The sequence below is a fragment of the Nesterenkonia salmonea genome (assembly GCF_005771525.1).
In the GTDB taxonomy this organism is placed as follows: Bacteria; Actinomycetota; Actinomycetes; order Actinomycetales; family Micrococcaceae; genus Nesterenkonia; species Nesterenkonia salmonea.
The window spans coordinates 1-57,671 of record NZ_VAVZ01000007.1 but is presented as its reverse complement, the minus strand read 5'-3'; the positions used below and the strand labels follow the sequence as shown (position 1 = coordinate 57,671).

The 57,671-nt window shown below is 60.3% G+C and carries 50 protein-coding genes, 1 tRNA gene and 1 pseudogene (1 of these 52 running past the window's edge); 14 read left to right on the top strand and 38 right to left on the bottom strand.

Translation table 11 applies throughout. From position 1 onward, the window contains the following. Positions 1 to 124, bottom strand: partial view of an ABC transporter permease gene (locus tag FEF26_RS03850; protein WP_138252225.1) — the 5' portion only. The gene continues 674 nt to the left of window position 1, outside the view; the window shows 124 of its 798 coding nt (coding positions 1–124); the start codon lies at positions 122 to 124; its stop codon lies off the left edge, out of view. Continuing rightward, positions 121 to 945 (bottom strand): ABC transporter permease, encoded by an 825-nt coding sequence (locus FEF26_RS03845; protein WP_138252224.1) that lies wholly within the window; start codon positions 943 to 945, stop codon positions 121 to 123. The genes FEF26_RS03850 and FEF26_RS03845 overlap by 4 nt, the downstream gene beginning before the upstream one ends. Before the next feature lie 208 nt (positions 946 to 1,153). On the opposite strand from FEF26_RS03845, the gene FEF26_RS03840 reads away from it, so the two are divergent. After that, positions 1,154 to 2,116 carry a LacI family DNA-binding transcriptional regulator gene (locus FEF26_RS03840; RefSeq protein WP_138252223.1) on the top strand — a complete coding sequence of 321 codons (963 nt, stop codon included), beginning with the start codon at positions 1,154 to 1,156 and terminating at the stop codon, positions 2,114 to 2,116. Between the two features lie 24 nt (positions 2,117 to 2,140). Here the strand turns inward: FEF26_RS03840 and FEF26_RS15880 are convergent, their stop codons facing one another. The 6 genes and pseudogenes from FEF26_RS15880 to FEF26_RS03815 form a co-directional block, all read right to left on the bottom strand. After that, a complete protein-coding gene (locus FEF26_RS15880; RefSeq protein ID WP_341805137.1) occupies positions 2,141 to 2,380 on the bottom strand; it encodes a hypothetical protein in 240 nt (79 codons plus the stop codon). A gap of 135 nt (positions 2,381 to 2,515) precedes the next feature. Continuing rightward, positions 2,516 to 2,800, bottom strand: a complete 285-nt coding sequence (locus FEF26_RS16360; protein WP_424991722.1) for an MgtC/SapB family protein — start codon at positions 2,798 to 2,800, stop codon at positions 2,516 to 2,518. Beyond that, complete coding sequence (locus FEF26_RS16355; protein ID WP_424991721.1) at positions 2,697 to 3,014, bottom strand: magnesium transporter; 318 nt, start codon at positions 3,012 to 3,014, stop codon at positions 2,697 to 2,699. The genes FEF26_RS16360 and FEF26_RS16355 overlap by 104 nt, the downstream gene beginning before the upstream one ends. A 124-nt stretch (positions 3,015 to 3,138) precedes the next feature. After that, positions 3,139 to 3,474: pseudogene (locus FEF26_RS16350) on the bottom strand (CBS domain-containing protein); the annotation flags it as partial. Positions 3,475 to 3,806: 332 nt separating this feature from the next. Next, the gene (locus tag FEF26_RS03820; protein WP_243730397.1) at positions 3,807 to 4,697 is read right to left on the bottom strand and encodes a sulfite exporter TauE/SafE family protein; all 891 of its coding nucleotides are present in this window, start codon (positions 4,695 to 4,697) and stop codon (positions 3,807 to 3,809) included. A 4-nt stretch (positions 4,698 to 4,701) separates the two neighbouring features. After that, complete coding sequence (locus FEF26_RS03815) at positions 4,702 to 5,487, bottom strand: ABC transporter ATP-binding protein (protein ID WP_138252220.1); 786 nt, start codon at positions 5,485 to 5,487, stop codon at positions 4,702 to 4,704. A gap of 49 nt (positions 5,488 to 5,536) precedes the next feature. Between FEF26_RS03815 and serB the strand changes: the two genes are divergently transcribed. The 6 genes from serB to pgl all read left to right on the top strand — a co-directional run bounded on the left by serB (position 5,537) and on the right by pgl (position 14,081). Further along, entirely contained in the window at positions 5,537 to 6,478 is a 942-nt protein-coding gene (serB, locus tag FEF26_RS03810) for a phosphoserine phosphatase SerB (protein WP_166432906.1), read from the top strand. A gap of 101 nt (positions 6,479 to 6,579) precedes the next feature. Further along, positions 6,580 to 8,688, top strand: coding sequence for a transketolase (gene tkt, locus FEF26_RS03805; RefSeq protein WP_243730396.1), 2,109 nt, complete (start codon positions 6,580 to 6,582; stop codon positions 8,686 to 8,688). Between the two features lie 32 nt (positions 8,689 to 8,720). Beyond that, entirely contained in the window at positions 8,721 to 9,863 is a 1,143-nt protein-coding gene (gene tal, locus FEF26_RS03800; RefSeq protein WP_138252217.1) for a transaldolase, read from the top strand. A 107-nt stretch (positions 9,864 to 9,970) separates the two neighbouring features. Next, a complete protein-coding gene (locus tag FEF26_RS03795; protein ID WP_138252261.1) occupies positions 9,971 to 11,623 on the top strand; it encodes a glucose-6-phosphate isomerase in 1,653 nt (550 codons plus the stop codon). Beyond that, positions 11,620 to 13,194 (top strand): glucose-6-phosphate dehydrogenase, encoded by a 1,575-nt coding sequence (zwf, locus tag FEF26_RS03790; RefSeq protein WP_138252216.1) that lies wholly within the window; start codon positions 11,620 to 11,622, stop codon positions 13,192 to 13,194. Before FEF26_RS03795 ends, zwf begins: the two co-directional genes overlap by 4 nt. 59 nt (positions 13,195 to 13,253) lie before the next feature. After that, a complete protein-coding gene (pgl, locus tag FEF26_RS03785) occupies positions 13,254 to 14,081 on the top strand; it encodes a 6-phosphogluconolactonase (protein WP_138252215.1) in 828 nt (275 codons plus the stop codon). A 13-nt stretch (positions 14,082 to 14,094) separates the two neighbouring features. Here the strand turns inward: pgl and secG are convergent, their stop codons facing one another. The 11 genes from secG to uvrA all read right to left on the bottom strand — a co-directional run bounded on the left by secG (position 14,095) and on the right by uvrA (position 27,061). Continuing rightward, positions 14,095 to 14,337 (bottom strand): preprotein translocase subunit SecG, encoded by a 243-nt coding sequence (secG, locus tag FEF26_RS03780; RefSeq protein ID WP_202922934.1) that lies wholly within the window; start codon positions 14,335 to 14,337, stop codon positions 14,095 to 14,097. 75 nt (positions 14,338 to 14,412) lie between these two features. Then, positions 14,413 to 15,225: a triose-phosphate isomerase gene (tpiA, locus tag FEF26_RS03775; RefSeq protein WP_138252214.1), complete on the bottom strand. Its 813-nt coding sequence runs from the start codon at positions 15,223 to 15,225 to the stop codon at positions 14,413 to 14,415. Continuing rightward, positions 15,222 to 16,460, bottom strand: coding sequence for a phosphoglycerate kinase (locus tag FEF26_RS03770; protein ID WP_138252213.1), 1,239 nt, complete (start codon positions 16,458 to 16,460; stop codon positions 15,222 to 15,224). The genes tpiA and FEF26_RS03770 overlap by 4 nt, the downstream gene beginning before the upstream one ends. Before the next feature lie 60 nt (positions 16,461 to 16,520). Beyond that, positions 16,521 to 17,528, bottom strand: coding sequence for a type I glyceraldehyde-3-phosphate dehydrogenase (gene gap, locus FEF26_RS03765; protein ID WP_138252212.1), 1,008 nt, complete (start codon positions 17,526 to 17,528; stop codon positions 16,521 to 16,523). A gap of 225 nt (positions 17,529 to 17,753) precedes the next feature. Beyond that, the gene (locus FEF26_RS03760; RefSeq protein ID WP_138252211.1) at positions 17,754 to 18,377 is read right to left on the bottom strand and encodes a superoxide dismutase; all 624 of its coding nucleotides are present in this window, start codon (positions 18,375 to 18,377) and stop codon (positions 17,754 to 17,756) included. Between the two features lie 147 nt (positions 18,378 to 18,524). After that, entirely contained in the window at positions 18,525 to 19,505 is a 981-nt protein-coding gene (gene whiA, locus FEF26_RS03755) for a DNA-binding protein WhiA (RefSeq protein WP_138252210.1), read from the bottom strand. 63 nt (positions 19,506 to 19,568) lie between these two features. Next, positions 19,569 to 20,591, bottom strand: a complete 1,023-nt coding sequence (locus FEF26_RS03750) for a gluconeogenesis factor YvcK family protein (protein ID WP_424991720.1) — start codon at positions 20,589 to 20,591, stop codon at positions 19,569 to 19,571. 17 nt (positions 20,592 to 20,608) lie between these two features. Further along, positions 20,609 to 21,499, bottom strand: coding sequence for an RNase adapter RapZ (rapZ, locus tag FEF26_RS03745; protein ID WP_138252208.1), 891 nt, complete (start codon positions 21,497 to 21,499; stop codon positions 20,609 to 20,611). Between the two features lie 9 nt (positions 21,500 to 21,508). Next, positions 21,509 to 23,392, bottom strand: a complete 1,884-nt coding sequence (gene uvrC / locus FEF26_RS03740) for an excinuclease ABC subunit UvrC (RefSeq protein WP_138252207.1) — start codon at positions 23,390 to 23,392, stop codon at positions 21,509 to 21,511. Then, complete coding sequence (locus tag FEF26_RS03735; RefSeq protein WP_138252206.1) at positions 23,385 to 24,110, bottom strand: lysophospholipid acyltransferase family protein; 726 nt, start codon at positions 24,108 to 24,110, stop codon at positions 23,385 to 23,387. The genes uvrC and FEF26_RS03735 overlap by 8 nt, the downstream gene beginning before the upstream one ends. A gap of 41 nt (positions 24,111 to 24,151) precedes the next feature. Next, positions 24,152 to 27,061, bottom strand: coding sequence for an excinuclease ABC subunit UvrA (gene uvrA / locus FEF26_RS03730; protein ID WP_243730395.1), 2,910 nt, complete (start codon positions 27,059 to 27,061; stop codon positions 24,152 to 24,154). 106 nt (positions 27,062 to 27,167) lie between these two features. Between uvrA and FEF26_RS03725 the strand changes: the two genes are divergently transcribed. The 3 genes from FEF26_RS03725 to FEF26_RS03715 are packed head-to-tail and all read left to right on the top strand — an operon-like array spanning position 27,168 to position 31,731. Further along, a complete protein-coding gene (locus FEF26_RS03725) occupies positions 27,168 to 27,836 on the top strand; it encodes an MBL fold metallo-hydrolase (protein ID WP_138252204.1) in 669 nt (222 codons plus the stop codon). Continuing rightward, positions 27,830 to 30,451 carry a DEAD/DEAH box helicase gene (locus tag FEF26_RS03720; protein ID WP_481850146.1) on the top strand — a complete coding sequence of 874 codons (2,622 nt, stop codon included), beginning with the start codon at positions 27,830 to 27,832 and terminating at the stop codon, positions 30,449 to 30,451. The genes FEF26_RS03725 and FEF26_RS03720 overlap by 7 nt, the downstream gene beginning before the upstream one ends. Then, positions 30,448 to 31,731: an alpha/beta fold hydrolase gene (locus tag FEF26_RS03715; protein ID WP_138252202.1), complete on the top strand. Its 1,284-nt coding sequence runs from the start codon at positions 30,448 to 30,450 to the stop codon at positions 31,729 to 31,731. Before FEF26_RS03720 ends, FEF26_RS03715 begins: the two co-directional genes overlap by 4 nt. Before the next feature lie 9 nt (positions 31,732 to 31,740). Here the strand turns inward: FEF26_RS03715 and uvrB are convergent, their stop codons facing one another. The 6 genes from uvrB to polA all read right to left on the bottom strand — a co-directional run bounded on the left by uvrB (position 31,741) and on the right by polA (position 42,495). Then, on the bottom strand, positions 31,741 to 33,873 hold the full coding sequence (uvrB, locus tag FEF26_RS03710; RefSeq protein ID WP_138252201.1) for an excinuclease ABC subunit UvrB: 2,133 nt from the start codon (positions 33,871 to 33,873) through the stop codon (positions 31,741 to 31,743). Positions 33,874 to 33,894: 21 nt separating this feature from the next. Continuing rightward, entirely contained in the window at positions 33,895 to 34,500 is a 606-nt protein-coding gene (gene coaE / locus FEF26_RS03705) for a dephospho-CoA kinase (RefSeq protein WP_138252200.1), read from the bottom strand. 71 nt (positions 34,501 to 34,571) lie between these two features. Then, a complete protein-coding gene (locus FEF26_RS03700; RefSeq protein ID WP_138252199.1) occupies positions 34,572 to 36,365 on the bottom strand; it encodes a BCCT family transporter in 1,794 nt (597 codons plus the stop codon). 142 nt (positions 36,366 to 36,507) lie between these two features. Next, the gene (rpsA, locus tag FEF26_RS03695) at positions 36,508 to 38,013 is read right to left on the bottom strand and encodes a 30S ribosomal protein S1 (protein ID WP_138252198.1); all 1,506 of its coding nucleotides are present in this window, start codon (positions 38,011 to 38,013) and stop codon (positions 36,508 to 36,510) included. Positions 38,014 to 38,273: 260 nt separating this feature from the next. Beyond that, on the bottom strand, positions 38,274 to 39,659 hold the full coding sequence (locus FEF26_RS03690) for a GNAT family N-acetyltransferase (protein ID WP_138252197.1): 1,386 nt from the start codon (positions 39,657 to 39,659) through the stop codon (positions 38,274 to 38,276). Positions 39,660 to 39,738: 79 nt separating this feature from the next. After that, the gene (polA, locus tag FEF26_RS03685; protein WP_138252260.1) at positions 39,739 to 42,495 is read right to left on the bottom strand and encodes a DNA polymerase I; all 2,757 of its coding nucleotides are present in this window, start codon (positions 42,493 to 42,495) and stop codon (positions 39,739 to 39,741) included. A gap of 86 nt (positions 42,496 to 42,581) precedes the next feature. Between polA and FEF26_RS03680 the strand changes: the two genes are divergently transcribed. Further along, positions 42,582 to 43,103 (top strand): hotdog fold thioesterase, encoded by a 522-nt coding sequence (locus FEF26_RS03680; RefSeq protein WP_138252196.1) that lies wholly within the window; start codon positions 42,582 to 42,584, stop codon positions 43,101 to 43,103. Here the strand turns inward: FEF26_RS03680 and FEF26_RS03675 are convergent, their stop codons facing one another. Beyond that, positions 43,104 to 44,228 carry a glycosyltransferase family 4 protein gene (locus tag FEF26_RS03675; protein ID WP_166432905.1) on the bottom strand — a complete coding sequence of 375 codons (1,125 nt, stop codon included), beginning with the start codon at positions 44,226 to 44,228 and terminating at the stop codon, positions 43,104 to 43,106. A 102-nt stretch (positions 44,229 to 44,330) separates the two neighbouring features. Between FEF26_RS03675 and FEF26_RS03670 the strand changes: the two genes are divergently transcribed. Then, positions 44,331 to 44,404: transfer RNA gene (locus FEF26_RS03670), tRNA-Gly, on the top strand. 34 nt (positions 44,405 to 44,438) lie between these two features. Further along, positions 44,439 to 45,530: a glycosyltransferase family 2 protein gene (locus FEF26_RS03665; protein WP_166432904.1), complete on the top strand. Its 1,092-nt coding sequence runs from the start codon at positions 44,439 to 44,441 to the stop codon at positions 45,528 to 45,530. Here FEF26_RS03665 and FEF26_RS03660 read toward each other — a convergent pair. The 12 genes from FEF26_RS03660 to FEF26_RS03605 form a co-directional block, all read right to left on the bottom strand. Beyond that, positions 45,490 to 46,455, bottom strand: a complete 966-nt coding sequence (locus tag FEF26_RS03660) for a glycosyltransferase family 2 protein (protein WP_166432903.1) — start codon at positions 46,453 to 46,455, stop codon at positions 45,490 to 45,492. The genes FEF26_RS03665 and FEF26_RS03660 overlap by 41 nt on opposite strands. Continuing rightward, the gene (locus FEF26_RS03655; protein ID WP_138252192.1) at positions 46,445 to 47,638 is read right to left on the bottom strand and encodes an LCP family protein; all 1,194 of its coding nucleotides are present in this window, start codon (positions 47,636 to 47,638) and stop codon (positions 46,445 to 46,447) included. Before FEF26_RS03655 ends, FEF26_RS03660 begins: the two co-directional genes overlap by 11 nt. 16 nt (positions 47,639 to 47,654) lie before the next feature. After that, a complete protein-coding gene (rnc, locus tag FEF26_RS03650) occupies positions 47,655 to 48,392 on the bottom strand; it encodes a ribonuclease III (protein WP_138252191.1) in 738 nt (245 codons plus the stop codon). A 19-nt stretch (positions 48,393 to 48,411) separates the two neighbouring features. Next, positions 48,412 to 48,615 carry a 50S ribosomal protein L32 gene (rpmF, locus tag FEF26_RS03645; RefSeq protein ID WP_138252190.1) on the bottom strand — a complete coding sequence of 68 codons (204 nt, stop codon included), beginning with the start codon at positions 48,613 to 48,615 and terminating at the stop codon, positions 48,412 to 48,414. A gap of 35 nt (positions 48,616 to 48,650) precedes the next feature. Further along, entirely contained in the window at positions 48,651 to 49,229 is a 579-nt protein-coding gene (locus tag FEF26_RS03640; RefSeq protein WP_341805136.1) for a YceD family protein, read from the bottom strand. 20 nt (positions 49,230 to 49,249) lie between these two features. Beyond that, a complete protein-coding gene (gene galU / locus FEF26_RS03635; protein ID WP_138252189.1) occupies positions 49,250 to 50,158 on the bottom strand; it encodes a UTP--glucose-1-phosphate uridylyltransferase GalU in 909 nt (302 codons plus the stop codon). Positions 50,159 to 50,167: 9 nt separating this feature from the next. Continuing rightward, positions 50,168 to 50,662, bottom strand: a complete 495-nt coding sequence (gene coaD, locus FEF26_RS03630) for a pantetheine-phosphate adenylyltransferase (RefSeq protein ID WP_138252188.1) — start codon at positions 50,660 to 50,662, stop codon at positions 50,168 to 50,170. Between the two features lie 2 nt (positions 50,663 to 50,664). Further along, entirely contained in the window at positions 50,665 to 51,891 is a 1,227-nt protein-coding gene (locus tag FEF26_RS03625) for a glycosyltransferase family 4 protein (protein ID WP_138252187.1), read from the bottom strand. Positions 51,892 to 51,921: 30 nt separating this feature from the next. Then, complete coding sequence (gene rsmD / locus FEF26_RS03620; RefSeq protein WP_138252186.1) at positions 51,922 to 52,500, bottom strand: 16S rRNA (guanine(966)-N(2))-methyltransferase RsmD; 579 nt, start codon at positions 52,498 to 52,500, stop codon at positions 51,922 to 51,924. A 45-nt stretch (positions 52,501 to 52,545) separates the two neighbouring features. Continuing rightward, positions 52,546 to 54,864, bottom strand: coding sequence for an ATP-dependent DNA helicase RecG (locus tag FEF26_RS03615; RefSeq protein WP_138252185.1), 2,319 nt, complete (start codon positions 54,862 to 54,864; stop codon positions 52,546 to 52,548). After that, positions 54,861 to 55,856, bottom strand: coding sequence for a DAK2 domain-containing protein (locus FEF26_RS03610; protein WP_138252184.1), 996 nt, complete (start codon positions 55,854 to 55,856; stop codon positions 54,861 to 54,863). Before FEF26_RS03610 ends, FEF26_RS03615 begins: the two co-directional genes overlap by 4 nt. Positions 55,857 to 55,924: 68 nt before the next feature. Continuing rightward, positions 55,925 to 56,992 carry an LCP family protein gene (locus tag FEF26_RS03605; RefSeq protein WP_166432902.1) on the bottom strand — a complete coding sequence of 356 codons (1,068 nt, stop codon included), beginning with the start codon at positions 56,990 to 56,992 and terminating at the stop codon, positions 55,925 to 55,927. Between the two features lie 68 nt (positions 56,993 to 57,060). Here FEF26_RS03605 and FEF26_RS03600 point away from each other — a divergent pair, with 68 nt between their 5' ends. Further along, positions 57,061 to 57,594 carry a DUF3515 family protein gene (locus FEF26_RS03600; protein WP_243730394.1) on the top strand — a complete coding sequence of 178 codons (534 nt, stop codon included), beginning with the start codon at positions 57,061 to 57,063 and terminating at the stop codon, positions 57,592 to 57,594. The last annotated feature ends 77 nt before the right edge of the window (positions 57,595 to 57,671 follow it).

Here is a 57,671-nt window from a genome sequence, read left to right as displayed (position 1 = left end):
CCGGGGGAAATCGCAGGCTGGATCCTGAAGTAAATGCCGCGGCGACTACAAAGAGGATGGGTACGATCATGATCATGTAGCCGAGTACTGCAAGTGAGGCGGCGATAGGTTTGCGCGAGGTCATGTTGTGGCGCCTTTCCGGCCAAGGCGCGCCGCGAGTCCTGAGACAAGGACCACCAGGACGGTCATCACGATGGCCGTAGCAGAGGCAGCAGCCCAATCGATGGTCACAGATGAGTAGGAATACAGCTCCGTGGCCAGCATTCTTTGGCGTGACCCTCCTAGAAGGTATGGCGTGGTGTAGGCGGTGACCGAACCGGCAAAGACGAGTGTGGCGGCCACGACCACACCAGGAAGCGAAAGCGGAACGACCACATCCCAGAAGGTGCGGGTGCGGCCTGCTCCCAGGCCTCGGGCGGCGTCGTCAAGACCTGCTTCCACCTGTGAGATGGCTGAGTAGCATGCGACGATTGCCAACGGGAGGAAGAGTTGGGTCAGACCCATGATGATGGCAAATGAGGTGTACAACAGTTGCGGCGGGCTATCGGTCAGCCCCAGGGCCATTGACAATTGGCCGATCGCACCGTTGGAACCAAGAACGACGAGCCACCCGAAAGTGCGCACCACGTTCGACAGCAGTAGCGGAAAGATGGCTAGCGCCAACAAGACACCAGCCCAGCGGGACTCTGACCGAGCCAAGAGGTAGGCAATGGGAAACCCCAGAACAAGGCACAGCGCGGTAACAACAAGGCCCAGTCCAACAGTGCGCCCGATGATCCTCAGGTCGTAGGGATCAGTGAACATCTGGACCAGGCGGGAGAAGATATCCTCCGTCGTAGCGCCGGGTGCGGCAAACAACACACCTAGTGCCGGCAGGATAAAACCGAGAAGCAGGAAGAGCAGGCCTGGGACCAGCAAAAGCACAAAGGTGCTGCGTCTGGTCATGGTGTCCCCTTCGAGTCAAAAAACGACGTTCCACAAAATGCAACCGGTTACATTCAGACTAGTGACACACAGTGGAAAATAGCTAGTTATCCGTATTAACTTCATGTTAATTCCCGCTGAGTCGACTGGTCCTCATTTGTAACCGCTTTCATAGTGGGCTCCAGTAGCCTTAGAGTGTTGTCTACCAATTGAAGAGAACGAGGTGGCTATGACGACGCTGGCAGACGTAGCCACTTTGGCGAAGGTGTCCAAGGCGACGGCTTCCCGTGTCTTCAGTCACCCTGAGGCAGTCTCGCAAGTCACGGCGGAAAGAGTTCGCCTCGCCGCACAGAAGCTTGGCTTCGTCCCCAACGTCGCTGCCCGGCAGCTGGCACGTGGCCGGATTGGCATCATTGCTCTGGTCGTCCCGACGTTGGACAACCGATACTTCACACCAGTGATCTCTGGCGCTCAGCAGCTGGTTCAGGAGCACGGCCTTCAGCTCACAGTTGCGGTACACCGCTTCGAGACGCTGCCTGATGTCCGTTCGGTTCTCCGATTAGGTCAACAAGTCGATGGCCTCATCCTGGCAGGACCACAGGGCAGCGACTCTCTCATTCGTGAAGTCGCAGAAGCGAAGCCAACAGTGCTGATCGACCGAGAGGTACCCGGACTGGATGCAGTCATCGCTGACACTCCGGCTGCCTTCGAGTCCGTCACTGAGTACCTCATTGGATCTGGGCACCACACTTTGGCTTACCTCGGCGGTCCACCGGGTTCTTGGATGGATCCCCACCGGCAACGCAGCGTCATGCAGGTGGCTACTTCTCTTAGCGCCACGGTCGAAGTCTACGGTCCTTACAGCTCTACTTTTTCTGCAGGAATTGCCGCAGCCAATGACCTGCGAGATTCGAAAGCAACTGCGGTGATCCCTTACGCCACAGCATTGGGATTGGGGCTTCAGTACCGGCTATTGACTAAGGACCCCAGTTCAGTCCCCGTGGTCACCTCTGAGCACGACATTGCCGAGGCACTAGGACAGAAGGACCTGGCAACCATTGACGTCGACGGCGTTCTCCTTGGGCGAAAGGCCTCCGCGAGACTCCTGTGGCGCGTTGAGAACCGCGAACAGCCACCGGAGACAGTGCGGTTGCCTGTTCCCACAGGGCCGAGGCCACTCGCGAAAGATTGAGAAATCTTTCGACTCGGAGCCCACCTATTCCAACAGGCACCCCTCATCCGCCAGCCCGCTACAACTCAGCGTCATGATGGGGAAGCGCCCCCACGGCACCGCCGTCACTCCACGCTCCAGGCCGAGCCTGCTGACAGTGTTCTCAAATACCGCGTCGTCCAGTTTGCCTGTGGTCAGCAGCGGCCGCACCTCCACACCGTTAGTTCCCTCAAGATCTTCGGAATACACTCCCTGGAGATGAAATCGACTGGACGATAAGCGCACGAATATGGGCTTCGTCGGCGTCGTGGCAGACGACCGTGAACTCGTAAGTCCACGGGCTGGTTCTGTGTCTGATCTTCCGGAACATTACGTTCTACACGGCGAACTACCGGCTGCAATAGCGCGTTCGTAGTGACGTTAGCGAGCACTCCTGCGACGGCAGGTATGTACATCCCCCTCCCTCCACATGAGGCGCCCGACCGCACCGGAACCCCACAATGTCGCTGCCATACTAATGCCGCGAAGGCTCGCCCCATCTTTAGTGATGACCCCGGCGCCGAGAAACCCCACCCCTGAGACCACTTGCGCCGCCACTGGGCTAGGCGAAACATCGCCAGATGTGGGTGAGCTCAAAAGCACGAACAGACACGCCCCCACGCACACCAACGTGTTGATGAGCAGACCAGCCGAGCGCGCCCTCAATTGACGCTCGAAACCAATGAGCACTCCACATCCGAATGCGGACAAGACCCGTAGCGTCGACCAGCGTGGTGATGACAGGAGCCGAGAACACCGCGGGGTCGATACGTAGCTTGGTGGCGACCAGAGGCAAGATACCTCCTACCGATGATGCCCACAAGCAGATCACGAGCAGAGTCAGGGAGATAATCATCCCGATAGCCGTGCCATAGAAGATCGCGGCGACGGGGAAACCGACTGCGAGCCAGACCGAACACAGTAGCGGACCGATACGGCTTCAGGATGGGCTCAGCACTACCAGATCGGTGGGCGTCCTCGGTCCCTTCCTCTTCGAGGACCTCCATGGCATCGTCGATGGGGATTATGCCAATAACTCGTTTCTCCCCGTCCACCACAGGGAGCGCTAGCAAATCGGCTTCTTGAAGCAGGCGCGCGGCCACTGCCTGATCCTCGTGAGCTGAGACGCTGTAGACATCAGAGGACATAAGGCCCCTCACCTGAATACCGTCGTCACTGGTGACGATGTCACTGAGCGAGACCACCCCGACGAGTTTGCGCTGACCATCCGTGACCGACAACTGCGAATAGTCATGCGACGGGGCTGACAACCCTCCCAGTTTGCCTATCGTCTCTTCGCGCGTCCGCTCGGGCGCCAATGTCACTGCCGCTGGAACCATGAGTCGGCCAGCAGTGCACGATTCATACCCCAGGAGTTCAGTCGTCGCCTTCCTCTGCTCCGCAGACAGTGCATGCTCAAGACGCGAAGCGATCTTCGCCGGGACCTGATCCAACAAGCGGAAGGCCACTGCCATCTCAGCAGGCTCCTTACGGGCCAACTCTCCAGCTACTCTGACGGCATGGTTGCCGCGAACCCAGGTTCGCGCCTGATCATTGGATTCGTCCGGACTTGGTCAAGAGAAGAAACTCCATGACGTCAGCCGGGGATCAGTGACAGCTCAGCGCTGGAAGAGCCCACAGCGGGCACCTTGGGAACACTCGACCTGGATCATCACAGGAAGAGATTGCGGAGCATGACTGCCAGCGCGACGAGTCCTAATGTGATGATGACAGACCGGAGAACAACTGGGGACAGCCTGCGGCCCACCCAAGCTCCTATGAATCCTCCAAGAGTCGATCCGACGGCAATGATGGCCACCACGCCCCACAGGATCACGCGGTCATCTGGGTCACGAATCAGATAGTCAACCACCACATAGCTCACCGCCGCGGTGAGGTTGACGAAAGCCACCAAGAGGTTCTTGACGCCGTTTGCCTGCTGAATGGTGGCAGCCAAGAGAACACCCAAAATGCCCATGAGGAGGATGCCCTGCGCGGCAACGAAATATCCGCCGTAGATCCCCGCGAGGAACACCAAAAAAACCAACGGCCAACCGACGGAATCAGCCGCCTTTTTCGCCACAATGTCAGCGTCATCCTCAGGCTGCGGCGTACTCGGATCAGAGTCTTCGGTGCGTTCGGCAGCTCGGCGCTTGACCCAGGCCGCAAGCCGAGGCTGTGCGAGCACCATGGCCAATGAGATCACGATCAATACCGGTGCAACAGTGCCGAAAACTTCCTCCGGGAGAGTGATCAGCAACGTGGCACCTATAACGCCACCCAGGAATGATGCCGGAATAAGCCGCTTAAGCACCGACTTAACCTGAACGATTTCCCTCCGGTAGCCCCAGGCTCCGGTGAAGTTGCCAGCGATAAGACCCATGGCGTTCGAGACCGTCGCCGACACTGGAGGCACACCCATGGCCACCAGAACCGGGAAGGTCACCAGGGTTCCGGACCCGACGACCGTGTTGATAGATCCCGCCCAAATCGCCGCAACGAAGATGAGCAGTAGCAGACCAATACCCAGGTCATGCAGTTCGAATTCGAGTATCGCTTCCACGCTGTCAGCTCTTCATAAAGGCACTGTAGCGACCGTCACGTTCTGTGAGGTCCAATGGCATGTCGAAAGTGGCGCTGAGATTATCCGAGGTGAGAGTGTCCCCTATGGGACCCGCTGACACCACTTTCCCGTCGCGCAGGAGCAACACGTGGGTGAACCCCGGCGGAATCTCCTCCAAATGGTGAGTGACGAGAACCGTCGCCGGGGCCGACTCATCTTGGACGAGCTCCGAGGTGCGCGCCACCAACGCCTCCCGACCCGCTAGGTCCAGTCCCGCTCCGGGCTCGTCCAGCAGAAGCAGCTCAGGGTCAGTCATCAGCGCACGGGCGATCTGGACCCGCTTCCGTTCACCTTCACTGAGAGTCGCGAATGGCCGATCGAACACTGTCCCGACTCCCCATGTATTCAGCAGTGCGAATGCCCGGCGCTCATCGAGCCTTTCGTACTCCTCACGCCACCGGCCAGTCACACCATAGGCGGCAGTCACCACCACGTTGAGGGCCGTTTCCCGGCCCGGCAAGGTATGGGCGACGGAGTTTGAGCACAATCCAATGCGCGGTCTGAGTTCGAAGACGTCTACACCGCCGAGCGTCTCGTCGAGAATTTGGGTGTGACCATTGGTGGGGAACAGCCTTGCGGAGGCGATCTGCAGCAAGGTCGTCTTACCTGCACCATTTGGGCCCAGAATGACCCAGCGCTGTCCGTCGTCAATCCGAAAGTTCACATCGTCGAGGAGTAACTTGCGGCCACGTCGCACGGTGACACCCGAAAGATTCAGCACTGGACTCATGCGCCTAACCCTACCGAACCGCCCGAGCGGTTATAGGGTGAGACTCGCTATGACTGATCTGCCTCCTGGAACTGTTGCTATGATCGCCGCCGAAGAACTCGACGGCGCCCTCGTCCGCTCCCTGACCGCCGACTTTGAGCGCCGCGGAACCGTGCTTCGGGTGGAGGCCACTGAGTTCCCCACTGCCTCGAGCACCGTGAAGGCCGTCCGGTGGTGTCTGGAGCTCTCCAATTCTGACGACACTTTCGGTACTCAACTGGTCAGTTCACTGCTCGACGACGCCGCAGAACAGCTCCCCGTCTCCGCTGTCACGAGCACTGTTCTCTCCGCTGCTCAGCGCCCGCGAGGCCCCCTGATGCTCATCATGGACGTGGACTCCACTCTGATTGATCAGGAGGTCATCGACCTCCTGGCCGAGTTCGCCGGCACAGCAGAGGACGTGTCGAACGTCACAGAGCGGGCGATGCGCGGTGAACTGGATTTCACGCAGAGTCTTCACGCACGCGTTCAGACTTTGGCCGGGCTGAAGGACACAGTCCTTCACGAAACGTACCGCGCCCTAACCGCGACCGCGGGCGCACATGAACTTATCCGCTCCTGGCTCGGCCGCCAGTGGCCGGTCTATGCCGTATCGGGTGGATTTCAGCAGATCCTCAAGCCACTGGCGGCTGACCTCGACCTCACGGACTTTGATGCCAACACGCTAGAAATCACGAACGGACGGCTCACCGGGCGGACCGTCGGGCAGGTGGTTGACCCACAGATCAAGCGCCAGCGCCTGCTGGAATGGGGAAAGCGCAGCGGCATAAATGTTCAGAATGTGGTCGCAGTGGGCGATGGAGCCAACGATGCGGATATGGTAAGGACAGCAGGGGTGGGCATCGCATTCTGTGCCAAGCCAGCGTTGATTGACCACGCGGACTTGGTGATCAGGCACCGCAGTTTGGAACTAGTCGCCTACGCCCTCGGCTTAGACGCAAGACACGACTAAATCCACTCCCCCCGGTAGGGTGGAGTGAGATGCGGCACAAGGGCGTGCCTCCTTGTAAGCCCCTTTTGTAGAGACACATCACCGCTTGGAGGACACTCACAGTGACCGAAATCTTCACCGACCTAGACAAGAAGGCCGTGGATACTCTGCGGGTGCTTGCCGCCGATGCAGTTGAAAGAGTAGGATCCGGCCACCCGGGTACCGCCATGTCGCTGGCACCAGCGGCGTACCTGCTGTTCCAGAAGGTCATGCGGCATGACCCCTCGGATCCCGAGTGGATCGGTCGGGACCGTTTCATCCTGTCACCAGGCCACTCAAGCCTGACTCTCTACCTCCAGCTCTACTTTTCCGGCTACGGACTTGAGCTGGAAGACATTCAGGCTCTGCGCACTTGGGGTTCGAAGACACCGGGTCATCCCGAGTACGGTCACACTGACGGTGTTGAGATCACCACCGGTCCGCTGGGCCAAGGTCTTGCCTCCTCTGTAGGCTTCGCGTACGGTCAACGTCGCCTGCGCGGCCTGTTGGACCCCGAGGCGGATGCCGGGACTTCTCCGTTCGATCACAACGTCTGGGTGATCGCTTCCGACGGTGACCTGCAGGAGGGCGTCACCTCCGAGGCCTCATCATTGGCCGGCCACCAGCAGCTCGGCAACCTCAATGTCATCTGGGACGACAACAAAATTTCCATCGAAGACGATACTGACATCGCCTTCACAGAAGACGTAATGGCCCGCTATGAAGCCTATGGTTGGCATGTGCAGCGGGTTGACTGGTTGAAAACCGGCAACTATTCAGAAGATGTCGACGAGCTCAGCAGGGCGCTCACCGCCGCCCGCGAAGAGACCTCCAAACCTTCACTGATCGCTCTGCGAACCGTCATTGGTTGGCCTGCTCCGGGTAAGCAGAACACCGGCGGCATTCACGGCTCTAAACTCGGGGAAGAAGAGCTGGCCGCCACCAAGGAATTCCTCGGATTCGACGCTGAACAGCACTTCCACGTTGATGAAGACATCATCGCCCACGCTCGAAGGGTGAGTGAACGCGGCTCTGAGGCCCGCGCGGAGTGGGAAAAGACGTATGCAAGCTGGAGAGACAACAACAGTGACGCCGCGGCGTTGTTCGACCGCCTGACAGCCGGCGAGCTTCCGGAAGGATGGGAAGACAGTCTTCCCGAATTCCCGGCTGGCGACGCCGTCGCCACCCGGGCCGCTTCCGGCAAAGTGATCAACGCTGTGGCACCACTGCTTCCCGAACTCTGGGGCGGTTCAGCGGACCTGGCTGGGTCGAACAACACACTCATCGCCGGTGAGGATTCTTTCGGTCCCAAGACTTGGTCCACAGGAAAATTCTCCGCACAGCCGTTTGGCCGGAACCTCCACTTCGGAGTTCGGGAACACGCGGCGGCCGCCATCACCAACGGCATCCAGTTGTCGGTGCCGCTGAGGACATACAACGGCACGTTCCTCATTTTCTCGGACTACCAGCGTCCCGCGGTGCGTCTAGCAGCGCTCATGGGGATCGGCTCAATCTTTGTCTGGACTCACGATTCGATCGGACTCGGCGAGGATGGACCTACTCACCAGCCGGTGGAGCAGCTCGCCAGCCTTCGGGCCATTCCCGGCCTGGACGTCACTCGTCCGGCTGATGCCAATGAGGTCGCCCTTGTGTGGCGTGAAGTCCTCAAGCGCGCCGACAGGCCCGCTGGTATCGCCCTCACTCGTCAGGGTGTGCCTACTTTCGCACGCGGCGCCAGTGCGGCGAATGCCGACGAGTTCGGATCGGTCGAAGGTGCAGCCAAGGGCGCCTATGTGCTGGCCGAGGCCGTCCGCGACGGGGTTGTCGTCGAACCCGACGTTATCCTTATCGGCACCGGCTCCGAGGTCGCACTTGCCGTTGATGCTCGTGAGAGCCTCGCTTCCAAAGGCATCGCTGCACGGGTCGTCTCTGCCCCATGCATGGAATGGTTCGCTGAACAGGACGCCACTTACCGAGAGTCTGTCCTGCCATCGGCGGTGAAGGCCCGCGTGGCTGTGGAAGCGGCCCACCCCCTGAGTTGGTATCAGTACGTCGGTGATGCAGGCCGGATTGTGGGCCTTGACCACTTCGGTGGCTCAGCCGACTACAAGGAGCTCTACGAACAGTTCGGCATTACCGCCGATGGTGTCGCAGCTGCGGCTGAGGACTCCATCAGCGCCGCCAAGAACTGAACCTTCAAGACCTTCTGATCAAGGAGCACATCATGACCGCCGAAACACACGCCACAACTGGCAATCCCCGCACTAAAGCGCTCTCCGACGTGGGAGTGTCCATCTGGTTGGACGACCTATCCCGGGAGCGACTCAACTCTGGCTCACTGGCCAAACTCATCGAGACTCACCACGTCGTGGGTGTGACCACTAACCCGACCATCTTTGAATCCGCCGTCGGGTCCGGAGACGCATACGAACAGCAGCTAGCAGAGCTTGCATCGAAGGGCGCCGACGCGGAGCAGGCAGTCTTCGAAATCACCACTTCAGATGTCCGGGAAGCCTGTGACGTGTTCGCAGAGACCTACGCTGCCTCCGGCGGCATCGACGGACGAGTCTCGATCGAAGTTGACCCGCGTATGGCTCGCGACGCGGATTCCACCATCGCAGAGGCCAAGCGCCTCTACGAGGCTGTCGGCCGCGAAAACGTGATGATCAAGATCCCCGCAACAGTTGAGGGCATCGAGGCTATCGCCGCAGTGATCTCTGAAGGAATCAGTGTCAACGTCACACTGGTGTTTTCGCTGGAACGCTACCGCGCTGTCATCAACGCCTTCATGCTGGGCCTTGAAAAAGCTCACACCGATGGACTCGACATCTCCAAGATTCACTCAGTCGCAAGTTTCTTCGTCTCGCGAGTAGACAGTGAAGTGGACAAGCGTCTGGAACTGGCAGCTGAAGAAGGCAAGCCCGGGACCGAGAAGCTGAAGTCCAAGGCCGCCATTGCCAATGCACGGCTAGCGCACCAGATCGCTTCAGAGTCGTTCAGCTCTGAACGGTGGAGGCTCCTTGGCGAGCGAGGAGGCAGGCCGCAGCGACTTCTTCTGGCATCAACCGGGACGAAAGATCCGAGCCTGTCTGACACGCTCTACGTCACTGAACTCGCCGCAGCTGGAGTCGTCAACACCATGCCGGAGAAGACACTCAACGCTCTGGCCGACCACGGCGAAGTCGATGGAGACACCATGACGGACACCTACGTAGAGTCCAATCGCGTGCTCGACGGCATCTCTGCCGCCGGCATCACCTACCGTGACGTCGTCGACGCTCTGGAAAACGAGGGCCTGGAGAAGTTCGACAAGTCCTGGGAAGGGCTGCTCAGCACTATCGACGAGGGTCTGAAGCGCCAAAAGTAGTTCTACTGAAGCATGTGCGGGGCACCTTGGAAAGGTCAGCCCCGCACATGGAGAAGATGCGCGCGGGCCTCCCCGCCGTAGGAATTTGGACAGAAGGGAACACCCAGATGAGTTCGTTGTCGCTGACCTTGATTGGTGCCGCACGGGAGGCGTCCGATGCCCAGGTGCCGGGACTCGTTGATCACGAGTTCGCCTCACGGCTCGCCGCCAAGGATCACACCCTCTGGGGCCAAGCTGCGGAAGACGAAGCCGCCCAGCGACTCGGCTGGGTGTCCCCTTTCGAATCCTCACGCCCGCTGGTGGAGACGATCGTTCAGCTGCGCCAGGAACTAGCCGCTGAAGGGGTGGACCGAGTAGTGCTCGCTGGCATGGGGGGCTCATCACTCGCCCCCGAAGTCATTTGCGCTTCCTCCGGGGTCGACTTGGTGGTCCTCGATTCGACGGATCCCCAGCAGGTCGCTGCCGCGTTGAACAACCTCCAGCGCAGCGTGCTCGTCGTCGCTTCGAAGTCCGGTTCAACCGTTGAGACGGACTCACAGCGCCGAATCGTCCAACACGCTTTCCACGAGGCAGGCATCGATCCCTTCAGCCGCACTGTGGTTGTCACAGATCCTGGTTCGCCCATGAACGAGCAGGCACGTGAACAGGGAGTTCGAGCTGTCTTCGAGGCCGACCCCTCGGTCGGTGGCCGTTACTCCGCCCTGACCGCTTTTGGCCTTGTACCTGCGGGATTAGCTGGGGCAGATATCGCTGGTCTCTTGGACGAGGCTGAAAGCGCCATAGACCTTCTTATTGAGGACGACGCCGCCAACCCAGGTCTTCAGTTGGGAGCAGCTATCGGCGGCACCTCACCCTTGCGAGACAAGCTCATCATCGCTGACGATGGGTCTCCTCTGGTGGGCCTAGGAGCATGGATTGAACAGCTCGTCGCGGAGTCCACCGGCAAAGAAGGAACCGGCCTTCTTCCGGTCATCGTCGCTGACGGTGAACCCGAGTTGACCCGCGATGCCGACGACGCCTTGATTGTCCAGATCGTTGATGCAGACGAAGAAGAAGGCGCCTCGGTGGACGCAGACCCGACAGATATCGTGGTCTCCCCACATGTGGTACGCACGGGAGGAAGCCTGGGCGCGCAGTTCCTGCTCTGGGAAGTCGCCACAGCTGTTGCCGGGTCCCTCCTCGGCATCAATCCCTTCGACCAACCAGACGTGGAGTCGGCGAAGGTCGCGGCACGGGGCATGCTCGACTCCCCCGCCCCCGCTTCCAGTGAACCCGCCATCGACCAGGCGGTCGAGATCCGCTCTTCTGGAGACGACAGTCTGGTCTCCGCCTCTGATGCGACTGTCACCGAGGCGGTGAAGGCGTTGCTGGACCGCGTGCCGGAAAATGGTTACCTCGCAGTGATGGCCTATCTCGACCGGATCTCTGAAAGCCATCTGGAGGAACTGCGACCGCAGCTCTCCGCAGTGTGTGGTCGACCCGTTACCTTCGGCTGGGGACCAAGGTTCCTGCACTCCACAGGGCAGTTCCACAAAGGTGGCCCCGCCGTAGGTGCTTTCCTCCAGATCACAACTTCTGCCGCTGAGGACGTCAGCGTGCCGGAAAGGCCATTCACACTCAGTGAGCTCATAGCCGCTCAAGCCAGCGGTGACGCGAAAGTGCTGGCGGATCACGGAAGGCCAGTGCTGCAGCTGCACCTCAGTGACCGTGAGGCTGGTATTGCGCAAGTTCTCGACGCGATCGCGAACCTAGCCTCATGAGCCGCGGCGTTCACGGAGATCCCCTAGCACCTGCCCTAGCGCGCAGCACACGAACCGGACGCGGCTCGAGCAATGGATCACGGCCTGCAGGCGATTGCGCAATGGTCATGTTCGGTGTGACCGGAGACCTGGCGCGGAAGAAGCTCCTCCCCGCGCTCTATGACCTTGCCAACCGCGGCCGTCTGCCTGAAAGCTTCAGCCTGGTCGGCTTCGGTCGGCGCGACTGGGACGATGCTGAGTTCGCACGTCAGGTCAAGGGGCACGTCCAAGAGCGCGCTCGGACCGACTTCCATGAAAATGTGTGGGAGAAGCTCGCCGCAGGGCTGAGATTCATCCAGGCTGATGGTTTCGAAGACGACGACGCCTACCAGCGCTTAGGTCAGGTTCTGGTCGACCTTCAAGATGAACGCGGCACCGGAGGCAACCACGCCTTCTACCTGTCCATTCCCCCCAACTCTTTTGAGATGGTCTGTCAGAAGCTCTCCAGTCATGGGCTGGCTCGCCGCTCACAGTCACCTGAAGATCCATGGTCACGGGTCATCATTGAGAAGCCCTTCGGCCATGATGAATGCTCAGCGCACGAGCTGAATCAGGCTGTCGAGCGTGTATTCGCTTCGAACGATGTCTTCCGGATCGACCATTATTTGGGTAAAGAGACGGTACAGAATCTCCTAGCCTTGCGATTCGCCAACCGACTGTTTGAGCCCCTGTGGAACAACCAGCACATCGATCATGTCCAGATCACGATGGCTGAGGATATCGGGATTGAAGGCAGAGCGAGCTACTACGACGGCGTCGGCGCAGCTCGTGACGTCATCCAGAACCACCTCCTACAACTGCTCGCGCTCACAGCCATGGAGGAGCCCATCAGCTTCGACGCCGATCACCTCCGACGGGAGAAGGAAAAGGTTTTGGAGGCCGTGCATGTGCCCACCGACCTCGGAGCGGCCAGTGCCCGCGGACAGTACGACGCCGGCACTCAAGACGGTGCCGACGTTGTGGGATTCCTGCAGGAAGAGGGTTTCGATCCTGCGTCGACCACGGAAACCTACGCCGCGTTCAAGTTGGACATCCATACACGACGATGGGACGGCGTTCCGTTCTACCTGCGCAGCGGAAAACGCCTGGGCAAGCGTGTCACAGAGATTGTTGTGATGTTCAAGAGAGCTCCTAACCTGCTCTTTACTGAAGCCGATGAGAATCAGTTCGGTCAGAACGCGCTGATCATCCGGATCCAACCCAATGAAGGGGCGACGTTGCGGCTGGCGTCCAAAGTGCCAGGGACCGGGATGGAAATCCGCGACGTCGACATGGACTTCAGCTATGGCCGATCTTTCACGGAAGAATCCCCGGAAGCTTACGAGCGACTCATCCTCGACGTGCTCCTGGGTGAACCCCCGCTGTTCCCGCGGCATCGGGAAGTCGAGCTTTCCTGGCGGATACTCGATCCGTTCATCCAGCGCTGGGAGGCCATGGACGAGCATCCCGAGCCGTACATCCCTGGTTCCTGGGGTCCTGCCTCCGCCCATGAACTGCTCAGCCGCGATGGTCGGTCGTGGAGGGTTCCTTGAGCCTGAGACCCTAGGCTGACCAGCGAACTTCACATGACTTCGAGAGCAAGGTTGGTGACATGGGACCCACACTGAACACTGCGACAGCAGAGCCTCAGATTGAAATCTTTGATGACCGAGAGGCCGTCACTCAGGCGATTGCCAAGAAACTCCTCACCGTCATCACAGAAACGCTTGATGAGCAGGACCTGGCACATGTCTCGCTTACCGGTGGCGGTGCAGGAATCGCGACCCTCAAAGCCGTCGCAGATACGCTCAGCGAGGACTCCGCAAACGGCGTCGAGTGGTCCAGGGTGCACTTCTGGTGGGGTGATGAGCGGCTGCTACCGCGAGACGAAACAGACAGGAATGAAACTCAGGCGCGCCAGGCTCTGCTGGACACTCTCGTTGGCGAGCACGGACTGCCGGAAGAGAATATCCATGCGATGCCGACCTCTGAAGACGCTGCGCACCCTGCTGCTGGCGCAGAGATGTACGCCCAGGAACTGGAAGCCTACGCTCCCGAAGGTGGGATAGAAGGTCCCAACGGCTCGCTCAACATGCCCGAAATGGACATCATGTTGTTGGGAGTCGGTCCGGATGGCCACATCAACAGTCTCTTCCCCGGGAAAGAGTCCCTGTCAGTGACCGGACAGAGCACCACCGGTGAAAGCGATGCGCCACCACAGTTGGGGCCTCCGATGCGCGTAACTCTGACCTTCGACGCTGTCCACACCGCGAAACGCGTCTGGACGGCAGTCGCAGGCCAGGATAAGGCAGATGCTGCAGCCAAAGCTTTTGTCGATTCACCTGATATTTCAGAGGTACCCGCTGCCAACGCCCGGGGAACGCACCAGACAGTCTGGCACCTGGACCGGGCCGCAGCTGAACAGCTCCCCCAGACTTAGCCTGGAGGAGGTCCTACCAGGAGCCTGTTGTTTGGATGAGCAGGGCCAAGGTCACGATGATCAGGCCCCATACAATACCCAGCACAATTGTGAGCCGGGTGAGGTTCCGCTCCGCTACACCCGATGAGCCCAGTGACGAGGTGATTCCGCCTCCGAACATGTCAGACATGCCGCCTCCGCGTCCCTTATGCAGGAGGATGAGGAGGATCAACAGCAGGCTGATCACCAGGAGGGCGACCTGGAGCCCGATGGTCATTGCAGTCACATGCGGCCTTTCGTGGACGTTCAGCAGAATTGCGCGGCTACAAGCCTAGCAGGAGTCTCACCTTGACTATGCGCTGATGTGCTTTTCAAACTGAGCAATTTTGGCGAACTCCTCGGCGTCCAGGGACGCACCACCTACGAGAGCGCCGTCGACGTCCGGGCCGCCTAGTATGGACGCTACATTGCTGGATTTCACCGAGCCGCCGTAGAGAATACGGATGGAGTCAGCGAATCCTTTGTCGTAAAGCTCCGCCAGCTTGGCGCGGATGGCCTCGGCCAGTTCCTGGGCATCCTCTGGTCCTGCTGTCTTGCCTGTGCCGATGGCCCATACTGGTTCGTATGCGATGACCAAGTCACTGAGCTCTTCGGCGGTGAAACCCTTCAGGGCAGCCTCCACCTGAGACAGCGTGTGCGAGACGTGCTCTCCGGCTTCACGAACCTCCAAGCCCTCCCCCACGCACAGCAGTGGTGTGAGGCCGTGACGTAAAGCCGCTTCGATCTTGGCGTGAATGACGTTATCGCCCTCATTGTGGATCTCGCGCCGCTCTGAGTGCCCAATCAGGACCTGGCTGCAACCGAGCTTTGACAGGAACGCGCCAGGAATGTCCCCCGTGTAGGCACCCGAATCCTCCGAGGAGAGATCTTGTGCGCCATAGAGAAGTGAGAGCTTATCGCCCGCCACAAGTGTTTGAACGCTGCGCAGATCGGTGAAGGGCGGGAACACTGCCACCTCGACACGATCGTAATCGTGACTCGCATCATCAAGGGTCCACGCCAGCTTCTGAACCAACGCAATGGCCTGGATATGATCCATATTCATTTTCCAGTTGCCGGCGATCAGTGGCCGGCGCACAAAAGCGCCATCCTGTGTGGTGGTCATGCTACTCCTAAAGCGTCGATTCCTGGGAGGTTCTTTCCCTCAAGATACTCCAGAGACGCGCCGCCTCCGGTTGAGATATGGCCGAATCCTGATTCGTCGAACCCTAGCGCACGAACAGCGGAGGCGGAGTCCCCACCCCCTACCACAGTGAACCCTTTCGTCTCGGTGAGTGCTCGAGCCACCGCCTCAGTGCCCTTTGCGAAGGCCTCCATCTCGAATACTCCCATCGGCCCGTTCCAGAACACTGTATGGGACCTCGCGATTTCTGCGGCGAATAGCGCTGCAGACTCTGGGCCGATGTCCAGGCCCAGCGCGTCAGCGCCGTGCGGTCCGGACTCGAGGGCATCAAGGGGAAGGACCTCATGCTCTGCGTCCGCTGCGAAGCTGGAAGCCATCACCATGTCAGTCGGGAAGAGAATCTTGGTGCCGTGACGCTCGGCCAGTTCCATGAGACCGGTCACGGACGAGTCATTCAGCAGATCGGTCTCCACCAGAGACTTGCCGATCCCGTAGCCCATGATCGCTTTCGCGAGGGTGAACACCATTCCGCCGCCGATAATGAGACTATCGGCCTTGGGAATCAGGTTTTCAATCACAGCAATCTTGTCAGATACCTTCGAGCCGCCCAACACCACCGTGTAGGGACGGTCAGGGGATTGCGTGAGTTTCTTCAAGACTTTGAGCTCTGCCGCGACCAGATCGCCCTGATACGACGGAAGCTTCCCTGCGATGTCGAAGACAGAGGCGTGTTGGCGGTGAACTGCGCCGAAAGCATCGTTGACGAAAGCCCCTGACTCACCAGCCAGGTCGGCAAGTTCCCCGGCGAGCTCGTTCCGAGCGTTGGCATCCTTGGACGTTTCACGGGGATCGAACCGGACATTCTCCAGAAGCAGGATCTCTCCGGCGTTCAGGTTGTCCACTGCGGTCCGGGCCCCAGCGCCGACAAGGTCTTCGGCACGCTTGACTGTCACCCGGGAAAGCTCATCCATACGGGCTGCTACTGGCGCCAAAGAGAACTCCGGATCGGGTGCCCCCTTCGGCCTGCCGAGATGAGCAGTCACCAGCACCTTCGCCCCGGCGGCAGCCAGTTTCTCCAGCACAGGCAGTGAGGCACGAATCCGGCCGTCATCCCCCACGTCCCCCTGGGAAAGGGGAACGTTGAGGTCAGACCGGACCAAGACAGTGCGGCCGGAGACGCCTTCGGCCAACAGATCATCGAGAGTCGACGCAGTCATAATTCGCGAGCTTTCCCTTCACATCGCTTCGCGCTGAGCCGGGTCCCCGGCTAGCTCTCCTCAGAGTTTACTGGCAACGTGTTCGGTCATCTTCACCAGTCGTGAAGAGTAGCCGTACTCGTTGTCATACCAAGAGAAGACCTTGACGGTGTGGCCGATGACTTTGGTCAAGGGTGCGTCAAAGATCGATGCGTGTGGGTCGCCGATGATGTCGGAGGAGACGATGGGGTCCTCGTTGTAGGCCAGAGCCCCAGCCATCGGGCCTTCCGCCGCGCGCTTGAACGCAGCGTTGACATCGTCAGTGGTCACCCCGTCCTTAGCTACGGTGACAGTGAGGTCAGTGCCTGACCCAGTAATCACGGGAACGCGGACCGCGAAACCATCCAGCTTGCCGGCGACCTCTGGGATCACAGCCCCGATAGCTGCAGCAGCTCCGGTTGAGGTCGGGACCATGTTGTTAGCGGCGGCGCGAGCCCGGCGTGGGTCGCTGTGTGGCGCGTCATGCAGCCGCTGATCGCCGGTGTAGGCATGGACAGTGGTCATCAGACCCTCGACGATGCCAAATTCGTCGTTCAGAACCTTCACCAGCGGTGCCAGGCAGTTGGTAGTGCAGGAGGCGTTGGAGATCACCGTGTGGTTCTCAGGATCGTATGTGTCCTCGTTGATGCCGGGGACAAATGTGCCGTCTACTCCCTTACCGGGCGCAGAGATGATCACTTTCTTGGCGCCAGCCTCGATGTGCTTGCCTGCAGCTTCCTTTGTGGCGAAGAAACCGGTGCTTTCGATGACAATATCGACGCCGAGATCTCCCCAAGGGAGGTTCGCCGGGTCACGGTCGGACAGCAGTTTGATCCGACGTTCGCCGATCACGAGCGAGTCGCCGTCCAATGTCACCTCACCTGGGAAGCGACCCAGGATCGAGTCGTATTTGGTCAGGTTCACCAGAGCTGCCGGATCGGTCAGGTCGTTGATCGCCACGAGCTCCAAATCGGATCCCTGGTCCTCCAACACACGCAGCACATTGCGTCCAATGCGTCCGAATCCGTTGATTGCGATCTTTGTCGCCATAGATTTTTCCTTCCGTTTCCGGCTCGAGGTGAGTCTGCGGCCACACAACACCCTGAAAGGTGCTGAGAAACACGTTGGGGATCAGCGGCACCGGATTTTTCCGGCGCTGCTGACCCCCAACAACTTCGTTGTTCTCAGGTGTAGCTGCAGAACGTGTTCAGTTTTCTTCAGTCTATTGTGTCATAGGAGCGGCGCCGCGGCGCCTCCTTAATCACATGTCTTGAACTATGGGGTGACCAGCTTGGCTGCCCCTGCCCGTGCGGCTTCCAGACGGGAAGCGACATCGTCCCAGTTGACGATGTTCCACCAGGCTTTGACGTAGTCGGGCTTCACGTTCTGGTAGTCGAGGTAGAAGGCGTGCTCCCACATGTCCAGCATCAGCAGGGGGGTCGTCGCCACGGGGATGCCGTTCTGCTGATCGTAGAACTGTTCGATGACCAAATTGCCACCGATGGGCTCGTAGGCCAACAGAGCCCAGCCGGAACCCTGGATGGTCAGAGCAGCCTGCGTGAACTGCTCTTGAAATTTGTCGAATCCTCCGAAGTACTCATCAATCGCTGCTGCCAACTCACCTTCTGGACGCTCCTGACCGTTGGGGGTCAGGTTCTTCCAGAAAATGGAGTGGTTGGTGTGGCCACCGAGGTTGAACTGCAGGTCCTTGAGCAGCTTCGGAGTAGTGGCGTAGTCGCCCTTTTCGCGAGCTTCGGCCAGCTTCTCCAGCGCAGTGTTGGCCCCACCGACGTAAGTGTTGTGGTGCTTGGAGTGGTGAAGCTCCATGATGCGTCCGGAAATATGGGGCTCCAGGGCACCGTAGTCGTAGTCGAGCTCAGGAAGGGTGTACTCAGCCATGCGTTCCTCCTTGTGACGGGGATTCCGAGGTCACTGCCTCGCTGCAAATTATCCTATGCCGCTAGGGCCAGACGTTGAAGGGGGTGAAGCTGTGTGACGGGCTCTGTTCACCATCGGATGAACCGGCGTCACAGTCGTTGCTACCGTTCAGCTGTCCAGCATGTCATCGGTGACGTGCGCGTCTGTACCGGGGATGCCTTTGTCCTCGGCGAGTTTGTCCGCCATGGCTAGAAGCCGCCGTATTCGACCAGCAATCGCGTCTTTGGTCATAGCGGGTTCAGCCAACCGGCCAAGTTCGTCCAGAGACGCTTGCTTGTGCTGCAGGCGCAGCTTTCCGGCGTACTCGAGATGTTCGGGAACTTCTTCACCGAGTATTTCCAACGCTCTCTCGACGCGGGCACCGGCGGCGACCGCGGCCTGGGCAGATCGTCGCAGGTTGGCGTCGTCGAAATTGGCGAGCCGATTCGCGGAGGCACGATGTTCACGCCGCTGTCTCCGCTCTTCCCACACCTCAAGAGTCTTATGAGCGCCCATTGCGGTGAGCAGCTTAGCGATCGACTCGGCGTCTCTGATCACCACCCGGTCAGCGTTGCGAACCTCGCGGGCTTTGGCGAGAATGTCCAGCCGCCGGGCGGCTCCCACGAGCGCCAAGGCTGCTTCAGATCCGGGACAGGTTACTTCCAATGAGCAGGACCGGCCCGGCTCCGTGAGCGAACCGTGCGCGAGGAATGCTCCCCGCCAGGCAGCCACCGCGTCGGCGACGGAGCCGTTGACGACGACGGCCGGAAGCCCACGAACCGGCCGCCCGCGCCCATCAAGAAGACCAGTCTGACGAGCCAGTGCGTCACCTTCGCGAACCACTCGCACCACATACCGGGAGCCACGTTTCAACCCGTTGCCGGAGACAACGATGACTTCGCAGCCGTGGCCGTAGACCTCGCCCAGACCTGCACGCAAGCGCCTTGCGGTATGGGCGTGATCCAACTCAGCTTCGATGACGATTCTGCGAGAGATTACGTGAAGGCCGCCGGCAAAGCGGAGCATCGAAGAGATCTCAGCCTTGCGTTCAGAGGTGGTGAAGACCTCAACTCTGGAAAGTTCGTTCTTGACCGATTCGGTCAGCGCCATTGGTATCGGATCCTCATGTGTGGTTCGGGTCGGCTGGTGCGCGAGAGCGTGCGCAATAGTATCTCAAGCGTGGAACACCTCGCTGAAGGAGATGGCCAGCCGCAGCGGATCGTGAACATCCTGCTGGGACTCCCGCCGAACCTTCCCATAGGTGATTTCTGCGCCAAGCTTGGCCGCAGACTTCTCAAAGTCATCCCGTTCTTCCTGCGCGACCGAGCGGGGATCAGCAATGACGGCGTCGATCCGAACACCGGGGGCGTACTCAGCGATCACATTGAGATGATCGGCAGGGCTCATGCCCAAAGTCTCCGAGGTGTCCGGTTTGAGATTCATCACGACGCACCGTTTGGCTTCGGTCTCACCGAGCGCGTTGCGAAGTCCGTCCAGAAGAAGATGCGGCAACACCGAGGTGTACCAGGATCCTGGCCCGAAGACCACCCAGTCAGCGAGTTCAATGGAACTCACCGCCTCTACACAGGGTTCTGCGTCCCCAGGGACTAGCTGGAGATCGGTTAGCCTTCCCAGATTCCCCGCGCGCGCGATCTCCGCCTGGGAGGTCATCCGTACCGCTTGACCACCATCTTTGGGGTGCACTAGCCCAGAGAGCGAAAGGGGCGTTCGCGACATAGGCAATACCTGACCGCGAGCACCGAGCAGCGCGCCAGCCCACCGCAGACCGTCAACGGGATCGCCCAGCAACTCCCATAACGCGACAATCAGCAGGTTTCCCATGGCGTGATCGTCGAGGCTTCCGGTGATGCCGTCCTTGGACCTGAACCGGTGTTGCATCACATCGGCCCAGGTTCTGCCCCAGTCGGTATCGTCACACAGGGCTGTGAGGGCCATGCGCAGGTCGCCCGGAGGGAGCACATCCATATCCTGGCGCAATCGTCCGGATGAACCTCCATCATCAGCCACTGTGCACACAGCCGTGAGATGTTCAGCAGCCACGATCCGAAGAGCTTTCAGGGTCGCAGAGAGTCCATGCCCGCCGCCGAGGGCGGTCACGCGAACCGATGTTCGATTAATCGGCGGGACGACAGGCTGGGTGCTGAGCATCGGGATGGGCCCGGTCATTTGATTCACTGAGCTCGACCCATCAGCTATTCGCGGCCGAGGTCACGGTGCACCACGTTGACGGTGACGTTGGGGAGCTGGGCTAGGCGCCGAGCAAGTTCCTCGCTGATGGCCACCGAGCGATGCTTGCCACCAGTGCAGCCAACGGCCAGTGTGGCGTAGTGCTTGTTCTCGCGCCGGTAGCCGTCCAGCACAGGCTTGAGTGCTTCGACGTAGCGGTCTACGAACTCTCCGGCACCCTCGTTTTCGAGGACGTAGTCGCGAACTCGGGCGTCCTGACCTGTCAGCGGACGAAGTTCAGGAACCCAATGGGGGTTGGGGATGAATCTCACATCAGCGACGTAGTTGGCATCAGCTGGGACACCGTATTTGAACCCGAAACTCATCACGTTGAGCCTCAAGGTGATGGGCCCATCGTCGTTGAAAAGTTCATTGATGGCGTTGGCCAGCCCGTGGACGTTCAGCTCAGTGGTCTCTAAGACAATATCTGCCTGCTCCTTCACCGGAGCGAGCAGTTCGCGCTCCGAACGGAGGCCGTCCAGGATGCGCCCTTCTCCCTGCAGCGGATGTGGACGACGCCCCTGCTCGAATCGTCTCACCAAGAGTTCGTCACTAGCGTCGAGGTACAGGACTCGGTAGCTGATGCCTGCTGCAGAAATCTGAGCAAGGCCTTCCTGCATAGAGCTGTAGAGCCCCCGGCTGCGGGCGTCGAGCACCACCGCCAGCCTCTCCACTGACCCTGGATTCCGGGCCACGAGGTCCATCATTGTGGAGATGAGTTCAGGAGGCAGGCCCTCCACGACGTACCAGCCCATGTCTTCCAAGGCATGGGCGGCAGTTGTGCGACCGGCCCCTGACATGCCAGTGACAATCAGAAGTTCGTTCTCGGGAGGTTTCACCGGTGCAAGGTCGCTCATAGGTCCACCCTACTGCGCCTGCGTGTCTCCCCGCAGGTGTTCTAGAATCTTCTGAGCCGTCTCTAGCCCCAGCCCGGGCACTTCGGCGATCTCCTCTGCGGTTGCCCTGGTGAGGTTTGCCACCGATCCGAAGTGAGCAACGACCGCGGCTCGACGTTTAGGCCCCAGTCCAGGGACCTCATCGAGCGCGGAGGCGGTCATCTTTTTGGACCTGGTGGTCCGGTGATAGGCGATGGCGAAGCGGTGTGCTTCGTCCCGGATGCGCTGAAGCATGTACAGCGCTTCGGAGGTTCGAGGAAGCACCAGGGGGAACTCGTCATCGGAGACCCAGACCTCTTCCAGCCGTTTGGCTAGGCCCACCACCGGCATATCAGTCAGTTCGAGGTCATCAAGTGCCCGTCGGGCAGCTGCTACCTGGGGTTGCCCTCCGTCAACTACTACCAAAGTCGGCGGATAGGCGAACTTTCCAGGATCGTCGACGTCGAGGTCAGCGGACTCTTGGAGGTATTTCTTGAACCTCCGGGTGAGCACGTCGTACATGGCGGAGGTGTCGTCTCGGGCTGCCTCCCCGCGGATGCTGAAACGTCGGTAGTCCTTCTTCTTGGGTAGCCCGTCTTCCAGCACCACCATTGAGGCGACGACGTTGGTTCCCCCCGTATGGGAAACATCGAAACACTCGATACGAAGCAGAGGCTCTTCGAGTCCCAGCTGTTCCTGAAGCTCTCGGAGCGCAGCGGACCGGGTTGTAATGTCGCTGGATCGTCGGGCCTTGTGCAGGCTCAGGGCCTGCTGGGCGTTCTCCTGGACAGTATCCAGTAGGGCAGCTTTATCACCGCGCTGCGGTACGCGGAGGTCCACTGCTGCGCCGCGGCGCTCTGAGAGCCATTCCGTGAGCTCTGCGCGGTTATCCGGAACCGCGGGTACAAGCACTTCACGAGGTATTCGTTCGGTGTCAGCCATATCTCCGTATATCTGGAGCACGAGCTGCTCAACCATACCGGCGTCGTCGATCTCCTCGACTTTTTCCGAAATCCAACCACGCTGACCTCGGATGCGGCCCTGGCGGACGTGAAAGACCTGAGCGCTGGCTTCCAACTCGTCCTGAGCAAAGGCGAAGATATCGGCGTCTGTCTCCTCAGTCAGCACCACCGCGTTGCGCTCGAACACCCGCTGGATGGCGTGAAGGTCATCGCGGTGCCGGGCTGCATCCTCGTAGCGCAGTTCTGAGACAGCCAGTTTCATCTGAGCTTCGATCCGCCTGATGTGAGGACCGGGGCGACCAGCCATCACCTCGACGAACTCCTGCGCGAGCTTGCGGTGATCTTCGACAGAGATCTTTCCCACGCATGGCGCGGAACATTTGTCGATGTAGCCGAGCAGACAGGGACGTCCAGCTGCTTCAGCACGCTTGTACACCCCTGCCGAACAGGACCGGACCGGGAAAACGCGCAGCATCGTGTCAACTGTGTCCCGGATGGCTTTGGCAGGGTAGAACGGCCCAAAGTATTTGACGCCCGGTTTTTTGTCCCCGCGCATCACCTGAACCCGTGGGACCGTCTCATTCATGGTGACAGCAAGGTACGGGTATGACTTGTCGTCGCGGTACATGATGTTGAACCGCGGGGTGTGCTGCTTGATCCACGTGTACTCCAGCTGGATGGCCTCCAGTTCTGAGCCGACAACTGTCCACTCCACGGAGGCGGCCGCATGCACCATGGCATACGTTTTGGGATGGAGCTGACGTACCGATGTGAAATACGAGTTCAGACGGGACCGTAGGCTTTTGGCCTTGCCCACGTACACCACACGACCATGGGCATCGATAAACCGGTACACCCCGGGCCGCGTGGGAATCTCACCAGGTTTGGGACGGTAGCTAGCTGGATCAGCCATCGGCTCCGGCAGGTCTGGTGTTGTACTCCTGGACGCGTTCTTGACCAGAGAGCTCCGCAATGGCGTCCATCACGGCGTTGGTGGCTTCCTTCCGCGGTTTCATGGAGTGCTTCTCCCCCAACTTCTCGAAGTAAAGCGGAGCACCGACTCGCATCTCAAACCGTGCCGGGCGCATCATGTTCTTATCTGGCGGCTGAAGCCTTTCAGTACCCCGGAGGCCAACTGGAACGACCGGTGCGCCGGTAGCAAGAGCTAACCATCCGACACCGTTCTTCCCGCGGTAGAGTCGCCCGTCACGGCTGCGGGTACCTTCAGGGTAGATGCCGACTCCATGACCGGCCTCGATGATCGAGGTGAGCCCATAGAGAGCCTCAACCGCGCCGGACTGTCTGTCACGATCCACCGGGACGGAGCCGAAGGATTCGAAGAAGAAACGCATGCCTCGGCCCCGCAGCCCAGTCTGAGTGAAGTACTCGGCCTTGGCAAAGAAGCTCACCGCACGGGGAAAGATGCCCTGGATGAGCACTGAGTCCAGGAAGCTCAGATGGTTGGAGGCCACAATGAAGCCGCCAGTGTCAGGGACGTTTTCGAGCCCTTCGACTGTTGGGCGACAGAGTAGACGAAGGGCGCCTCCACCGACTCGGCGGATGCGCTCCTGTGCTGCTGTGCGGCCTTCAACGACGGCGGCCGTGGCTGGTGGTTCCGGTACGGTGTTCATCGCAAGAGAGCTTAGCAACTGTGCAGCCCGCAGGGGCCCGTTCAGAGCAGCGGCGCCAGGAACTTTCCGGTGTGGGAGCCACTGGCCTCATGATTCTTGGCGATATCCTCAGGCATGCCTTCGGCGATGACTCTTCCGCCGCCGGATCCTCCCTCGGGGCCGAGATCGATGACCCAGTCCGCTGACTTCACCACATCGAGGTTGTGCTCGATAGTCAGCACTGTGTTTCCCTTGTCCACCAAACCTTGAAGGACACCCAGGAGTTTCCGAATGTCCTCGAAGTGCAAGCCGGTCGTGGGCTCGTCCAATACGTAGATGGATCTGCCATTGGAACGCTTCTGCAGCTCCGAAGCCAATTTGACCCTCTGCGCCTCACCGCCGGAGAGTGTCGTAGCCGATTGGCCGAGTCTTACATACCCCAGGCCCACCTCGACCAGCGTATTGAGGTGCCGGGCGATAGGCGCGAAGGCGGAGAAGAAGTCCGCTGCCTCCTCGATGGGCATGTCGAGCACATCTGCGATGGACTTGCCCTTGTAGAGAATGTCCAGAGTCTCGCGGTTGTAGCGCGCACCCAGGCACACCTCGCAGGGTACGTAAACATCTGGGAGGAAGTTCATTTCGATTTTCAGTGTGCCGTCACCTGAGCAGGCCTCGCAGCGACCGCCCTTAATATTGAAGCTGAACCTTCCTGGCTGGTAGCCGCGAGTCTTAGCTTCCGGAGTCGACGCGAACAGCTTCCTGATGTGATCGAAGACGCCGGTGTAGGTCGCTGGGTTGGATCGCGGGGTGCGACCGATGGGACTCTGGTCCACCTGGATGATCTTGTCCAGATGGTCAGCAATGCCGTCGATCCGCCGGTGCCGACCTGGCACCTGACGCGCCTTGTTGAGCCGGTTGGCCAGCGATTTTGACAGGATCTCATTGATCAGTGTCGACTTCCCCGAACCCGAGACACCCGTCACGGCCAGGAGAACGCCCAACGGGATGTCCACCGTGACGTTGCTGAGGTTGTTCTCCTCTGCTTCGACAATACGCAGCTTGCGCTGCTGATCGATTGTTCTCCGTTCGGCAGGCACCGCGATACTGCGTCGACCGGCGAGGTAGTCACCGGTGATGGAGTCCTCATTGGCCCGCAGTCCCTCTACCGAGCCGGAGTGAACGATGCTTCCGCCCCGCTCCCCCGCACCTGGGCCAATGTCCACGATCCAGTCAGCTTCACCGATGGTGTCTTCGTCGTGTTCGACCACGATGAGAGTGTTGCCGAGGTCTCGCAACCGGGTGAGTGTCTGGATGAGGCGGGTGTTGTCCCGTTGATGGAGGCCGATGGAAGGCTCATCCAGCACATAGAGAACCCCGACCAGGCCCGAACCGATTTGGGTCGCGAGCCTGATGCGCTGGGCCTCGCCTCCAGAGAGGGTTCCGGCGGCCCGCTCCAGGTTGAGATAGCTGAGCCCTACATCGAGAAGGAACTGCAGGCGAGCGTCAATTTCCTTCAGCACTTGGTCCGCAATCTTGGCGTCACGGGTTGAGAGCTCAAGGCTGCCGAAGAACGCGGCGCACTCGTCGAGCGGCAGGCGCGCCACCTCTGCGATAGATCTGTCAGCTACGAGGACTGACAGAACTGCAGGGTTGAGCCGCTGGCCGGCACATGCGGGACAGGGGATCTGCCGCATGTACTGTTCGTACCTATCCCGCGCGTTGTCTGATTCGACTTCCTCGTGTTTGCGCTCAATATAAGCCAGTACGCCTTCAAATCCACTGGTGTAGCGACGTTCGCGTCCCCAGCGGTTGCGATAGGACACCTTCACTTTGAAGTTGCGCCCGCGCAGCAGTGCCTTCTGCACTTTGGAGGAGAGGTCTCGCCATGGGGTGCTGATGGAGAAATCGAGTTCCTCGGTCAACCCTTCAATGATCCGCACCCAGTACTTCTTCGTCTCCGCACCCATAGACCAGGGTGCGATCGCGCCGTCTTGGATTGAGAGCGAATCGTCGGGGACAACTAGATCTGGGTCCACCTCCAGCCGAGAGCCGATGCCTGAGCAGACGTCACAGGCGCCAAACGGTGAATTGAAGCTGAACGTGCGCGGCTCAATTTCGTCGATGGGCAGAGGATGCTCATTCGGACAGGCCAGATTCTCGCTGAATGATCGGTACTTGGGGCCGGTGAGTCCCTCTGGGACGCGCGATGGGTCTGCGGGCTCACCTGCGTCATCGAGATCGACCATATCGATCACCACTCGCCCATCAGCTTGCTTCAACGCGGTCTCTATGGAATCCGTAAGGCGCTGCCGCATGCCTTCACGAATGACCAGGCGGTCGATGACCACATCAACTGTGTGCTTGTACTGCTTTTCAAGTGTCGGCGGATCATTGAGCTGGACGAGCTCCCCGTCAACGACAGCGCGGGAGAACCCTGCCCCTGCCAGCTCACGGAACAGGTCCTTGAACTCACCCTTGCGTTCGCGAACGACGGGCGCAAGAACTTGGAATCGTGTGCTCTCAGGCAGACTGAGAATCTGGTCCACGATCTGCTGGGGGGTCTGCCGGTCAATCTTCTCGCCGCATTCTGGGCAGTGTGGAACGCCGATCCGCGCCCAGAGCAGACGCAGGTAGTCATGAATTTCGGTCACAGTACCGACTGTGGAACGGGGGTTCCGCGACGTTGACTTCTGGTCGATGGAGACCGCAGGCGAGAGACCTTCGATGAAGTCAATATCCGGCTTGTCCACACGTCCCAGGAACTGGCGGGCGTACGCAGAGAGCGACTCCACATAACGTCGTTGCCCTTCAGCAAAAATGGTGTCGAACGCCAGGGATGATTTCCCCGATCCGGAAAGTCCCGTGAATACGATGAACGAGTTCCGGGGCAGCTCAACTCCGATATTCTTCAGGTTGTGCTCGCGTGCCCCTTGGACAACAATTTGGGTGGCTTCAGCTCTGGTTTCCGGCACGCGCACAAGTGTAAGCCCGCCCCCGCATTCGAACAAGTGTTCTAGGCGTGAAGTTAGCCGTGAGCGCAACCTGGACGGATTCGGCCGTACGCATAGACTGGAGCGCATGGCTCCGGACAACTCCTTGATCTATGACTTGCCCGCAGTGACTCTTCGGCGCATTGCCGTCAGTGAGATGAGTAACAACGTGTATCTGCTCACTGCCAAGAAATCAGGGATCCAGGTTCTGATTGATGCCGCAGACGATCCGGCGGAGATTCGCTCGATGATTGCTGAGGCGACAGGTGACACGCCGTGCTCTCCTGGGCTGCGCGCGGTCCTCACCACCCATGGACACTGGGACCACATCCGCGCTCTCGCTGATTTCGCCAAAACTGACGGGGTCGAACTGGCCGCTGGAGCGCACGACGCCGCCGACATCGAATCGGAGAAGGGTGTCACCATTCATCGCAAGCTTGAGCACGGCACCACGATTCGGTACGACGGCATAGGTCTTGACGTCCTCCACCTGCGGGGACACACCCCGGGTTCTGTGGCGTTCGTCTACCCTGTGGAGGACGGCCCCACGCACATCTTCACCGGAGACTCCTTGTTCCCCGGGGGCGTCGGCAAGACATCCAGCACTGCGGATTTTGAACAACTGATCGACGACGTGGAGTCCAGAATCTTCGCGGAGTACGACGACGACACCATCGTCCACCCAGGTCACGGAGACCCAACGACCTTGGGGGCTGAGCGACCACATCTAGCGCAGTGGCGGGAGCGCGGCTGGTGACGCCGCCCCAGCCCACATCTTCAGCGACCCTGCGGGTTCCCGGATCTTGGAGCACCCCCACGCCGGACCAGCTCTTCGAAACGTTTCATGAGTGGGCAGAAGCCCAAGGGCTCACGCTGTACTCGGCCCAGGAAGACGCCATCCTGGAATTGGCGGACTCTCAGCACGTGATTATGGCGACTCCTACTGGGTCGGGTAAGTCGCTTGTGGCATTGGCTGCCCATTTTTTCGGCCTCGCTCGTGGTGAACGCACTATGTACACCGCACCCATCAAAGCGTTGGTGAGCGAGAAGTTCTTCTCCCTCGTCGGAGTCTTCGGCGCGGAGAACGTCGGCATGGTGACCGGAGACTCCGCCGTCAACGCTGGCGCACCCATCATCTGCTGCACGGCCGAGATCCTGGCCAATGAAGCTCTTCGCGATGGCGCCGAGGCTCGTTTGGGCCCTGTGGTGATGGACGAGTTCCACTTCTACGCGGACCCGCACCGGGGCTGGGCCTGGCAGGTTCCACTGATCGAGCTGCCGCAGGCTCAGTTTCTTCTCATGTCCGCCACCCTGGGTGAGACCACCCGGTTCGAGAAACGCATCGCAGAGCGGACCGGACGTGACGTCGTGGTCGTTTCATCCGCTGAGCGCCCTGTCCCCTTGAGTTTCGAATACTCAACGACGGCTTTGGTGGACAAGCTGGAAGAACTTGCTGGCATGCAGCTCGCCCCGGTGTATGTGGTGCATTTCTCCCAGCGTGAAGCCGCCGAGCAGGCTGCGGGCTTGATGAGTCTCAACCTGCTGTCGAAGCCAGAGCGCGAGCGTCTCGGGGAACGGCTCAAGACTTTCCGCTTTGCCAAAGGTTACGGTCAGACGCTGTCCCGCCTGTTGAAGTCCGGAGTGGGAGTCCATCACGCCGGAATGCTGCCGAAGTACAGGAGACTTGTCGAGCAGTTGGCGCAGGAGGGGCTACTGAAGGTCATCTCCGGAACCGACACTTTGGGCGTCGGCATCAACGTTCCCATCCGCACGGTGCTGCTCACAGGCCTTTCGAAGTATGACGGTTCACGAGTCAGGCAGCTCAACGCCCGCGAGTTCCACCAAATCGCTGGCCGCGCGGGACGCGCCGGATTCGATACAGAGGGCACAGTCGTAGTCCAGGCCCCAGAACATGTCATTGAGAATGAGGCCGCCGCGCGCAAACTGGCTGCCAAACATAGTGGGGATGACGCCAAACTCACACAAGCTCTGAAGACAAAGCCCAAGAAGAAGCCTCCTGAAGGTTTCGTTTCGTGGAGCGAGAAGACTTTTGAGAAGCTGATCGTCGCGGAACCGGAGCCTATGGTTTCCCGCATGAGAGTCACCTATGCGATGGTGCTTCATCTTCTGAACCGGCCCGAGGACCCGGTGATGGCCATGCGCCGGCTCATCACGAGCTCCGATGAGACTCCGGTGCGGCAGGCACAGCTGCAACGCCGCGCCTTAGAGATCCTTCGTGAGCTCTTGGCTGCCGGAGTTTTGGAGAAGTTTGATGAGCCCGATGAGGACGGTCGCACAGTTGATCTGACGATCGACCTGCAGGACGACTTTGCGTTGAATCAGCCGCTGGCTCCATTCGCGGTGGCGGCGTTGGACCTGTTGGATCCGGAGTCTGAAACGTATGCACTGGAGGTCATCAGTGTCATCGAGTCCATCCTGGAGACGCCTTACCAGGTGACCGGTGCTCAGGTGAAGAAACTCAAGTCGGAGCGGCTGGCAGAGCTCAAAGCCGAGGGCGTGGACTTCACCGAGCGGATGCGAATCTTGGATGACATGACTCACCCGCAGCCGTTGGCGGAGATCCTGGAGCAGCAGTTCGAAGTGTACCGAGCCGCTGTCCCGTGGGTCGCCGACCATGAGTTGCAGCCCAAGTCTGTGGTGCGAGACATGATTGAGCGCGCTTTCACCTTCATCGACGCGGTGAATTTCTACGGACTGGCCCGCAGTGAAGGCGTGCTGCTGCGCTACCTCACGGACGCTTACCGGACATTGAGTCAGACTGTCCCCACAGCGAAGGTCAACGAGGACCTTGAGGACCTGCTGGAGTGGCTCGGTGAGGTTATTAGGCAGACAGACTCGTCACTCTTGGAAGAGTGGGAGCGGCTGGCTGCCGGCGATGATCCTGAGAAGCTCGCAGCGTGGGAGAAGCACCGTGACGACGACGCCGCCTCAGTCCCCGTGACTGGTTTCACCAGTAATGAGCGGGCCTTCGCTGTGGTGGTCCGCAACGCGATGTTCCGTCGCGCGGAGCTGTTTTCCCAGGAGAAGGAAGAGGCTCTCGCAGGTTTGCAGCGGGAGCGTTCGCCGAATTCCGACTGGGCGGACCCGGATCGCTGGGCGGATGCGCTGGATGGGTTCTTTGACGACTACGAGGACGTGTACGTCGACGCCAAGGCACGCAGTGCCGAGTACTTCCTACTGGACAAGAATCCAGCTGATAAACCCGGCTTCTGGCACGCGGTCCAGGTGCTCGATGACAACAAGAGCAATCACGACTGGGGCATCCACGCCTGGATTGACCTGGCCGCCTCCGACGAGGCCGAAGCAGCTGTTCTCACGGTCCATCACGTCGGTGAGCTGAGGAACGCATGACCACCCGGCAACTGATGGACAGCACACGGATTACTGAGCACTGGATCACGGTGCCACTGGACTGGTCGGTTCCTGATGGTGAACAGATTCAGGTTTTTGCTCGCGAGTTCGTCGGTTCTGGGGCCCTCTCCAAAGGCCGACTTCACGTCGATGCGCTGCCTTATCTGCTGTTCCTGCAGGGCGGACCCGGAGGCAAAGGGACCCGACCCGCGAAGCTGGGCGGGTGGATGGCCGAACTCGTCCAAGACTTCCGGATCGTCATGCTGGACCAGCGGGGAACGGGACGGTCCAACCGCTTGGACCGCCACAGTCTGCACGACCGCGGAGCACCTGGAGAGCAGGCGGAGTACCTGAAGCAGTTCAGGGCTGATTCGATAGTGCGCGACGCCGAGGCGTTGAGAGATCAACTCGGTATCCGTTCCTGGACGGTATTCGGTCAGAGTTTCGGCGGGTTCTGCGCCCTGACCTACCTCTCATTCTCTCCCGACCACCTCGACAGGGTCCTCATCACTGGAGGATTGGCGCCACTGACTGGTCACCCTGACCGGGTGTACCGCCAGACGTATCGCCGCATGGCAGCCCGCAACGCCGAGTACTTTGAGCGCTTTCCGGAGGACCGTCAGCAGCTCGACGCGGTCTTCGACCATCTGCGCAACCATGAAGTCCATCTGCTGGATGGGTCCCCGCTGACGACTCCTCGGCTGCAAATGCTCGGCATAGTACTGGGGGCGAATACGAAAGCCGATTCTCTCCACTATCTTCTGGAGGAGGCTTTCGCAGGTGAGACCCTTTCCGACACGTTCCTGGCTGAAGTCGGACAGCGCATCAGCTTCGCCGGTAACCCAATGTATGCGGTGATGCATGAATCCATCTACGGGCTCCCCGGTGAAGCTCCCACCAACTGGTCCGCTGAGCGGGTGCTGGCTGAGTTCCCGGAGTTTACGGAGCAGGCGGTCTCTCCCCTGTTGACCGGCGAGATGATCTTCCGCAGTCACGTTCAGCTGGATCCCGTGTTGGCGCCGCTAGCCGGAACCGCCGATGCTCTCGCAGCGGCGGAGGACTGGGGCCCGCTATACGATCTGGACCAGCTTGCGCGCAATGAGGTCCCGACGGCTGCCTGCGTGTACACCGATGATGTGTTCGTCGACCGCACGTTGTCTCTTGAGACGGCTGGCCAGGTGGCGAATCTGTCCGTCTATGAGACACAGGACTTTCACCACGACGGCATCCATGACGACGGCACGGCAATCCTTCGCGAACTGCTTCGCCGCACTGAGTAGAGGCCGTCGCTATTCGGCAGCTTGGATGGCTCGCAGTTCGCGCTTGAGATCACCCAACTCGTCACGAAGCCGTGCAGCGAGCTCGAAGTTGAGGTTCTCCGCAGCTCGGTGCATCTGCTCCGTGAGCTGAGCGATGAGGTCAGCGGTGTCTTTGGCTGGTGTCTGCGCGGCAAAACCTGCAGTCTTTCCGCTCTGCTCGCCCTCGGCGTCGTCGTCCTTGTGGAAACCGGTGAAACCGCGGTGACCTTTTCCGTATTGGAAACCGGTGGCCAGTCCTCCCATACCTTGGAGCAGATCGGCGGTGTCGTCATCTTCTCTGGCGAGCTGATCGGTGATGTCCGCAATCTTCTTGACCAGCGGCGTTGGATCAATCCCGTGCTCGAGGTTGTGCGCGATCTGGCGGTCGCGTCGACGTTCCGTCTCATCAATGGCCCGGCGCATGGAGTCAGTGATCCGGTCGGCGTACATGTGGACCTCGCCGTGCAAATTACGAGCGGCACGCCCGATGGTTTGGATGAGGCTCGTGGTGGATCGAAGGAACCCTTCCTTGTCAGCGTCCAGGATAGCCACGAGGGAGACCTCAGGCAGGTCCAGGCCTTCGCGGAGCAGGTTGATCCCGACCACTACATCGAAAGTGCCTTTTCGCAGCTCTCGAAGGATCTCGATGCGCTTGAGCGTGTCCACATCAGAGTGCAGGTATTCAACCTTCACTCCGTGCTCAAGTAGATACTCGGTGAGGTCCTCTGCCATGCGCTTCGTCAAGGTGGTGACGAGAGTCCGCTCACTGCGCTGAGTGCGCGACCGGATCTCTCCAAGCAGGTCGTCGATCTGACCCTGCGTCGGTTTGACCTCGATCTTGGGGTCGACGAGTCCGGTGGGGCGAATGATCTGCTCAACAACACCATCGGATTGACCCATCTCGTACTTGCCGGGTGTGGCTGAGAGGTACACCGTCTGGCCAATACGGTCCAGGAATTCGTCCCATTTCAAGGGCCGGTTATCCATGGCGGAGGGCAGGCGGAAACCATGTTCCACCAGCGTTCTCTTGCGTGACATGTCCCCTTCGTACATGCCGCCGATCTGCGGGATCGTCACATGGGATTCGTCGACGATCAGCATGAAGTCATCAGGGAAGTAGTCCAGGAGGCAGTGCGGTGCGGACCCGGTCTCACGTCCGTCAATATGCCGGGAGTAGTTCTCGATGCCGTTGCAGAAGCCCATCTGCTGCATCATCTCGAGGTCGTAGGTGGTGCGCATGCGAAGCCGTTGAGCCTCCAACAGCTTGTTCTGGGACTCCAGCTCCTGCAAACGTTCGCGCAGCTCGTCCTCGATAGCGGCAATGGCTCTGGCCATTCGGTCCTCGCCTGCCACGTAGTGGCTGGCGGGGAAGATGTACATCTCTTCCTCATCGCGGACCAGTGTCCCGGTCAGAGGGTGCAGCGTCTGGATGGACTCAATCTCATCTCCGAAGAGTTCGATGCGGACCGCGAGCTCCTCATACATGGGGATGATCTCCACCGTGTCGCCGCGAACCCGGAAAGTTCCGCGGTGGAAGTCGGTGTCATTGCGCACGTACTGCATAGCGACGAAGCGGCGGAGCAGCTCGTCCCGATCGATGGTCTCGCCCCGCCGCAGGGACACCATCTGCGCGATGTACTCTTCAGGCGTTCCGAGGCCGTATATGCAGGAGACTGTGGCAACCACGACCGTGTCCCGCCTGGTCAGGAGCGCATTGGTCGCTGAGTGCCGGAGGCGCTCAACTTCTTCGTTGACCGAGCTGTCCTTCTCGATGAACGTGTCCGTCTGCGGAACGTACGCCTCAGGCTGGTAGTAGTCGTAGTACGAGACGAAATACTCCACGGCGTTGTTCGGCAGCAGCTCCCGGAACTCATTGGCCAATTGTGCAGCAAGGGTCTTGTTCTGCACCATGATGAGAGTGGGGCGCTGCAGCCTCTCGATCAGCCAGGCGGCAGTCGCGGACTTGCCGGTCCCTGTAGCACCCATCAGGACAACGTCCTTTTCACCACCTTCAACCCGCTCAGCGAGTTCCTCAATGGCTTGTGGCTGGTCGCCTGAGGGCTGGTAGGGACTTTCGACGGAGAAGGGAGCAACGGTCCGGGAGATCTTGGGGGCAAGACTCATGAGCAGTAGTCTACGCCTTCTTCATCGAATCTGTGTTCGAAGCTCAGTCCAGAGCCGATCGGTCTGCGCGTGGAGTTCCTCCAGCGTTCCTGAGTTGTCCAACACCACGTCCGCAGCGGCTGCTCGCTCACGGTCCGTAGTCTGCGCACTCATCCGTGACTCGGCTTCGCTGCGGTCCATCCCGCGCTCCTCCCCCATTCTGCGGAGCCGCTCCTCCTCAGGAGCCTCTACGACGACCAGGACGTCGAACCGGTCCTGCTGGCCGGTCTCCACCAAGAGAGGAATATCCTCAACCACCACTGACCCCTCTGGGGCGGCGTCTCGAAGCCGAGCTGCAGCTTCGCGGACCCTTGGGTGAATGATCGCGTTGAGCCGACCTCGGGCGTCGTCGTCGTCGAAAATTACGTTACCCAGGGCGGTTCGATCAAGGGAGCTGTCCTCACCGACAACATCTTGCCCGAATTCAGCGATAACCTCGGCCAGGCCTTCCGTTCCGACCTCGACGACTTCTCGCGCGAGCTGGTCTGCATCAATGATGATGGCACCATGCTCGGCGAGACGCTGGGAGACTGCGGATTTTCCGGAGGCGATTCCGCCAGTGAGCCCTACATGAAGAATTCTGGACATGGCTCCACTGTAAAGCGTGATCCCGTCCCGCCATGACTCTGGCAGGACGGGATCACTATGTGAGTGCCAGGTCAGCGGCCGGGCGGGACATCGCCGGCGTCAGGCGCGGCGGGGTCCACGACCGGGTTCTCTCCGGTCCGGATCCGGTACTCGGTGACGACCGGGGGCTGCTCAGCATGTTCCACTTCGGGCGCAGTCTCCGGCTGAGTGCCCTCTGCATAGTCAGGTGCGACCACCGAATGCGCCAGACTGTCGTCGTTTTCCTCCATGCGGCGCTCGAACTCCTCAGGCGGCAGGGTCTGCAGCCAGCGGCGCGTGCGCAGATGCTTGATTTCGCCGGCGTCCTCACGCATCGCTCGGGAGAGGTTGAACATGATGAAGTACCCGAGGATGAAGAACGGCAAACCGAAGACAAGCGCGACGTTCTGCAGCGCCTCCAGTCCTCCCTCACCTGTAGCAGTGAGCAGAATCGCGGCAATCGTGCCGATGGCGATGGTCCAGAACGCCCGCTGGTGCAGCGGAGCCTTGCCCTCGAAGCCGTTGCACATATCGTCCAGCACCAGAGAACAGGAGTCCATAGAGGTGATGAAGAAGATACCTACGAGCATGATGGCGATCGCCGAGGTGAGGGTGGCCAGCGGGAACTCTGCGAGGAAACTGAACAGAGCTGTTTCGACGCCGTCCTCTACGACGGAGTCAACAAGCCCTCCTTCACCATTGAGCTCAATATCGAATACTCCTGTGCCCCACACGCCGAACCAAATGATGGTGAACAGTGTGGGCAGTCCCAGCACTCCAGTGACGAACTGGCGGACGGTGCGGCCCCGCGAGATTCGGGCGATGAAGATGCCGACGAACGGCGCCCAGGCGATGGTCCACGCCCAGTAGAAGATGGTCCAGGTCTCCTGCCAACCTGTGTCCGACATCGTGTCATTCCACCAGGCAACCTCGGGCAGCATTCCGAGGTAAACGCCGGTCCATTCGAACATGCCCCGAAGCAGATACACAGTGGGACCTGTCACCAGAATGAAGCCAAGCAGCAGAATGGCTGTCCAGATATTGAAGTTGGACAGCCGCTTAATGCCTTTCTCAACACCCAGAACGGAGGACACGGTGGCCACTAGCGTGACCACGGCGATGATGACGATGAACGCCCACCAGACATCCGGCAGCCCTACTAGCTGGGCCAAACCGGCGTGAATCTGAAGTGTTCCAAGGCCGATGGACACGGCCACGCCGAAGATGGTCCCGACAATGGCGAAGACGTCAATGGCTTTACCGATAGGGCCGTGAATGCGTTCCCCGAGAAGCGGCTGGAAGAGCGAGGACACACGCGGTGGCAGTTTGCGCTTGTAAATGAAGTAGGCGAATGCAAGCCCCGGCAACGTGAAGATGGTCCAGGTGTGCAGTCCGAAGTGGTACAGGGTGAAGCCCATTGCCTCACGCGCTGCTTCTTCGGTGCCCCCTTCAATGCCGAGCTGCTCCCCTCGCGGTGGAGTGTCGAAGTGGTATGCAGGTTCGGCGACGGCCCAGAACATGAGGATCGTGCCGATACCTGCGGCGAAGAGCATGCCGAACCAAGAGATATCGCTGTGTTCGGGACGCTCGTGGTCGTCTCCCAGACGCATGAGACCGAAGCGCCCGACAGCCATCCAGAGCAGGAAGATCAGGAAAATTGTGACGCCGGAGACGTAGAACCAGCCGAGATTCTCATAGAGCCAGCCGGAACCGGTACCCCAGAAGTTCCCCATTTCCTCGGGGATAGCGAGCGTGACAATCACGAAAACCGTGATGATGGCCGCCGAAATGAAGAATATAACGGGACTTGTCCGGAGCCTAAACAGGTCGTGGACCTTCTCGAGCATGTGTTCCTCTCACGTTGAGCACAGGCCTGAGTAGGCCCTGGACGGTGCCCTACCGTAAGCAGGATTTGCTCCTAAACGCAACAAAGGCCGCTCGATCCCGAGGGATTGAGCGGCCTTTGTTCAGCTAGCGTTCAGCTATTGACTACTTTCCGGTGAGCTTCTCCCGCAGAGCTGCGAGAGCCTCATCGGATGCCAGAGTTCCGGCATCTTCAGTTTCAGGCTGTGCCGAGGAGTAGTTCGACGGAGCCGGCTCGGGGGACTTCCGTGGGCTGCTCGACGATGTCGAGGACATCGAGGCCTCGGCTGCTGCCTCGGCGTCGGCCTCGATGGCCTTGCGCACCTGGTCCTTGTGGCTCTCCCAGCGTTCCTGAGCGATGGCGTACTGAGCTTCCCACGCGGCGCGCTGCTCTTCGTAGCCTTCCATCCACTCGTTGGTCTCTGGGTCGAAGCCCTCGGGGTACTTGTAGTTGCCCTCGTCGTCGTACTCTGCGTCCATACCGTAGAGAGCGGGATCGAAGTCTTCGGCTTCTGGCTCCACGCCCTCATTGGCCTGCTTCAGCGACAGGCTGATCCGACGGCGCTCGAGGTCAATGTCAATAACCTTGACGAAGACATCATCGTTGACGGAGACAACCTGCTCGGCCAGATCCACGTGGCGCACGGCCAGCTCGGAGATGTGCACCAAGCCTTCGATGCCGTCTTCGACGCGGACGAACGCACCGAAGGGCACCAGCTTGGTGACCTTGCCTGGGACAATCTGGCCCAGAGCGTGGGTGCGAGCGAAGGTCTGCCATGGGTCTTCCTGGGTGGCCTTCAAGGAAAGTGAGACACGCTCGCGGTCCATATCCACCTCGAGAACCTCTACAGTGACCTCGTCGCCGACTGAGACGACTTCCTGCGGGTGATCGATGTGCTTCCAGGAGAGCTCGGAAACGTGGACCAGCCCGTCCACACCGCCCAGATCGACGAATGCGCCGAAGTTGACGATGGAGGAAACGACGCCGGTGCGCACCTGACCGCGCTCGAGCTTGTTCAGGAAGGTGGAGCGCACCTCGGACTGAGTCTGCTCCAGCCATGCACGGCGGGACAGGACCACGTTGTTGCGGTTCTTGTCCAGCTCGATGATCTTCGCCTCAAGCTCCTGGCCGATATAAGGGGCCAGGTCGCGGACACGGCGCATCTCCACCAGGGAGGCCGGGAGGAAGCCGCGCAGACCGATATCCAGAATCAGACCACCCTTGACCACCTCAATGACTGTGCCGGTGACAACGCCGTCCTCGTCCTTGATGCGCTCAATGTCGCCCCAAGCACGCTCGTACTGAGCACGCTTCTTGGAGAGAACCAGACGGCCTTCCTTGTCCTCCTTCTGGAGCACGAGAGCTTCGATCTGATCGCCGACGGCCACGACCTGGTCGGGGTTCACATCATGCTTGATCGACAGTTCGCGGGAAGGAATGACGCCTTCAGTCTTGTACCCGATGTCCAGCAGGACCTCGTCACGGTCGACCTTGACGATTGTGCCTTCTACCAAGTCTCCGTCGTCGAAGTACTTCATCGTCGCATCGACGGCAGCCAGGAACTCTTCTTCAGTTCCGATGTCGTTGATGGCGACCTGGGGGGCACCGGGGGCGGTTGCAGTGGTGGTCATGTAGTAGGTGTTCCTATGGGGATTGTGTGATTGGGTCAGTGCACTGTTCTTATCTGGCACTGATCGGCGGACAATTGCAGGGCGCTCGGAGCCATACAAAACTCGTATGATTCTCGAGCGGGATCTGTCAGAAGTCAGACACGACTCTGTGCGCAGAACGCGCCCGTTTAGTCTATACTCCCGCAACAACCTGGCACAACCGCGCGTCTTGTATGACGCCCGACGCCTCCTCGCCTGGTCAACGCCGTAGGCAGACGCACCTAGAAGTGCGTGGCACAGTGCGGAGCAGTCGGAAGATCCACAGTGGAAGAGAATGCAGCCCAGTCGGCCTCATCCTCCGCGGTGATCCGGCCGGCATCACGCAGGGTCAGCACGGAGACGTCACCGAGGTAGAGCGACCCCAGTGCCGCAACATCCAGCCAGAAATGTTGTGGAGCGGTCGCGCTCTCTGTGCTGGTGACCTGAGCGACGCCACCGGAGATGGAGACTGTGAAGACTCCATCAGCGATCCCCAGTGAGTCGCTGATGGTCAGGCTGAACTCACCATCAGCGTTCCACGCGCGTGCTTCCAGTGCCGCCACCGGGTTGAGCACACGAATCCAGAGAACGTCACCGAGGCTCGTGGTTTTCACCGCCCGGGGGTTGACCAGGGCGTGCTGTAGCGGATCGGACACTGGTGAGCCGTTGGGTGTCACGATGCGGTCCACAAGGTCCATACCTGCCAAGTGCCGCAGCAGTTCGATCCGGCTGGTGGCGTCAACGGCGATCAGATCGCGGATGCGCATAGTGGAGGGCTCGGAGTCCCAGCCTGCGTAGGTGAAGACCACATAGCCGCCGATACTTCCGTCGTCGCGGACATGCACGGCAGCCCGTGCTTTGCGATCCCAGCTGGTGATGTTCTCGGGGTCCCACCGGGCAGTGCCAGTTTCCCAGTACGTGGACTGCCGGCCTACCGACCCACGGGTATTCGCATGGAACTGGGCGAAGACGTCTTTGAGGACATCCTTGGTTTTGGAGGGGTCTACGGTGAGTGCCTTCCCGACCGGGGGCGTGGTCAACGCGAAACCATCCCCTGCGGCGGAGGCGTTGATCTGCAGACCCCGGAGCCTGGTCGCGGCCCCGAATCCGAACCTGCCGTAGATTCCGCCCTCGGATACCGTCAGGGCAGCCAGGGCCATGCCGTCCTCGACGGCGCTGGCGAGTCGGTTGGTCATCATGTGCTTCAGAATGCCTCGGCGCCGGAAGCTCGGGTTGACCGTCACCCCGGTAATCAGACGGGCTGGCAGAGGCTCTGCTCCCCCGGCATTGATGGTCTTGTCATAGTCAACAAATGTGCCCACCGGATGATCCGGATCGAATCCGACCGTCTCCAGGGCCCCACCCCAGGGCTCCAGCGCAGCGAAACCTCGGTCTACGTAAACGCCTGTCAGTTCCTGGGCGTCTTCGTTGAACACTGGATGGAGCCGTTCTAACTGCTCATCGCTGTACCAGGGTTCGTAGAACCCGTACTCGACGGTCCGAATAAAGGCAGCAGTACTTGCGTCCGGCTTGCCGCCTTCGTCAGTTCCGGGTTCGAAAGTCCTGCTGGACAATCCTTCGGCCAGCGAAGAGACAGCGGGAATCTGGGGCGCAAACTCTGAAGTCACCGCCCAAGCCTATCGCTTGGGGTTTAGGTGCGGTACTGCACATGCGGGTTGTCTGGTGTGAGCTGTGCGGTGCACCGGATTAGTGCGCTGCACTGTGCCAGGAGTCCCCCACGCCCACATGAACATCCAGTGGCACATCAAGATCGGCAGCCGCCCCCATCCTTTCAATCAGGAGGGCTTCGACCTGATCCCGCTCCCCCTGGGCGACTTCCAGGACGAGTTCGTCGTGAACCTGCAGCAGGACCCGGGAGGTGAGATTCGCCTCCGCCAGGCCGGCCTCGACATCGATCATCGCGCGTTTGATAATGTCAGCCGCCGATCCCTGGATGGGCGCGTTGAGCGCAGCCCGCTCTGCCATCTGCCGCAGTTGCCGGTTGTCGCTGGTCAAATCCGGTAAATAGCGACGACGCCCATAGAGGGTCGAGGTGAATCCGTCTTTCTTTGCCTGGGCAACTACATCGTGCAGATAGTCACGGACGGCGCCGAAGCGTTCGAAGTATTCATTCATGAGTTCGCGGGCCTCATCGACCCCGATACCCAACTGCTTGGATAAGCCGAAGCTGCTCAATCCATAGACCAGCCCATAGCTCATCGCCTTGATCTTGGATCGCTGCTCGGCGGAGACTTCCTCGGTGTCCACGCCGAACACGCGGGCCCCCACAAAGTTGTGCAGATCCTCTCCCGCCCGGAATGCCTCAATCAGCGCCTGGTCACCAGAGAGGTGCGCCATGATTCGCATTTCGATCTGTGAGTAGTCTGCAGTGACCAGAGTGTCGTAGCCCTGCCCCACAACGAACGCATCGCGGATCTTGCGTCCGGACTCAGTGCGCACCGGAATGTTCTGCAGGTTCGGGTGCAGACTGGAAAGCCGCCCTGTGGCAGCCACAGTCTGGGCGTAGGTGGTGTGGATGCGCCCATCGTCGCCGACGGCCTCCATCAACCCAGTGACCGTCTGACGAAGTTTAGACGCGTCGCGATGGTTCATCAGGTGCACCAAGAAGTCGTTCTGCGTCTTGGCCAGGAGGTCCTGCAGGGTTTCCACATCGGTGGAGTAGCCCGTCTTGTTCTTCTTCACCCCCGCGGTGGGTAGCTCCAGTTCCTCGAACAGCACAGCCTGCAACTGTTTAGGGGAGCCGAGATTCACTTCATGGCCCACCACCGCATAGGCCGCCTGGGCGGATTCGTTGATGGAAGCCTCAAACTCGGCGTCAAGGGACTCAAGTCGTTCTCGGCTCACAGCGATTCCAGTGAGTTCCATCTGCAGCAGAATCTCTGCCAAGGGCAGCTCCAGTTCGTACAGAAGCTTGTCAGCCTTCCGCCCTGTGAGCTCGGCGTGCAGTGTGAAGGACAGCGGATGCAGGAGCATTCCATGCACGGCCGCCCGTGCTAGGTCTTCTTGCGTGACGCCTGGAATGACGTCTTGATCGAAGAGGTCAAGCTGGGCTCCGTCGGCGCCCTGGGGGGCGAAATCCTCGCCGCCGATGTAATCGGCCGGCTCAGTCGACTCCCCGAGATACTGGGTGACGAGATCAGCGAAGGCGAAATTCCTTCGGTCCGGCTGCACCAGATATCCGGAGAGCAGCGTGTCTTCGACGGTGCCCCGAAGCTCTAGTCCGCGCCAAGCCAAGCGCTTGCCAGCGTCCTTGACGTCGTGGACCAATTTTGGGGCATCGGAGTCGGCGAGCCAAGCGGCCAGTGACGCTTCCAGCTCAGCATCGGCGTCGGTCAACGACACCGCAAGCCCCACAACCGGTGTCTCCGGGGAATCGGCTGCCGGGGCGACGACGAGGGCCAAAACTTCCGCTGCCCGGGCCGCCTCATCACGCTTCGCCTTGGTGGAAAGCGACTCACCTGAACGGTCCAGGCACAGTGCCAGGGCCAAGGAGGCGCCGCCGTGCTGTGCTATGAACGTGGTGAAATCGGCCGCAGTGGTGATGGCCCGAACCTCAGGGAGGCTCTGGGTTGGCTCTGGGGACAGGTCTGCGTCGGGGAAACGAGCGGCAAACGTGTCGAAGAGACGGTCGCGGATCTGGTTAAACTGCAGAGCGTCGAACAGCGGTTCAACGGCCTCCCGGTCAGGAGTGCTCAGCACGCAGTCTTCCAGCGCCACCGGAAGCTCCAGATCCGTGACCAGCCGGTTCAGCTCAAGGTTGCGCTCCACATCGGCCAACGCTGCGCGCAGGTTCTCCCCGGCCTTGCCTTTGATGTCGTCAGCGTGTTCGATGATGCCGCGGGCGGAGCCGTACTCGCCGATCCATTTGGCGGCAGTCTTAGGTCCGACTTTTGGCACACCGGGCAGGTTGTCGGCACTCTCGCCTACCAAGGCAGCCAGGTCCCGGTACTGGTCGGGGCGCACCAGATACTTGGCCTGAACCCCAGCGGGGTCAAGCCGAACAGATTTGGTGACTCCACTGGTGGGGTAGTCCAAGTGTGTGTTCTCGGTGACTAGCTGAAGTGCGTCGCGATCACCTGAAACGATCACCGTCTGCCAGCCTGCCGCTTCGGCGCGGGTGACATAGGTGGCGACGATATCGTCAGCTTCATAGCGTTCGACTGTGACTGCGGGGATATTGAGAGCAGCGGCAACCTCTTTGATGAGGTCAATTTGGCCGGTGAACTCTGCCGGTGTCTTGTCGCGTCCGCCCTTGTAGTCGTCGTATGACTCATGCCGAAACGTCGGTGTGTCGAGATCAAAGGCGAGGGCTATATGCGTCGGAGCTTCCTCGCGAATCAGCTTCAGCAGCATGTTTGTGAAACCGTGCACCGCATTGGTGTACTGCCCCGTTGATGTGCGGAACGACTCCGTAGGCAGGGCGTAGAACGCCCGGAATGCCATGGAATGTCCGTCGATTACCAGTAGTTTGTTGCCCTCGTCGCTCACACGGACAGCCTACCGCCCGCATGCTGGCTAAACTGAAGTTCATGAGCTTTGAAGCATTTGGTCCAGAGTTTCCGACCGCTGGCGTCCCAACACCGATCCCTGACGAAGAGCAACGCCGCGCGCGGATGACGGCTGCGGGCGTGCCCGAACAGTACTGGGATTGGATGGGGCCGCACGGCGCGTCGGCAATGGGCGCCAAATTGGGCCTTAGATTCGTGGAGATGAGTCCGGAGAAGATCGTGGCGACGATGCCGGTGGGGGGAAATGAGCAGAACGTCGGACTCTTCCACGGCGGTGGGCACTTTGTCATCGCAGAGACTTTGGGGTCCATTGGCTCGATCTTCCATGTGCGAGCCAATCTGGGTTTGGTGCGTCAGGTGGTCGGCACTGAGCTTTCTGCCACACACCACCGGGCGGCGACCAGCGGTCTGGTCTGGGGAACCTGCACTCCCCTTAACTTAGGAAAACAATTGGCGGTTCATGAGATTGTCATGCGTGATGACTCAGGACGGCGTCTCTCAACAGCACGGATGACCAATATGATCCTTCAGCCGCGGGAGTGATCAGCGCTCCACAAAGTGGTGAAGCGCTTGTTCAATGGCCGCCGCATGGGCCTCTGCGGTGTAGCGGCTCCGGACTAGTTTCAGTCCGTGCGCTCCCATCCGGTGGGCCTCCGCCGGCGAGGCGAGCAGCGACACCAGGGTGCTGCGCAACGATTCGACGCTGCCAGCTTGGTAGTACTGGCCGGTGCAGCCTTCGATGACGGCTTCGATCTCAGGCGAGGAGTCTCGGTTTCCTGCCTCGGCGATAACCGGCACGCCGAAACCGAGTGCTTGTATGACGTTGAGCCCCGCCCCTCCGACGGCGAGGGCCGCATCCGCCTCAGCGTAGTGATTCTTGAGCTGCTCGAAGTCATACACTGCCCCTAGAAAAGTCGCGTCGACTCCGGACTGGGCAAAGACACCTTCCAAACGCTCCCGCTCAGATCCCTCCCCTATGACAACCACTCGTGGAGCCGTCAGATCCGAAGGCCAAGTCTCCAGCGCCTGAGCGAGGATGTCCAGGCGGTGGCGGGCGGTCAGGCGGGATGAGTAGATCAGCGTGGGCCGTTCGCTGGTGGTATCACTGCGCAGCGGTGCGCCTGGCAGCTGTTCGCTGGAGTAGAGACTGTTGTAGATCACCCGGATCTTCTCGGCCGGGAGACCGTACTCTACTCCGAGCTGCTGTGCTCGGTCCCCGTAGACCATGAGGCCGTCCACCAAGGCGTAGAACGCGAGCCTGAGTCTGCGCTTGGCGCCGGATTCGGCGCGTTTCCAGCCGTGACCCCAAAGCAGGACACGGCGTCCGCGGAGCTTACCGATCGCACCTGCAGCCCAGGCGGAGACAGTGTAGATCCTGCCTTCAAGAACATAAGCGTCATAGCCGCCCCGCCATACGGCAGCAACTTGTCCACTTTGCCACCACAGGGGGCCCAGGGACTTGGTTTTCACCGGCTTGACGTGGGAGAGAATATCGGCCGAGGCTGCTGCAATATTGTCAGCGGCACTCGCTTCGCTGTTCTTGAACCGGCCCACCAGGTCGTAGGCGAACTGCTGCGATTCCTGAAGGCACCGCACCAGGGGTTCACGGTAGTGGGAGACGGTGGGTTGAATCTGGAACCGGACGCGGGTCGGCTGGGTGCGCTTCACGGTCCCCATCCTGCCTTGGGTCGGCCGTAGCGAGGCTGATCAACACTCAGTTTTGCACCGGCCTAGGTGCTTGATAAGGTGACTAAGCGCTCAACGCGGAGCGGGGGTGTAGCTTAGTGGCAAAGCTCCAGCCTTCCAAGCTGGTCACGCGGGTTCGATTCCCGTCACCCCCTCCATTACGTTTTCGCCATCGCCCGGTACAGTCAAGGGGTGGCAGTTCAAAGACTCAGCATCATCGTCCCAGTGTTCAACACTGGTGAGTATCTCAGGACACGGGCATTCCCTTCCCTCGTTAGGCTGCCGAATTTTGAGCAGATTCATGTAGTGCTGGTTGACGATGGGTCGACGTACACGGACACCCTTGACGCCGTGAACGAGCTTGCCGCTGGGCATCCGAATGTCACCGCTTTCTTCCACGCCACAGGCGGGTCGGGTTCAGCCTCCCGACCCCGCAACACGGGCCTGAGCTTGGCGGACACGGAGTTCCTCGGTTTCTTAGATCCGGATGATGAGTTCCTCGGCTCGGGCCCTTGGCCGTTGGTGGAGGCATTGGATGCCCATTCGGATGCTGAATTGGCCATGGGTCGGCAGCAACGGATCTACTCCGACCGCACCGAGCGCGTCAACAACGTATCCCACTACACGCACAGGCCAGTTGCCACCGGTCTCTACCAGGCCGGAGGTGAGGTCCTCACCCGCGCCCAATTCAGGCCCACCAACCTCAGCAGCATAGTGATACGCAGCGACTGGTTGAAGCGCACCGGAATTGAGCAGGTGATCGGAGCTGCCGGACAGGATTCATTGTTTTTCCGCCAGGTTTTCGCTGAGGCTTCGGCTTTCGCGGCCGTTTCGGATGAAGTGTATGCCTACCACGCAGAGACCCCTGGCTCCATGGTGAACACTGTCACAGCTGCATACTTCTCTAAGTGCCTGGTGCGCGAACGAGCCCAGGCCCGGTGGCTGCACTCAACGGGTCTCGTTGATGACTATGTGGCTCATGGGTTCGAACGGGCCTTTGCATGGTATCTGCCAAGACTGCGCCGCATGCCCAAACCTCAGCGGGCGCAGGCCCGCGCTGTTCTCCATGAAATCGCCGGTCTCTATGTTGATCCAGCTCAGCATCGTTGGCGGTACCCAGAGGTGATGGCGTTCTTCCGTCGCCCGTCGATCCCTTCAGTGGAGGGTCTTAAACCGTTGACGGCTGTGGCTCGCCGCAGAGCTAAAAAGACTGCCGGGCAGGCCATTTCGGCGGGCCGGCGGCTCAACTCTTCCGTGCGTACTCGGCGCGGCCTTGACCCATGACCGCCTTTAGCATCCCTAGCCCTTCACAGAGATAGTAGTCATCCGTGTAGGTCACAGGGCGTCGGCGAGCTCTGTGGCTGAATCGACGCACGGCGCCGTAGCTGGCCCGAGCGGCTCCTTCAGCAACTAGCCCCAGGGTCACCCAGGTGGAGGGCGAGGCGCGTAGACGCTTCTTGGCCACTCTCACCTGTCCTCCCCGGAGAGCACGACGCCTCAGCCACTGCTTGGTTGACCGTTCGATGGGCACATGCTCAGTCACCACGGCCTCAGCGCACCACCAGAACTGGGCGCCGTCGTCCATCATGCGTTCAAAGAGATCAGAGTCCGAGCCGCCGATGAAGTTGAAGGTCTCATCAAAGCGGTACCCCCTCCCACCGTGACGGGGATGGCCGAACCAGGTGCTCAGCACCAGCGTGTTATTGGTTGCCAACCGCCGTGGGTGTGGTCCGGTGGGGAAGTCCGTCCTCCGAACGTAGCCGTAGGTGCTCACCCAGTCAGGTTCTTCCCCCTCGAAGATGGGAACTACTGGTCCGGCGACCGCATCGGCGGAGGACTCGCAGGCCGCACTGAGCAGTGAGACGAACCAATCTGTGGTGACTTGTTCATCATCGTCGAGGAACACGACCGCTTGTGCGTCCTCTGGGACGGCTTCCAATGAAGTGTTCCGGGCCGTCGCGATTCCGGGGCGTGGTTCGTGAACGTACCGGGCCCCGGAGTAGGACTGAACCAGGTGCTCCGCCGTAGGCTGCGGGGAGTTGTCCACGACGATAACGTGCGGCTGGTCGATAGTGGTTCCGGGAGGCATCTGGACTGACTTCAGTGACTCCAGCAGCCGGGTCAGCAGATCATTGCGTTGATATGTACACACCAGCAGCCACGTCGTCTCTGGCGTGGGGTCCTGGATTCTGGCCGAACTAGCCGTCACGGCTGATGCTCTGACCCAACTGGCGTCCCACGTGCAGCCCCAGCGGTTCTTCATCATCTGGCGCCGCGATAGTTCCTGGATCTGGATCCAAGGACTCTGTGTACCTCATAAATTCGCCCATGTTCTCATCGGCGAGGGATTCACGGAGCAGACCCATCATCTCCTCATCAGGAAGGATGACCTGCGCTCCACCGGAGGTGGTGTGCGGCTCGCCTGCGGGCATCGTGAAGGTGTGGATATCACTGCCGCGGAGGTTCGTCATGCCCAAGGCGTAGCTGACGATGGTGTCAGCATCCAATGCGGAGTCCATCTCCATGTAGGGAAGGATCGCTTCCAACACACCAAAGATCCGTTGGGGGTTCGTCAGGGTGTCCCCGGACAGGAAGCGCGAGGCGATCGCTCGCATCACCAACTGCTGGTTCTCCACCCGAATGTGATCGCTGGTGGGGAACGACTTGCGCTCGCGAACGAAACGCAAGGCGCTGGATCCCTCGAGCCGGATCGAACCCTCTGGGTAGAAGGCTGGGTTCTGTTGTCCGGCTGAGAAGGACCGTGGGTTCTCCACGTAGACACCGCCCAGCGCCGTGGTGAGGTCCTCGAAACCGTCGAAGTCAATGGTGACCACGTGGTCGATATGTGTGTAGAGCATGTCTTCGACGGTGTCTACCGCGAGTTCAAGACCACCTGCGGAGAGCGCTGAGTTCACCCTGCCCTGTCCTTGACCGGGAATGTCCACCCATAGGTCACGCATAATGGACATCACGTAAATGCCGGACCGGTCCTCTGGGATGTGAACCAGCATTATGGCGTCGGAGCGTTCGCCCTCTTCCCCGGTTTCTTGGCGGTATTGCTCTTCCTCATCGCCGCGGCTGTCTGAACCGAGCAGCAGAACGTTAACCGTTCCCTCGGAGGTCCGGTAGGCGGTGTCGTCGTCGAGGTCATCCAGTTCCTCAATGACATTGCGTTCTTCCTCGAAGACTGTCTGCAACCTGTTGATGTAGCCATAGGCCACAATGCCAGCCACCATGAGGACGGTGGTGAGTGCCGCCAACGCAATGACGATGATGCGAAATCTGCGACTGCGCACTCTTTTCGGTGCTGGCTCTGAGGCTGATGCGACCGGCGCCGAAGACGGTGGAATCACGCCGCCTTTTGCGCGACGTGGACGGTGCTTATCGCTCACCGATTCGGTCTCCCTCTCACTCTGCGTCCGGCTCGTATCGGTCCAGTACCAGAGTCAGAATATCTGCCTGTCCCCGACCTCCGGTGAGTTCCTCCACGGTGACTCGGGCGGCGTCGCGCTCGGCTTCCTTCTTCGAAGGCCCGGTCCCTTGGGCATACTCAGTGCCCCCGATGGTGACCGTGGCCCGGAATGACTTGCGGTGATCGGGTCCGAAATCCTCGATGATGTAGCGGATTTCGCCCATATCGCGGGCGGCAACCAGCTCTTGAATGGTGGTTTTCCAGTCTTTGCCTGCGGTCATGGCTTCGGTGTCACTGAGCAGCGGTGTCACCAGGCGAAGCACAAGTGCTCTGGCCGTTTCGAAGCCTTCGGCGGAGTGCACAGCGCCGATGATAGCTTCCATTGTGTCAGCCAGAATGGAGTCTTTGTCGGCACCCTTGGTGCGCAGCTCTCCAGCACCGAGCCGGATATGTGGACCCAGGTCCAGGGTCCGCGCAATTCTGGCCAGGGCGCGGGTGGACACCAGCGCGGGACGGAGTTTGGCCAGATCGCCCTCCGCGAGGTCGCCGAAGGTGCGGAAGAGGTAGTCGGTGACCACCAGCTGCAGAACGGCATCACCCAGAAATTCCAGACGCTCATTGGTCGCCAGGCCATCATTTTCGTAGGCGTAGGACCGGTGTGTCAGGGCAAGACGAAGAGCCTCGGGGTCAATGTGTACCCCAAGGCTCTTCTGAAGTGTCTCCGGCTCGTTCAATCCTTGCGAACAGGTGAGGTCAGGCGTCGGCGACTTTGCGGCCCTTGTACTCAAAGAACAGCGGGGTGTCTGCAGAGTCGGTCACCAGCTTCGCCTGGTGCGGACGGCTGTAGACGACACGACCGTTCTCCACCGTCTTCACCAGGGTTGGCACTTCAGCCTTCCACTGTGAACGACGGTGACGGGTGTTGGCACGGGACTTCTTCCGCTTCGGAACAGCCACGGTGTCCTCTTCTCTCTCAGTTGACTAACAGTTGACTACGACGACGTGTCGCCGTCTTCATCATCTTCATTCAGTGTATCTGCCAGGCTTGCTAATTTAGCCCAGCGTGGGTCGAGCTGCTCGTGGTCGTGTCCAAGATCATCTTCCATGCGGAATCCGCATTGAGAACACAATCCCGGGCAGTCCGCCCGGCACACCGGCTGGAACGGCAGTGCCGAGACCATGAGGTCCCGCAATACCGGCTCCAGGTCGAGGGTCAAGTCTGCAGTGACTTCGCGAGTTTCCTCGTCGTCACCGTCTGCCTGATTCGCCTCTGGGGTCCAGGAGTAGAGCTGCATCACGTCAACGGTCAGCGGGAAACCTATGGGATCTAGGCAACGCCCACATTGACCGGTGACCTCTGCGGAGGCGGTTCCTGAGAGCAGAACTCCCTCATGCACGGATTCCACTCTCAGGTCGAGGTCCAAGTCACTTTGTTCGGCAATGCCGACCAGAACAGTGCCTAGCCCTGACGGAGCTTCCACCGTGCGGAAGAGGGTGCGCTGAGCTCCAGGATGGCCTTTGAGCTCTCTGACGTCCACGTGCAGCAAATAGTCCTGCTGTGGATGTTTCACAGCGGACAACACTACAGGATTCAGAGGCTTTGAGCGAACTCCTTGAGCCATGGCCTCAGCTCGGGGCCGAGGTCTGCACGCTCAGCGGCCAGCGTCACCACTGCTTTGATATAGCTGAGCTTGTCGCCGGTGTCATAGCGGCGCCCCCGGAAGACCACCGCGTGCACTCCCCCACCTTCCTCAGTGGGCTTGGCGGCCATAGCCTGCAACGCGTCCGTCAACTGAATCTCCCCGCCCTTGCCCGGAGGGGTGCGTTCCAGCTCAGCAAAGATAGCGGGGTGAAGGATGTAACGGCCGATGATGGCCAGATTGCTTGGCGCCTCTTCAGCGGGGGGTTTCTCCACCAGTCGGTGCACGGGCACCACATCAGCGCCAGGTTCCTTATCGTGACCACCGGCGTCAATAACGCCATAGGCGGAGACAGCGTCTTCAGGAACCTCCATGACGGCGATCACCGAACCACCCAAACGCTCCTGGGCCTCCATCATGGTCGTGAGGAGCTCATCGCGAGCATCAATGAGATCGTCGCCGAGTAGAACCGCGAACGGTTCATAGCCGACGTGCTGCTTGCCGCAGAGCACTGCGTGCCCCAGGCCGAGGGCCTGACCCTGGCGGACGTAATGGAGGTCACCCAGGTTGGTGGCGTATTGGATAGCCTCCAGCTTCTTGGTGTCACCCTTGTCGCGCAGTGTCGCCTCAAGGACTGGTGCGCGGTCGAAATGGTCCTCCATGGACCGCTTGTTCTGACCGGTGATCATGAGAATGTCATCAAGGCCAGCCTTCGACGCTTCCGCCACCACATACTGAATGGCAGGCTCGTCGACAACCGGAAGCATTTCCTTCGGCATGGCCTTTGTGGCAGGGAGGAATCTTGTGCCTAATCCCGCGGCGGGAATGACGGCTTTCTTAATCCGCTTACTGGTGTTCATGAAGTCACCCTACCGTGATTGCCCAGTATGTTTTCCGACTTTAAGCCTCTTCTGCACGGCGCGGGGAATAAATTCTGACACTTCGCCACCCAGAGAGTGCACTTCCTTAACCAAGGTGGACGATAGATGCGTATACCTTCCATCAGCAGTCAGAAACACAGTTTCCAGGCTGGTGAGGTGCCGGTTCATCGTGGCCATTGAAGCTTCGTAGGCCAGATCATGAGCTCCACGGAGCCCTTTGATCACAGCCGATGCACCGACTTCTTTGCAGAAGTCCGTCAGGAGAACTCCCGGCCGCAGAGGCTTCACTGTAACGCCCCTGAGGTAGGAGAAGGTCTCCTGCGCCATGGCAATCCGCTCTTCCAGGGGAAACATGGGGCTCTTGTGCATATTCGCCGAGACCGCAACGATCACTTCCTCGAAGAGATTGGCGGCTCGGGCGATGATCTCGACGTGCCCGTTGTGCATGGGGTCGAAGGATCCTGGGCACACTGCTGACTGCATGATTATCCCACCTGGCTTGGCGTCGTCGTATTGGAGGCATGTGAGTGTTGCGCTGCGTTCTCCACCACACACAGAAATCTGTCGAAGAGCAAATCTCGGTCGAATTCCTGCCGTGCGAGATCCAATGCCGCGTGGGAGCCGGCGGAGACGTCAATCTGTCCAGAACGAATTCCTTCCCGCAGCTGGTCAGCTGCTGCGGCGGGGTTTCGGGAAAGTTGCCACCCAGCATTGTTCTCAGCGAGCACTTCGGGGAGCCAACCAGCGTGGTTGAAGATCACTGGCCGGGCTGCCGCCAGGGCGTCGAAAACCTTGTTCAGGGAATTGATTTCTAAGGCAGGGTTGTCCACGAGGGTCGAGACTGCGATATCGGCCGCCGGGAGCATCCGTTCGATCTCGGTGCGGGGGATTTTTCCGGGCAGCACTTCCAGTGCGTTCAAACCGAATTCGCTGGCGACTCGACGGCACCTTTGGGTATCAGCACCTTCCCCGTAGGCAACCACCCGAAACTTCTCCCCGCGCTGGTGGAGTTCACCTGCGAGCCGGATCAGCCAGGGAACGTCGTAGGTGACACCGAAACTGCCTGCGTAGAACAGGACGGTTTCATCATCGGCCCATCCGAGTTCAGCACGGACTGCGCTGCGACTGTGGCGGGATGGCGCGAAGTTCTCCACATCTGAGGCATTGGGCACCACAGTGGTGCCAACTTTGGGCCACACGCGCTTAACTCCGGCTTCCATTCCAGGAGAAAGGGCGATGACATGATCGGCTGACCGGTAGGCGGCTTTCTCGAGTTTCTCGGCAGCCCAAATGGCCCCGCGGTTCTTGAGGAACCCCAGTGCCACCGGAGCTTCTGGCCAGAGGTCGCGGACTTCGAAGACGAAGGGGGCGCGTCGAATTGTGGAGGCAATCATGCCGGGCACAGCGGTCGTCAGTGGAGTAGAGGAGGCGAAGACCACATCAGCTCTGACCTTGGACGCGAACCAGCTGGCCCTCGTCATGAAGGAGATGAAGGAGCGCACCCGTTGGCCGAAGGCCATCGCGTTCTCATAGGGGACGGTGAGTCTGCGGACCTCGACGCCATCGAGACGGCGACGGGCAGCTTCACGTCCGCCGCAGATGACGGTGACCTCATGCCCAGCCCGGGCTAGTCGGCGGGCGAACTGCCAAGGACGCTGCCAACCGGGTTCCCAAGGGAAATTGAAGTGCTGGTGGATATAGACGATGCGCACATCAGCAAGTCTACGTGGATGTCGTCCCTGTCATTGCGGTTCTGCCAACCATATGCGGGTCGAACCGTAGCTCTTCTCATGGAATCGCCTGAGTGCGGCAGGCCAGGACGGCTCAGGGGACTGTGCATCGCGTTCAACAACTACCGTCGCGGCGGGATGCAGCTGCGGCGCTGCCGCCTCGAGCACCTTCGCCAACTCAGCTTCACCCAGGCTGTACGGCGGGTCCAGGAAAAGCAGTTCGATGGGATCCCCATGGCGGGACTTCAGGTACCGAAGCGCCTGCGCTTTGTGGACGCGAATAACCTCTGTGGGCTGCGTGCCCTCAGGGTGTGCTGGAGTGAAAAGGGCGGCGTTCTTGGTCAGTGTGCGGTAGGCGGACTCAGCCACGTCCACGACTTCCAGACTTCGTGACCCCCGGCTGATCGCTTCGAAACCCAGGGCCCCTGACCCGGCGAACACATCGACGACGACTGCGTCCTCTAAGGCGTCGTATCCTTCCAGTCGCGAAAACAGCGATTCTTTGACCCGGTCGCTCGTAGGACGTGTCCCGGTTCCGGGAACGACCGAAATTCTGCGTCCCTTGTGCGTACCGGCAATAATGCGTGCCACCGTTCGCTCGCTTCCCGTCTGAGGCTGTCCTGATGTCTCTGCACTTTATCCCTGACTGACGTACTCTGCGGCGTCATCGTGCTCCTGTTCCCACTCTTCAACCGCCGCTGCCAGCTCTGGGGCAGTTTGCCACGTCGGGTCTTCCGCGCTGAGCCGGGTGATGTGCTCGGCGGCCCGGATGATGAGATCTTCATCACGAATGATGCGCAGATGCTTCAGCGAGCTGACTTTCCCAGACTGGCTGGCGCCGAGAACGTCGCCTTCACGTCGCCGAGCCATGTCTAAGCGAGCCAGTTCCATCCCGTCGCGGTGCTGGGCGACCTGGCGCAGGCGTTCCACGGAGGGGTGACTCTCCGGCATGCGAGTGACAAGTAGGCAGAGGTTGGAGGACGTACTCCCCCGCCCGATGCGACCCCTGAGCTGATGAAGCGTGGACATTCCGAACGACTCAGCGTCCAGAATCACCATGGTGGTGGCGTTGGGAACATCCACGCCGACCTCAACCACAGTAGTCGCAACCAAAACGTCAATCTGCCCGGCCTCGAAACGGGACATGGTCTCCGATATTGCCTCCGGGGGCAACTGGCCATGCAAGGCTTCGAGCCGCGCACCAGCGAGCTGCTCATTGGATGCCAGCCGTTCAGCGATGAGCTCCACGGACGCGTCCTGTGACACGAAGGCCTCAGCCCATTCACGAGTGATGGGCGTACCTGCCGACGAGCGCTGCTCAGACTGTGCGGCAAGCATCGTCTGCTGCTGACCGGGCAGCATGCCGAAACGAAACTCCAATTGACGGTCGATCTCTTGGGCGGTCGGCGCGGAGGTGGTGATCCTCGGGCAGACCACATACACCTGATGCCCGGCGCGGACCTGTTCCGCGACTCGCTGCCAGACCCGTTGGATCCAGGCCGGCCCGCGCATGGTCGGGACCAAATGGGTCTCGATCGGGCTGCGCCCTCCCGGCAAACCATCCAGAACCGTCAGCTCCAGGTCTCCGAAGACAGTCATCGCAACGGATCGCGGAATGGGAGTGGCGGACATGACTAACATGTGCGGCGTCGGAGTGAAGCGTTCTCGCAGGGCGCTGCGCTGCTCGACGCCGAACCTGTGCTGTTCGTCGATCACCACCAGTCCGAGCTGCGCGAACTGGACAGTTTTACCGAGGACCGCATGGGTTCCTACGACGAGGCCCGCTTGACCAGAGGCGATGTCCAAAAGTGCCTGCTTGCGTTCTGCAGGACGTTGGGAGCCGGTGAGCAGCGTGAGCTTCACGCGCGGTTTCGAAGTGTCCTGCGGATCTCCGGGCAGCGGTTGTTCGGCCAATGCACCTAAGGATCTGCTCAGTGACCGGAAGTGCTGAGTGGCGAGCACCTCTGTCGGCGCGACGAGCACTGATTGGGCCCCCGCATCAGCAACCTGGAGCATCGCTCTCAGCGCCACCAGGGTTTTCCCAGATCCCACTTCACCCTGTAGGAGGCGATTCATGGGGCTGGACTGTGTCAGATCCTGGGAGATCAGTTCTCCGCTGCGTTGCTGGCCGTCGGTCAGTTCGAAAGGAAGCTGAGCATCGAACGCGCACAGCAGCCCAGCTTCTGTTACAGGCATGGAAGTCCCTGAGGAGCGGGACGCCTCCCGGCGCCGACGTTGGAGCACCCCCTGCATCATGAGCGCTTCCTGAACCCGGAAACGTTTCAGCCCGTCCTTGTGCTCCCCATGCACCGACGGCAGGTGCACCATTCGGTAAGCAGCTCCAAGGTCTGGCAGGGTTTCCGCTTCGGCGATGCTGCGCGGGACCGGGTCAGGCCATCGGCTGAAGTCGATCACATCCAAGAGGGCCGTGATGCCGCGCTTGATCTCCCAGCTGGTGATGTGCCGGTTAGCGGGATAAAGAGCCATTGGGCCGCTGGAAAGGGCGGGCTGGGCCATTGGTGTAGCGGCTGCGTCTTCTGGGGTGGAGTGGATGTCGTACGCGGGGTTGTTCAGCGTCAGTTGTCCGTTGAAGGTGGTCACTTTTCCGTGGAACAGTCCCCGCACGCCCGCTACGAGGTCTTTTCGGGCCTGGTAGCCGTTGAAATAGGCCATACGCAGCGGACTGCCATGACTGTCTTCTACCGTGACTTCAACGATGAATCCTCGACGCCGCTGGAAGGACCGTTGAGTGCTTCGTGTGACCACTGCCATGAAGGTGACATGTTCGCCTTCACCGAGCTCGCTGAAGTCCGATAGCGCATTGGCGTCAATGTATCGGCGCGGAAAGTGCTCCAGTAGCTGCTGAACTGTCCGGATGTCGAGTGCCTTGGCAAGACGCTTGGCTTCTTTTCCCAGGACTCGGTCTACGGAGGTGTCAGGCAGGATCGTGGTCATCGGTTCAATGGATTGGTGGAGCTGTCTTCCAGTGGGCCGGCATCGTGGACTGCCTCGAGCGTGGCATCCGGCTGGTCTGTGTGGACGTGGATGCGCCACCGTAGGCTGCCATCCAGGTCAGCCTCCGACCCGATGGGCGTGATGATGACCGATTCACCGAGCTCATCAAGTCGATGCCGCAGTTCCGCTGCTTTGAGGGGATTGAGCCTCGCGGTGCACATCAGCTCCACGCCGCTCTGCAGTGGTCCAGTTGGGGCGTCATTTCCTGACAAGGAGCTCGAGGTGGTCGTATGTTCGCTGGGCTCGAATGCGTTATCCCATCCGGAGAGGCCGTGCATGATCTGATCTTCCAAAGCTTCACCGCGCACTGTGGCTGACAGCGCCGCGAGCACAAGCAGCAGGCCGAGCCCACCGGAATCCACCACGCCGGCTCGGGCGAGTTCGGGCAGCTGATGTTCGGTTTGAGCTACTGCCTGGCGGGCCGCTGCCAGGACCCTGGGAAGGGCCTCCTCAACGGCAGCTCGCGAGTCTGGGGCAACCGCGGCCGATGCGCAGGAACGCGCCTCATCCCGAGCAGCGTCGAGAACGGAGAGCATCGTGCCGCTGACTGGTTGGGTGAGCGCGGACCATCCACGCAGGCTCGCCCGGTCGAGTCCACGACTCAGGGCGTTGACGGTGAGCCGTTCCTGACCATTCAGCGGCTCAGCGAAACCACTTATCAGCACCGCAAGCAGGGTCCCAGAATTCCCATGAGCTGAGCCCATCGCTTGAGCCCCCGCAGCGGCCAGCAGCGCGCCTAGGTCTTCGTGATCAGCCTCTTCCACGGCGACCCGGCTGGACCGGATCGTGGCAAGCATGTTTGAGCCGGTGTCCGAGTCAGCGACCGGGTAGACATTGAGGCGGTCCAGTCGCTCGCGGTGGACTTCGAGGGCGTCTTCAGCCACGGCGAACCAGCGGTGGACCGCTGCGGCTCCCTTGACTTTACCTCTCACTGCAGACTCCCTCACACTCGCGATGCACACTGGTGCCTCAGCACCCCATTGTTCACTATTGTGAGGATTTAGTCTGAAAGGTAGTCGCTGAGCGTGCCGTCCTGCAGAGCCTGAGAGATTTCAGCCTGAGCCTCAGTGTCCTGGTTCCAGATCCACTGACCGTCGGGCGACCAGCCTGAGCCGCCGTTGGGAAGCGTGGCAAACTGGATATCACCTGTGGCACCCCGGGCCTCCCAGACCATTGATCCTGCCCGTGTCGCCGTGAGGTCTGCATCGGTCATCATGTGCGAAGCGAAGGTGGACACCATGTTGTTGGCCTGCACCGGGTTGGCCAGATTCGATGGAGAAACAGACTGTTCGATCACTGCGCGGATGAATGCCTGTTGGTTTCGAATGCGCTGCAGGTCTCCATCGGGGAAGCTGCTGCGGTGTCGCACAAAGCTGAGGGCCTGGTCGGCGTCCATAAACTGCTCTCCCGGAGTGAAGGTGTAGCCTTCCGAGGTGGTGAAGGGTTCTGAGTACCCTGAATTCACGCGGACGCCACCGAGCTCTTCGACAAGTCCCACGAATCCGAGCAGGTCCACAGCGGTGACATGGTCAATACGGACGTCCAGGAGGTCTTCCACGGTCGCCCTGGCGAGCCAGTGGCCCTGATCGCCTCCTAGGGCAAGCCCAGCGTTGACTTTGTGCCATCCGTAACCACCCGGGATCTCGACCCATAGATCTCGGGGGATCGAGATCACCTGCACGGAGTCGCCTGATTCAGGAATGTTGACCAGCATCATGGTGTCACTTCGGCCGCCTCCGGGAACTCGGGGGAGATCTTCGTCCTCTCCGGACCCACCGCCTACATCGGTGCCCAGCAGCAGAATGGTCCTGGCTTCAGTATCGTCAGGACGTTCCTCCTCTGACAGGCCGATCGAATCTGAACCGGGGTCCTCTTCAGCAAACTGTGTCACATTCGACCCATACGACCGCTGGAGAGTGAACAAGTACACTCCTGCCGCAAGCAGCGCCAGGATTACCAGTGTGGCCGCGCCTCCCAGAATCCACCGCGAACCGCGACGCTTGGCACGACGAGGTGGCTCGTCATCGTCGTGGATGAAGAACTGTTCGGCGGGCCCGGCAGCGGTCATGGGCATTCTCCTGATAGCGCGAAGGGCGCAAATAGCACCTTGTCGAATATTCCTACAGAATAGGACACGTGCCTGAAAAGTTTTCCCTCAAGCCCGCGACACACCGGCGTGCAGCGGTGTACGCTGCTTCAGCGGCTCTCCTTGGGCTGACGGGATGCGCCTCGACATCATCGGTGGAGCCAGCGCCTGAGGCCCATCATCCCGATTGCGCTGAGGTGATGTTGACGCTTCCGGAGCAGGTTGGTGAGTACGAGCAGCGTCGGACGACTTCGCAGGCTACGGCCGCTTGGGGTGATCCGGCGGCAGTAGTGCTGCGCTGCGGCGTGGAGCCGATCGGTCCCACGGAGCACCCCTGCGTCTCTCCAGCTGGTGTGGACTGGGTGTGGATCGAGCATGAGGATCACAGTCAGCTCATCAGCTTCGGACGTGAGCCGTCGGTGGAGCTCTTACTGGACCAGGATTACATCAGTGAATCCAGCATGATGGACGTACAGGCTGCGCTGTCCGGGCCGGTTCAGGAAATCGAACAGGTTCGCGAATGTCTGCCCATCGACCAGGCGGAGGCGCTTGGGGCCGAGGGCGCAGACAGCGCCTCCGAATAGTCGACTGGGGGCTAGTGGTGTGTCTCAGTTTTGTTTGATGGCTTCGAGGGCGACGCGGCCGCGGGCGACTTTTTCGA

Bases quoted from the DNA above. Each gene is read 5' to 3' on its own strand.
- FEF26_RS03815 (WP_138252220.1), bottom strand. From the start codon at position 5,487: ATGAGTCCAGTGCTGAATCTTTCGGGTGTCACCGTGCGACGTGGCCGC.
- FEF26_RS03735 (WP_138252206.1), bottom strand. From the start codon at position 24,110: ATGAACACCGTACCGGAACCACCAGCCACGGCCGCCGTCGTTGAAGGC.
- tpiA (WP_138252214.1), bottom strand. From the start codon at position 15,225: ATGACCACCACACAGGATGGCGCTTTTGTGCGCCGGCCACTGATCGCC.
- FEF26_RS03770 (WP_138252213.1), bottom strand. From the start codon at position 16,460: ATGACTGCGTCGACTCTCGATGATCTGTTGGCCGAAGGCGTCTCCGGC.
- FEF26_RS03845 (WP_138252224.1), bottom strand. From the start codon at position 945: ATGACCAGACGCAGCACCTTTGTGCTTTTGCTGGTCCCAGGCCTGCTC.
- FEF26_RS03715 (WP_138252202.1), top strand. From the start codon at position 30,448: ATGACCACCCGGCAACTGATGGACAGCACACGGATTACTGAGCACTGG.
- FEF26_RS03795 (WP_138252261.1), top strand. From the start codon at position 9,971: ATGAGTTCGTTGTCGCTGACCTTGATTGGTGCCGCACGGGAGGCGTCC.
- FEF26_RS03840 (WP_138252223.1), top strand. From the start codon at position 1,154: ATGACGACGCTGGCAGACGTAGCCACTTTGGCGAAGGTGTCCAAGGCG.
- secG (WP_202922934.1), bottom strand. From the start codon at position 14,337: ATGACCATCGGGCTCCAGGTCGCCCTCCTGGTGATCAGCCTGCTGTTG.
- FEF26_RS03760 (WP_138252211.1), bottom strand. From the start codon at position 18,377: ATGGCTGAGTACACCCTTCCTGAGCTCGACTACGACTACGGTGCCCTG.
- FEF26_RS03605 (WP_166432902.1), bottom strand. From the start codon at position 56,992: ATGACCGCTGCCGGGCCCGCCGAACAGTTCTTCATCCACGACGATGAC.
- uvrC (WP_138252207.1), bottom strand. From the start codon at position 23,392: ATGGCTGATCCAGCTAGCTACCGTCCCAAACCTGGTGAGATTCCCACG.
- zwf (WP_138252216.1), top strand. From the start codon at position 11,620: ATGAGCCGCGGCGTTCACGGAGATCCCCTAGCACCTGCCCTAGCGCGC.
- pgl (WP_138252215.1), top strand. From the start codon at position 13,254: ATGGGACCCACACTGAACACTGCGACAGCAGAGCCTCAGATTGAAATC.
- serB (WP_166432906.1), top strand. From the start codon at position 5,537: ATGACTGATCTGCCTCCTGGAACTGTTGCTATGATCGCCGCCGAAGAA.
- tal (WP_138252217.1), top strand. From the start codon at position 8,721: ATGACCGCCGAAACACACGCCACAACTGGCAATCCCCGCACTAAAGCG.
- coaD (WP_138252188.1), bottom strand. From the start codon at position 50,662: ATGCAGTCAGCAGTGTGCCCAGGATCCTTCGACCCCATGCACAACGGG.
- polA (WP_138252260.1), bottom strand. From the start codon at position 42,495: ATGGCATTCCGGGCGTTCTACGCCCTGCCTACGGAGTCGTTCCGCACA.
- rapZ (WP_138252208.1), bottom strand. From the start codon at position 21,499: ATGAGCGACCTTGCACCGGTGAAACCTCCCGAGAACGAACTTCTGATT.
- uvrB (WP_138252201.1), bottom strand. From the start codon at position 33,873: ATGAGTCTTGCCCCCAAGATCTCCCGGACCGTTGCTCCCTTCTCCGTC.
- FEF26_RS03615 (WP_138252185.1), bottom strand. From the start codon at position 54,864: ATGACCACGATCCTGCCTGACACCTCCGTAGACCGAGTCCTGGGAAAA.
- FEF26_RS03725 (WP_138252204.1), top strand. From the start codon at position 27,168: ATGGCTCCGGACAACTCCTTGATCTATGACTTGCCCGCAGTGACTCTT.
- rpsA (WP_138252198.1), bottom strand. From the start codon at position 38,013: ATGACCACCACTGCAACCGCCCCCGGTGCCCCCCAGGTCGCCATCAAC.
- coaE (WP_138252200.1), bottom strand. From the start codon at position 34,500: ATGTCCAGAATTCTTCATGTAGGGCTCACTGGCGGAATCGCCTCCGGA.
- gap (WP_138252212.1), bottom strand. From the start codon at position 17,528: ATGGCGACAAAGATCGCAATCAACGGATTCGGACGCATTGGACGCAAT.
- FEF26_RS03700 (WP_138252199.1), bottom strand. From the start codon at position 36,365: ATGCTCGAGAAGGTCCACGACCTGTTTAGGCTCCGGACAAGTCCCGTT.
- whiA (WP_138252210.1), bottom strand. From the start codon at position 19,505: ATGGCGCTGACCGAATCGGTCAAGAACGAACTTTCCAGAGTTGAGGTC.
- FEF26_RS03680 (WP_138252196.1), top strand. From the start codon at position 42,582: ATGAGCTTTGAAGCATTTGGTCCAGAGTTTCCGACCGCTGGCGTCCCA.
- galU (WP_138252189.1), bottom strand. From the start codon at position 50,158: ATGAACACCAGTAAGCGGATTAAGAAAGCCGTCATTCCCGCCGCGGGA.